Origin of the sequence: uncultured Kordia sp. (assembly GCF_947489565.1) — a bacterium.
Lineage (GTDB): Bacteria > Bacteroidota > Bacteroidia > Flavobacteriales > Flavobacteriaceae > Kordia.
In genome coordinates, this window is the sequence record NZ_CANLEA010000006.1 from 115,344 (window position 1) to 173,014 (window position 57,671).

Genomic DNA, 57,671 nt, shown 5'->3' on the forward strand with positions numbered 1-57,671 from the left:
TTTATTGTTTTTAGTAATACTCATTTTAATTAAATTATTTGATTAAAAATTAAATTTTGAAATTGTTTAAAGAAAATAATACATATGTATTGTTATTTTGTCGACATCTATTTCTTTAACAAGACAAATATAATTCTGTCAAATAAGGTAAGTTTTAGAATAAATACCTGTATTTTGGGTATAAATACTTGTTTCTAATTCAGAACATTGAAAAATCATAAAAAATTATGATTTGTATAGTAGTATAGTTTATGATTTTCTTTTTAAAGTGCTATTTGTTAGGGTAATACGTTTCCTCTGTAAATGCTCTTTTTCCAGCGAATTTGTAACGGTTTGAAGCGCTAAATCAAGATATTCAATAGCTTTTTCTATATTTTTTGTGGCGTAATAATAGTCGGAAAGTGTTCCGTAATATAAATAACTGCGTTGTTCCAAGTCACTTGCTTCAAGTTGTTCTAAATAGTGTTTTGCTTTGTCGAAATCTAGACTTTGCAAACACACAACTGCCATAGTCAATATATGAATCGGAATTGGTTGCATAGCATATAAACATTCATACCAATACAAAATCTTTGTCCAATTGGTATCATCAAAATGTTCGGCACGCAAATGTTCGGCAGCAATAGCAGCTTCATAATGATAGCAAGAATATTCAGGATCCAAAACAGCTTTATTCATCATAGTATTTCCGAGTTGGACTAATGGAAAATGCCACAAACTGCGATCTTGTTGTTTTAAATCGAGAATTTCATTAGAAGAATTTATCTTCGCTTCCAATCGTGCAGAATGAAAACACATCAATGCAAACAATGCATACACAACTGAACTTCGTGTCAATTCGTTTTTAAGCAACATTTGGCACAAACGCATAGCTTCTCCACACAACTCTTTCCGAATTAATTGTTCTTGTGTGTTGGAATGAAATCCTTCATTAAAAATCAAATACAGAACTTCCATAACGCTTTCCAAACGTTGTGGCAATGCTTTTCCTTGCGGAATATGAAATTGAATCGTTCCTTTTTGAATGGTTTTTCGAGCGCGGAATAATCGTTTTTTTACCGTTTCTTCTTTGGTCAATAAGGCAGAAGCAATTTCTTTTATGCTAAAACCAGAAACGGTTTTTAAAGCAAAGGAAATTCGATCGCGCGGATCTAAATCTGGATGACAGGCCGTAAAAATCATACGTAGTTGTGCATCTTCAATTTCTGCATCTAAGAAAAGTTCGTTAACGGCAATAAAATCGCGACTTTGTTGAAGATTTGGAAGTAGATTTTTTTCAGCTTTCAGTTTCCTGAAAATATCTAAGACTCTGTTTTTGGCGGCTTTGGTTAGCCAAGCTTCTGGATTTTCAGGTTGTTGTTGTCGCCAAGCAACACTCGCTTTTATAAACGTGTCTTGTACTGCATCTTCAATAGTTTCAAGATGCGAAAGTCCAAAAATCCGAGTTAACACAGAGACCATTTTTCCACTGTGATAGCGGAACAAATGGTCTATGAGTTTGTTTTCCATTACTTGTGATCTTCAAAAACAGTTACTTCTCTAATTTCAACTGTTCCTCCTAAATCGTAATCAGGGAAATCTTGTGCAATTTCTTGTACGGCATCAAAATCTTTGGCAACCACCAAATAATATCCGCCAATAATTTCTTTTACTTCTGCGGAAGTTAAGTCGGTTACCGTACGATTTTCGCCTACAATACGACGAATTTGTGGATTCAATGCATTTCCACCACGTAGGATTCCTGCTGCTTCCATTTTATTTCCCCAAGCAAACCATTTTCCCATACGGTTTTGTAATTCTTCTGGAGAAAGTCCTAAATCAGCGTAATCTGCTCCAACGAAAATCATCATAAATTCTTTCATAATAGTGTTTTTTATAAGGTTTATATCTCTAAGACGTTTTGCAAAAGACAAAAGAGGACATATTTTTCAATTATTTTTTTTCGGGACTTTGAAAAGCTTGTGAAACCATCCTTTTTACAACCATTCTATGAAACGGTTTAATGAGATTCATGTAAATTTTACCTTTCTTATTATTGTATTCTACTAAGGTTGTTACTTTAATATTGTGCGAAGCTACTTTGGTATTGGAAACAATAGCTCTAAAGTTTAAGTGACTATCATTAGCGCCCAAAATAATTTCGCTTGGCGCGATATCGTAAATTTTGAAGAACTTGATATAACCGCCAACTTTAAAATCTTCATTATAATCTTCTGGAAGACTTGTTTTCAACCCGAAAAATTGAACAATACTGTTTCTGATTTTAAACAAAAAAGCAACCCATTTAGGTGTTGTATTAAAGATTTGATTCGTAACTTCTTGAATAGAATGAATGTGATTGGTTGTTGAAAATGTATCTGCAAAATCAACTTTTGGAAGCAAATTGGTTGCGTTCTCAGAAATAAAAACAGATTCTTCTTTTACTTTTAACATAAGGTGTACATGTTAGCATATTTAAAGAAACTTAAAGTTACAATTATTCCTTGCGATTTGCATATTTCTCCAAAGCTTTTCTTAGTGTTTTTCCGTCTTCTTTGGTAGCTCTCCAAGAAAACTGAATATTATTTACTTTACAATAGCGTTCAAAATCTCCGTATACGCGATCATTTTCTTTTCCGTCAAATACTTCGCCAGGTGCATTATCAAAACTTTGTTTGAGTACTTTTCCATCTTTTAGGAAATATGTTGTTTTAAAACTACGTGCTTTTCTCTTCAAAGCCACATTGATATAATTAGTACCTTCTTCAATTACGACTACTTCAGATTCGTTTGCAGAAATCACTTCTTTGATGGTTACTTTAGAACTTAATTCTTTGGCCCAATCTAAGTTTCTTAAAAGCTCAGCTCTATTTTTAACTTCTACAATTTCATTTCTAAACGATTCTGTATAATCTTCAACGGCCAAAGAAGTCAATGTCGCCAAATCGTAATTATTTCTGGCTTCCACAAAAGATGCTACCAATGCTTCAGAAGTTTCATTTCTTGAATTTGAACTTTCATTTTTTGAGTTTGAAGCGTCTTTTGTCTTTGGTGTACTTTCTGTTTTTGTAGTGCTTTTTGTTTTTGCAGTATCTTCTGTATTGGTCTTATTCTTTGATTCTGAATTGTTTTCTGCACAAGAAACCATGAGTGAAACACTGAAAACAAAGATTAAAATGGATCTGAAATTCATAAAATTTAGTTTAAAAAAATGCGTTTTCTAAAGTAGAAAACTTTGGAAACCTATGCTATAAAAAAGTGAACTAATTTTTAGTTTTTTGTCAGAAGTTTCTATGAAGATGAAAAACAAGTATTATTTAGAGAGAATCCCTTTTTTCTGAATATATTCTGCCACATCTTTTGCCCAAACTTGATATGCCAATTCTGAAGGATGTACGCCATCACTAAAAAAATCTTCGGGAGCAGCTGTAAGATTCATACGTTTTACTAAGTCTTCGTACTCCAAATTTTTAGCTCTGTAATATACATTTTCATAATCGTTTACGACTTTTTCAAGCTCTTTTCCAAGATGCAAGACTAAATTTCCTATGACAAACTTAAAAGAACCTGTAAATGCAGTAAATTCTTTAATTGGCGGCATGTTGGCAAATACAATCGGTGTTTTTGGATAGGTAGTTCGAATCGTATCAATCAATGCACGAATATCTTTATTCCAACGTTTGGGTGTACGAAGTGCAAAACTATCATTTCCGCCAAGTCCAATAACAATTAAATCTACAGGTTGCTGCGTAATTTGAGGAACTATTTTTTGATTTACACATTTTGCAGTATATCCACTTTTAGCATACACTTTCCACGAAATATTTGCTGAGGTTTGTGTTGATAGTTCTTTTGCAAGTGTTCCTGTAAAACCAGTTTTATTACTAGAAGCACCAACACCTGCAATCGTACTTTCGCCAATGGTAATCAATTGAAAAGAAGTATTACTTTCTGAGATAGACGTACCTTCTAAATCTGTTGCTTCAGGTAAATCGGGAATGGTTTTTTTAATTTTTTGTCCTTGAAAGTAGAGTATCGGCAATAGAGGAATGGAAACTATCGCGCCAAGCGTATACTTAATATTCATAATCATTTCAAATTAGCATGATAAAGATACAATTTTTGAACTTTAAAATAATTTTGTTTAATGATTTATTATATTTGTTAAACAAAAATTAATTATGAAGAAAAAGCACCTTCCTACAAAGACATGCAAAGTATGTCAACGGCCATTTACTTGGCGTAAAAAATGGGAGCGTGTTTGGGATGAAGTTCAATATTGTAGCGAACGTTGTCGAAGAAATAAAAATAGAAAGAATGACTAAAACTGGACTGGTTTGGTTTCGAAATGATTTGCGTATTCACGATCAAATTTCATTGGTCAAAGCTGCTAAAGAAAACAGTTTTGTTATGGCTGTGTATTGTTTTGATCCGCGTCAATTTGAAAAAGATCGTTTTGGATTTGTCAAAACCGGAAAATACCGTGCGCAATTTTTAATTGAAACAGTTTCAAATTTACAAGAAGAACTAAATGCACTCAATATTCCTTTGTTTGTGCATCATGATGTCCCCGAAAAGATTGTTTCTGAATATGTAAAGATTCACAACGTAACTTCTGTGTATTTGCAAAAAGAATGGACTTCGGAAGAAGTAAAAGTGGCTGAAAATGTACAAAAAGCCATCCCAAAAGATACAAATTGGGTTGAGAGTTACGATCAGTTTTTATATCATCCTGATGACATTCCGATGACAATCGACAAAATTCCACAAGTCTTTACGGTGTTTCGAAAGAAATGTGAAAAATATGTGAGTATTCGTGCGATGGAAACTATATCCAAGATGCCAGAAAAGAATCGCGTACCACATCTAACAAAAATTCCATCATTACAAGATTTAGGACATCCAAACTTCCAATCCGATCCACGAACCGCATTTCCATTCAAAGGATGCGAAAAAGCAGGTTTACAGCGTTTGCAAGACTACGCTTGGAATACAAAAAAACTATCCTATTATAAAAAAACACGTAATGGATTGGTTGGAACAGATTACAGTTCTAAATTTTCTGCGTGGCTAGCCAATGGAAGTCTGTCGCCACGAATGATTTACCATGAAGTACAAAAATACGAGTCCGAAATTGTCAAAAATCAATCTACCTATTGGATGATTTTTGAATTGATTTGGCGCGACTTTTTCAAATACATTTCCCGAAAGCACGGAAACGATATTTTCCAATTGGAAGGTATTCTGCATAAACCGTATGAATGGAGTAGTGATGCAAAGTTAATTCAGCAATGGATTGATGGCGAAACTGCCGAACCATTTGTGAATGCAAACATGCTCGAAATCAAACATACTGGATGGATGAGCAATCGCGGTCGCCAAAACGTTGCATCTTATTTTGCAAGAACTTTGCAACTAGATTGGCGTATTGGCGCTGCGTATTTTGAATCGTTGTTAATCGATTATGATGTCCATAGTAATTATGGAAACTGGCTGTATGTATCGGGCGTTGGAAATGATCCGCGGAATCGAACTTTTAATGTAAAACTCCAAGCCGAGCGTTATGATGCACATCGTAAATTTCAAAACCGTTGGTTGCAAACAAGTTTATTTTAAATGAAGACATTACGATTAATTCTTGGCGATCAATTAAATCAGCAGCATTCTTGGTATCACGACACGAATGAAGAAGTCGTGTATTTCATGGCAGAAATGCGTCAGGAAACAGATTATGTTGCACATCATATTCAGAAAGTTGTTGCGTTTTTTCAAAGCATGCGTTCGTTTGCAGATTGGCTAAAAAATGAACAACATAAAATTGTGTATTATACGTTGGATGATAAGCGAAATCAACAGGATTTGGTGAAGAATTTGACCCAATTAATTGATGAATATCACATAGAAAAGTTTGAGTATCAATTGCCAGATGAATATCGTTTGGATGCGCAACTGAAAACGTTTTGTACAGCATTGAATATTACCACAGAAGCTTTTGATACGGAACACTTTTTAACATCACGAACTGACTTTGCAACGTTTTTTGAAGGGAAAAAACAAATGGTGATGGAGTATTTTTATCGCAATATGCGGAAGAAGTATAATATTATGATGCTGAATGAAAAGAATCCGGAAGGCGGAAAGTGGAATTTTGATCATAGCAATCGTAAAAAGTGGAAAGGTTCACCAGAAATTCCAGTGGAAAAGCAAGCGGAAAATTCTGTTTCAAACATTTACAAAATGGTACAGGATGCTGGAGTTAAAACCATAGGGAATATGGATGAAGCAAAGTTTCATTGGCCAACCAATCGCGCTGCTTGTTTAGATTTGCTGAATTATTTTTGTAAAAAATTGCTTGTGTATTTTGGCGATTTTCAAGATGCAATGCACACGGAAGAACATTTTCTATTTCACAGTCGTTTATCGTTTGCGATGAATTCAAAAATGTTGCATCCGATGGAAGTCATTGAAACGGTAGTTTCGTATTGGCGAACTCATAAAAGTGAAATTGATATATCGCAAGTAGAAGGTTTTGTACGACAAATTTTGGGTTGGCGTGAATATATGCGTGGAATGTATTGGAAAGAAATGCCAAATTATAGAACTTTGAACAAATTAAACAATACGAATTCGCTTCCTGACTTTTTCTGGACAGGAAATACGAAAATGAATTGTTTGAAACATGCGATTTCTCAAAGTTTGGATCATGCGTATGCACATCACATTCAACGATTGATGGTGACCGGAAATTTTGCGTTGCTTACACAAACGCATCCTGACGAAGTAGATGCTTGGTATTTGGGAATTTATATTGATGCGATAGAATGGGTTGAAATTACGAATACACGCGGCATGAGTCAATTTGCAGATGGTGGATTGGTAGCTACAAAACCATATGTATCTAGCGGAAGCTACATCAATAAAATGAGCAATTATTGCAAAGATTGTGTGTATAAAGTGTCCAAAAAAGAAACCGAAGATGCATGTCCGTTTAATGCCTTGTATTGGAATTTTTTAGATGAAAAACGCGATTATTTTAAAGGCAATCAGCGGATGGCGATGATGATGAATTTGTTGAACAAAATGGACAAAGAAAAGTTAGGAGCGCTAAAGAATAGAGCAGAAGCTATTATTGCTAATCCTGATAAGTATTAAAAGAAAGAAGAAACTGAAGTTATGCAAAAAGAAGAAGATAAAAAACCAGATAATGTCGTGTTTGATGAAGAATCAAATAGTTATGATGCTGCTCTAAAACCCTATGCAACTAATGTTGGTGCGCCTATTATTACAACGCCTGATACAGTAACTTGGAAGAATGTAAACATTGATAAAGTCAACAAGCAAGTCAAAGCACGTTATGACGAATTGAAAGCAGAATACGATGCGTTGATGGAAAAGTTTGAATACAACAACTTGATTTACAATGCGAAGTTTAATTTTGAACCGATTGTGGGCGAAATTTATCATTTATATCGCGATAAAAATCAGCAACCATTTCTGTCAATCATTGCACCAAGTCAATGTCGTTTTGATTATGTGCAAACCTTCCGTTTAAATGCGGACAAAATGTGGGAAGTGGTAGAAGAATAATGTGAGTTTTTGAATTTGTTTCTTATCAAAAATTCACTCAATCTGACATCTGTAATTTTAAGTCTACAGATGTCACATCGAGCGCAGTCGAGAGGTTTCTAAATACTATTGTTCTCTATTGTTCAACTGCGTTGGAAGAGATTTTTATTCAGTTAAGTCGTTGATATATTTTTTAAAATCTACAGGTGTATCCACATGCAAGGCAATCTTAGTAAATGTCTTTTGAATACCAAACAAACCGCGTAAGGTATGTTCGCTATTGGTTTCAATAATTACATTATGACTTTCCATTTCACCTAATAAAGCTAGTTTGACGATATTTTCCTCTTTGTCCAATTCTTTACTTGACAATGTAATTTCTTTGATGTCCTCGAGAGGAATTTCTGCTTCTTGCATGATACCGTAACGTAATAACAAACGATTTTCTTCAATAGCAATTGGACGCTTCATTAATGATTTTGCATATCCAAAAATTTGCAATCCAGAATACGCACTTAAAATGGTCAAAATCCACGCAGCAACGTCACTCCATTTTGCTAGTAAAATATGTACTGGAACAATTTCGATCGCAATTAAAAAAATAAGTACAAAAAGCAATGCTAATGAACCACTTTCTTTGTGATTGCTAAATTCGTTTTTTGCTAATTTTCTTCGCTTCCAATAAAAAATGCCATAATAGAAAATTGAAATTTCAGTCGCAAACGGAATCACTACAGGTTTTGGTAAAATTTCCGCGCAGGTAGTTTTTAAGGCTGTAAAAAAGTCTAAAAATTTGTTTTCTTGTGCTTTATGGAATAAGACAGCTTTTCTGACTTTGTAAATGATGAATGAAGCAACACCGACTTCTATTACTGGTAAAAACCAAGCTTTAAAAAGTTGTAAATACTGTTGATTGGCTTCTGGTAAAGCATAAAATCCTAAGAGTAACCCAATAATCATTATGGGAACTATGGTTGTTTTTGGAATGCTTGTTTTTCGTATCAGTAGAAAATACACAATTGGAATTGTCAATAACAAATCTGCAGAAACTGGAAATGTAAGTGTGCTAGAATGTTCTAAGAAAAAAGGTGATTTAATAAAGAAATAGGTGCCAATAAAAAGTGCTAAAGGAATCAGAAATTTGGCAAAACGTTGTTGGAAATCGAATAGTGTTTGCATATCGAATTGTTTTGAGTTGGCTTCGCTAAATTAGACTCATACATTGTCAATTTGTTACATAAAAACCAGACAAATTTCCAACAATATTTCGCATTGCTTTTACGCTTGTTTCAAACGCTCTATATCACTGATTAATTGACTTAATTTATTTAGAATTGGACCATAACCAGTTTTAAAAGCGATATGATAAATGGCTATCGTAAAAATGGTTCCTAAAGGGATGAAAGCAAATAACCATTCGTTGGGATAATTCAAACTTTCCAGACCAAAAATTTCACCAAAATTTTTATCGTATTGATTGTAATACGTGTAAATTACCAACGGAACAAGCATTGCAGGCGCGGCAATCCAAAGCAATCTTGCGGTTGCTGCTTTTCGTTGCAATAGGAGTCTGTGTAATGACTTTAAAAAGTCATAACAATTGGTTTCTTTCGTTGCGACTTCAATTTTCTGAACTTGTTTTTTTGTGATGAAATACCAAATGATACACCAAATAGAAGCAATACTTCCTGACCAAAGACTATTGCCAATGGCATAATTTCCGATAAAGAAAATAACGGCCATTAAAAGTAATGTTTGAGGTTCTGCATGTATGACACGCATGATTTTATCGCCTAAATGTTGTGATTTTTGATTGTATAAATTTTCAATTCTAGGTGCTACCAAGGTTTCGGTACTCATAAAACCTTCTTTCCAGATATGTTCAATTGATTTTTCCATGTACTAATTTTTTAAGCTGTTCTTTGATTCGATTGATGCGAACGCCAATAGTATTGGCATTCATTCCCATAATGCTAGCAATTTCTTGATACGATTTCTCCTCCAAATACAATAGAATGATGGCTCTGTTAATTTCATTCAATTGCTTGATGGCTTTGTAGAGTTCGTTTAAAGAACCTTTTTTAAAAAACGTTTGACTGTCGTCTTGCACATCTTTTGGAATCGCGTCCGATACAAAAGTGTTTGCGTTTTTCTTGTCTTTCTTTAATAAGGTTAAACATACGTTTAAGGATACTCTGTAAATCCATGTTGACCATTCTGATTTCCCACTAAAATTGTTGCGACTGCGCCAAATTTGTAAACAAACCTCCTGATAATAATCTTCAAAATCTTCTTGCGAATTGCTGTATGCACGACAAATCTTAATAATGATTGCCGCATGCGGAAGAATATGAGAAGTATAAAAATCGTGACTCATCTAACAAATTTTCTTGATCAGTGTATGAATAATTTTTTGGTTGAGAATACGTGCTAACATTATACCTTTTTTAAGTTTTTACAAACTGTCTTTACTACGTTAGTGGCTCAAAGTGAATTTTATTACATGAAGTTTTCATTTTTTTTTAAAGTAGAAGTAAATACGCTGTAAACCTAAAAAAGACAACTCATAACGAGTTGTCTTTTTTATATATACTGTCTTTTAAAATTAGTTAGAATTTATAATCCGAAACCTGCGATAATAGGATCGTCTACTTCATAGTCATAGGCTCTCCAAAAGAAAGAACCTTCGCCACCATTATATTTCCATACAAGTTCTTTATCAGGTGTAACTTCCCAGAAACCAAAATCACCTTCGCAAATTAAAGTGTTTCCATTCTTTAAACGTTCTGCACCAGAAATCTTACTTGAAAATATGTCTGGGTTTGAGTAAAACCAAACTACATTAGGTTCATTGTCAGTATTTGGAGTTAGCGAAAATGTTGCTGGCATTTCCAATTCGTATACAGTAGAAAAACCTGCGGCAAATCCGTTGACATATAATAAAATGTTTCCTTCTCCTTGAACGCCATTTTCTAATAAATTAGGATAGTGATTTCGATCGCCTCGTACTTCTCCCATCATATTGTCATACGCACGTGGATTTCCAAATCGATACACTAAATCTCCACCTTTTCCGTAATTTCCACCAGTACCAGTTGCAGCTTCAGCAGTTGTTGTACTGTGATCAATTACCCAAACTTCACTAAAAAAGTTAATACTTAAGTAGATAATATCTTTATTTTCATCATAATCCAAACCGTTTGCATGCATGATATCTCCATTGGCAATAGGATTATAATTAACGTTTACTTTATGCGGATTATCGGCTACAACGCCATAATTTGGAAGTGAAGGATCATCATCTTGAATAATATGATCGTAACTTCTCCATTGCCATACGACAGAGTTTGTTTCCGTGTTAATTTCCATTAATGTTTCTGGATAAATATCGCCAGGATTGGCAGATCCTTGTGCTGCAGCTTCTGCTTCAGGAATACGTTCCCAAACTAAGAGTAGCACATTTCCATTAGGTAACATTTCTACATCATGATGTAACACAAAATTTTCGTTACTCAAGGTGTATTCCCATTCTACAGTTCCATTAATGTTTAAGATTTTTACAATACCACCATAACCACCAAATTCAATTTGAGCATTTGGATCTTTAAAGATTCCTAAAAGTTTTCCGTTTGGTAATATTTCTAAGTCATTTCCTAAAGGTTCATCAAAAGTAAATTCGTGTACTTTTTGACCAGTTTTATTAGCTAAAAACGCAGAATTTTTACCTGCATTTACAGCCAGTGTTAAGTTGTTATGAACTTTATCAGCGTCATAAACTTCTACTTCAGGAGTTAAACTTACTGGATCTGGAATAGTAGGTGTTTCCCCTTCGGGTGTAATAATTACAGAATCATCATCTGAGCAGCTTGCAAATGCAAATAATAATGCACAGGCTACATATTTTAAGGTTGGCGTAAATTTCATCATAGCTTCAATTAGTAGGCTAAAAATAGATAATTCTCGAATAAGTTCATCAAGAAAATGTCTAAGATTTTACCTTTTTAGTCGTATTCAATTCGTTTTTTAACGTTTAGAAACCATTTTTATACTTTTTTGGACGTTTTTTAAGCGAAAAGTTAGTCATAGCTGTATCTCATCTAGCTTAAAAAGCTTCAATTTTTTTAAGATGAAATGTGTTTGATGATCGTAATAATTGGGTAGAAGTTGCTTTTTGTACGATAGAATAATTATTTTAGCAAAAGAACCGAATTATAAACCATACCGAAAGGCATATTTCTTAAATTACTGCTATTGCTACTAGACTACCTTAAAGGATTTATTTATCAAAAAACTGACTTGTATCGTTTTGTTTTATTTGCGAAAAAATTTACCGATAGACAACGTGCAGTCATTTCAGAAGAAATATCTTTTTATAACAAATTGACAGCAAAAGAAAAGCGTGTTTTTGAACATCGAGTGCTGCGTTTTATTGATAGTCATACATTTGTAGGTCGAGAAGATTTATTGGTCACAGAACGCATGCAATTGTTAATTTCATGTACGGCAGTTATGATTACGTTTGGATACAGACGCTACTTGCTTTCTCGTTTTGAAACAATTTTGGTATATCCGGAACATTACTTTTCTAATATTACACAACAATACCACAAAGGAGAAGCCAACCCGACGTACAAAACGTTAGTATTTTCATGGGAAGATTTTGAAGAAGGTATCAAAATTGAAGATGACAATCTCAATCTTGGTATTCATGAATTTACCCATGCTGTACACTTTAGTTTTTTGACAGAAAGTAGTTATAGTGCTCGCTCATTTTTAAAACACTACAAATTATTGCTTGTTTCCTTAACTGATAAAGATGCACAAAAGCGCTTGATAAAAATTGGCTATTTACGCGATTATGCATTTGAGAATCAGTATGAATTTTTATCTGTTTTGATAGAACATTTCTTTGAAACACCTGAAGAATTCAAGGCAAAATTGCCTAATATTTATAACAGAGTAAAATTGATGCTAAATATGAATGTCGCTGATTTTTAAATCTGAATTAAGGGAATTCTAAGACAACTTTGCGTTCCTGCAACGATGCCATCATTGCGTAACGTTCGTACATCCAAAAGTTTTTGCTCACAGGTTGAACCGTTTATTATTTTTAAACGTTCGTTAATATTTTCAAGGGAAATTCCTGAGCCTTCGTTTAATTCTTTTTTTGTTTTTGTGATGCCTTCACCATTGTCGGTAATGCATGCGTATAACATTTCTTTTTCTAGCATTATGGAAATCTTCAATTCGCCTTTTCCGTTGCGTTTCATACCTTTTAAGCCATGAACTATTGCATTTTCTATAAGAGGTTGCAAAATTAATGGTGGCACTTTGGTATGTTCTAGATCTTCTTTCAAGTCTTCATCAATCACAATAGTATAAGCGAAACCTTTTTCAAAAAGATCGCGTTGTAATTCGATATATAACTTTGAAATTTCAATCTCGTCTTGTAAATCTATCAATTTATGTTTGGTAGATTTTTGAACGAGTCGGTACAAATGTGAGAGCCTGTTTAGCCAGTTGATAGACTGATTCACATTTCCTTTGGTAATAGCGTTACAGATACTTTGAATTGCATTATTAATAAAATGCGGATTCATCTGGGAATTCAAAAGATCGTATCGTAACGATAATTCATTTGATGACATTCAATACATTTTTTTTAGAGTTAACATTTGTTATGCTGGCTTTAGGGATTACTATCAAATAGGTATATGTAAATGTACTATTGTTACAGGCAAAAGACAATAGGTTTTTGTCCCTTTTCGCGAAAACGGACTCTATATTCACGGAAAGTAGAATGTTTTTTTTACAGTGTACTGTTTTGGTTGTTAGTTGATTATGGTCTTTTTAAAGAAATTTGTTTGAAAAATAGTAAATTCAGTAAATCATCATTAAAAAAGCACTCTTTTGACTGTAAAAAGGACATTATTTTACTTCAGGAATCAGTAAAAAAATGATAGTCATATGAAAATAAATATTCTTTTTTGTGAAAAATTGATGAAGAAAATCACTGTGAAATTTAAATTTTTGGAAAGCTAATAGGCTTCTTAATGAGTTGATTATTGTGTGTGTTTTGTAAAATAAATATAAAAAAAGTATGATTTGTATTGATTTTTTCTTTACTTGAAATGTATTGCTAATTTTACATCTTTCTTTTCCCTCAAACATTCGTAAAATAGCGACTTGTCAGATATTTAACATTCAATTATTATCGAATGTATGCATATATATTACTTTTATTTTCTGAAATAGAAATTGTTATGATTAAAAAAATACTATTTACTTTATTATTAGGTATAACGCTACAACTACAAGGACAAAGCTTTGTAAATGATGGCGCAGAATTAATGCTTCAAGAATCGGCGCTTATATACAGTACTGAGAGTTTTGCAAATAAAAATGACGGACAAATTCAAGGCGATGGTGTTATGGATTTTTCCGTAGCTAGGAATTTTGCTGTAATTAATCCTGGAGTAGTTATTGGCGATTTAAGTTTTAATTCTTCTTTGAGTAATAGTCCGGATGCAGGATTTATGCTAGACATTCAAGGAAATGCAGGAATTGGAATAGAAAACGGACATGATCACGTTTTTATTGATGGCGATTTAGTAACGAATGGAGTTTTAAATATTGCAACTATTGATGGTTTTATTCCAGCAACAACCGATTCGTTTACCATTATATCCTACACTGGAAATCTTTCTGGAGAATTTGCAAACGTAAATCTAGGTGCAAACCTTTCTAATTTTGCATTAGATTATACCTTGCCAGGACAAATTCGATTGGTACACCAAACTGTTTTAAGTATAGAGGAAGCAACTATTGAATCATTACAAGTATTCCCTAATCCAACAAATGATATTATTTACATTCGATCTTTAGACAAAATTGACAAAGTAGAAGTATACAATTTATTAGGAAAACAGATATTAAGCACCAGTAAAACGGATAGCGTAGATTTAGGAAGACTAGCTAAAGGACTCTACTTAGTGAAAGTGTACAGTCAAGATAAGTTTAGTGTGAAGAAAATTAAAGTACAATAACAAAAGCATTCTACAGATGAAAAAAATACTTTTAATTATTTTAATAATTAAACTGCTGGGAATTAGTCAACAGGCATTTGCTCGACAAGTACAATGTAGTACAAATTATGTTACACTTGCTACGCAAGAAGATGTAGACAATTTTGTGACCACTTATGCGGGTACTTGTAATTATGTGCTTTTTCTTACCATTGGGAACTTTAGTGAACCAAATTCAATTACAGATATTTCTGGATTATCTTTTTTAACAGAAGTTATTACTTTGAATTTAAATAACCTTCAAGCTTTGTCATCCTTTGACGGGTTACAAAATATCCAAACTGCTAGAGGTTTAGAAATTTTTAATTGTGATCTTATCACTACAATCTCACTTCCCAATCTCGTAATTAATGATGTGAATGGTACCCTAAACATTAGTGGATGTAATAATCTACAATCTGTAACGCTTAACCAAACTACAAATCATTCCATTAGAAATGGTCCATTAATTAGAAATAATCCACAGTTGGAAAACTTAAACTTTACTGTAGCGTCAACGTCTTCATTCTCATTTGGTGCTGATATCACAAATAATGATAGTTTATCTTCATTAGCTTTTCTAGGAAATATATCCAATTATGGAACGATATTAATAGAAGGAAATGCCTCTTTAACAAGTTTGACTAGTCTGCAAGTTGAAGATCAATTGAATAACCTGATGTTGATTAATAATCCTTTGCAAAATTTGAATGGTTTAGAGAATTTGACGGCTATTGATAATTTGGAGATTAAGCAAAGCAATCTTTCAGACTTACAAGGTTTGGAGAATCTAATTTTAGTTTCCGAAAAACTTGAATTATCATCTAATGCATCACTTACAAGTTTAGCTGGTTTGGAAAGTGTGGCAAACATGGGGAGATTAGAAATAACAAATAATAACACACTTACAGATATTTCAGCAATAAGTAGTTTTCTTTCACTCAATAATTTACAACTAATATTGGAAAACAATACACAATTGTCAAATTGTTGTGTTATAGAAGAGCTTATGGAGCGTGGCGTTGATTATTCAGTAGTCACATTAAATAATAATGGATCTACCTGTTCGGATATATTTATAACTCTTGAAAATTGCACAGAAGATGGACTTACGGTTGGTGTTGACAATTGTGATAATATTTCAAATCCTGATCAAACAGACACAGACAACGATGGCGTGGGTGATCCGTGTGATAACTGTCCATCAATAGCAAACAACAATCAACTAGATACAGACAATGACGGAATTGGTGATGCATGTCAAGGACAAGCAGGTACCAATACAGGGTTTGTAGGAATAAGCACAAATAATCCACTTGCTAAATTTCATGTAGAAGATGGCGATGTATTTATCAGTAATATCAATCGCGGAATTATTATGAAAACAGCATCTGGAAAATGCTTTCGATATAAACCTAACGAGCAAGGAATATTAGTCGGACAAGAAATTTTATGTCCGCAATAAAAAATAATATAAGAATTATGATGAAAAAAATTACCCTATTATTCATTTGTGTTTTTTTTGGAATACAGCAAAAAGTGTTAGCACAACTATGCACCGATTCATCAATTATAACACTAACAACGCAACAGGAAGTTGATGATTTTGTAGCAACCTATGCTGGAACCTGTACTTCGGTGAATAATCTTAGAATTGTAAACTTTGCAGATCCAAATGCAGTTACAGATCTTTCAGGACTTTCTTTTCTTACAGAAATCACAGGATATTTTCAAATAGTGTCACAACAAAGTCTTCCTTCTTTAGCAGGGCTCGAAAATATTCAAAGCATAGAAGGCAATCTTCGGATTGTAAATTGTGATTTGCTTACAACAATTTCACTACCAAGTCTAACAGGTGTCGTGGCAAATATTGAAGTTAGTAATAATGACAACTTACAATCGATTATTTTAGGAAATGGAACCGGAAATATTATAACACGCAGCGGTCCTATAATGAAAAACAACCAACAATTATCTTCTTTAGATTTCACATTGTCTTATACACCTACAGCATCTGGGACAACAGAAATTTTTAATAATGATAATATCACTTCCATAGCATTTTTAGGGAATTTATCTAATAATGATAGTCTTATACTTATAGAAGGAAATGCGTCTTTAACAAGTTTAAGTGATTTACAGTTAGGAACAATAATACACAAGCTGACGCTGATCAATAATCCAATACAAAACATGGAAGGCTTTGAAACTGTAACCACCATTGTAGACATGGAAATCAGGCAAAGTAGTATCACTAGCTTATCGGGTCTTCAAAATGTAACGAGCATTGGAGACATGGAGATCAGGCAAAGCAGTTTGAATAATTTATTAGGTCTTCAAAGTGTAGAAGAAGTAGATGAACTCATTATTGAAGATACTAATATTACAGATTTACAAGGTCTAAACAACTTGGTTTCGGTTTCTAACAAAGTTGAATTATTAGCAAATGCATCGCTCACAAGTTTAGCTGGCTTAGATAGCATGGCAGATATGGGAGTATTTAGAATCATAAATAATAATGCGCTTACCGATATTTCCGGAATAGCTAGTTTTCTCTCGTTTAATAGCTTAACATTAATATTAGAAAACAATTTGATATTATCGGATTGTTGTGCACTGCAAGAACTTATAGAACGCGGTGTAGATTATTCCGAAATCAGATTAAATAATAATGCTTTTACTTGTTCGGATGTATTTGTTGCGCTTTCTAATTGTACTGATGATGGACTTTCTATTGCAGATGATAACTGTGATGGTATTTCAAATCCAGATCAATTAGATACAGATAACGATGGTGTTGGTGATCCGTGTGATAACTGTCCGACAGTTGCCAATAACAATCAATTAGATACGGACGGAAATGGAGTAGGAGACGCTTGTCAAGCACAAGCTGGAGCAGATACAGGTTTTGTCGGAATCAGTACTACAAATCCAGCGAGTAAACTACATGTAGAAGATGGCGATGTATTTATCAGCAATATTAATCGTGGAATCATAATGAAATCAGCAGATGGAAAATGCTTCCGTTATCAACCCAATACAAATGGCATGCTTGTCGGAACACAAATTGTATGTCCACAATAAGCATACGTATATCTTTAAAAAAGACTTATGAAAAAAAGCATACTTATATTAATCTGCCTTCTGGTTGGTATTCAACAACAAGTTTTAGCGCAATCATGTGGTAGTAGCAATTCAACGATATACCTATCTACACAACAAAATGTTGATGATTTTGTAGCCACCTACGCAGGTACTTGTACTTCCGTAAATAACCTAAAAATCGGAAGTTTTCTGGATCCTAATGGTGTTACAGATATCTCAGGACTTTCTTTCTTAACAGAAATAACAGGATTTTTGCAAATAGAAATACAACAAAGTCTTCCATCGTTAGCTGGATTAGAAAATATTCAAAGTATAGAAGGTGAAATTCGAATTGTAAATTGTGATCTTCTTACAACAATTTCATTACCAAGCTTAACAGGTGTTGTATCTTCGATTAAAATTAATAATAATGATAATTTGCAATCAATTATTTTGGGAGATGGAACCACAAATATTATAACACGAATTGGTCCTAGTATAAAAAATAATGCACAGTTATCTAATTTAGATTTCACATTGTCTTACACGCCTACTGCGATAGGAGCAATAGAAATCTTTAATAATGATAGTCTCACTTCTATAGGATTCTTAGGGAATATATCTAATTTTAACAATCCTATCTATATTGAAGGAAATGCATCGTTGACGAGTTTAGGTTTGCTGACAGGATCAACAATACATCGTGTAAGTCTTATCAACAATCCAATACAAAACCTAGATGGTTTAGAGAACGTAACGATTATAGGATATTTAGAAATCAGACAAAGCGACTTGATAAATGTACAAGGACTTCAAAATGTACAGCAAATCACTTCGGTCATTATTGAAGATTCTGATCTTATAAGTTTAGATGGATTAGAAAACCTAACAAACATCGGATACATGGAGATTAGAAATAGTAGCCTAACAAACCTTCTAGGACTTCAAAATGTAACAGAAATCAATACGCTTATCATTGAAGATTCGAATTTGACTAATTTAGAGGGTTTAAGTAATATTCAAGATGTCACAGATAAACTAGAATTCTCTTCTAATACATTGCTAACAACTATTTCAGGATTAAATGTAAGCCGTTTTAATTATGGTTTGGAGTTAAGGAATAATCCAGGACTAACAGACATTTTACCTTTAAGAGACATGAGTTTTGTGGGTTTGAATTTAGTGATTGAAAATAATCCTCAACTAGAAGAATGTTGTGTGTTAGAAATCCTTTTAAACAGAAATGTTTCGCCATCAGAAATTATACTCAATAACAATGGAGCTACGTGTTCAGATATAACAATAGCAACGACAAATTGTACTAGTGATGGACTTTCCACTGCTATAGATAATTGTGATGATATTCTAAACCCAGATCAATTGGATGATGATAATGATGGTGTAGGAAATCCGTGTGACAATTGCCGTTATGTGGCCAACAATGATCAAATAGATGCAAATAATGATGGTATTGGAGATGCATGTCAAACACAAGCTGGAGCAAATACAGGTTTTGTAGGAATCAGTACTACGAATCCAACGTCGAAACTCCAAGTAGAAGATGGCGATGTATATATAAGTAATATCTACCGCGGAATCATTCTAAAATCAGTTGATGGCAAATGTTTCCGATACAAACCCAATGCAAATGGTTCTTTAATTGGAATACAAATCACATGCCCAGAAGAAAATTAAACATAAAAAAAGAAGCTGTCTAAAATATTTTTCAGACAACTTCTTTTATAAAATCTTAGAGGTCTATTTTTTTAAGAAACTAGCTGCTTCAAATTCTGAATCGTCTCTGTTGGATTCTCAGATTTAAAAACAAAACTTCCAGCAACCAATACGTCTGCACCAGCATCAACCAATGCTTTTGCATTTTTATCATTTACGCCGCCATCAATTTCAATTTCGGTTGCAGCTCCTTTTTCAGTAATCAAGGCTTTTAGTTTTTTAACTTTATCATACGTATTCTCAATAAACGATTGTCCTCCAAAACCAGGATTCACACTCATAATACATACCAAGTCAATATCTTGAATAACGTCTTCTAAGAGACTAATATTTGTATGAGGATTCAATGCTACACCAGCTTTCATTCCGGCAGCTTTAATCGCCTGTAGCGTTCTGTGCAAGTGTGTGCAAGCTTCGTAATGTACAGTTAAAACATCTGCGCCTAAATCGGCAAAAGTTTGAATATAACGATCAGGATCAACGATCATTAAATGCACATCAATAGTTTTGGTAGCATGTTTATTAATTGCTTTTAAAACGGGCATTCCAAAGGAAATGTTCGGCACAAAAACGCCGTCCATAATATCAATATGAAACCAATCGGCTTCACTATTGTTTACCATTTCAATATCGCGTTGTAAGTTGGCAAAATCTGCAGCCAAGATCGATGGCGCAATTCGTTTTGTAGACATAATTTGTAGTGTGTGTTGTTTGTTTGCCGACAAAAGTACTATAAAATAAACGCTCTCGCAATGCGAGAGCGTCATTCATCAATCAAAAAACGAACAGTTATGTTATAAAAACTAAACTGCTGTGCGGTTTATAGGAGATTATCCTAAATATGTTTTTAATATTTTACTTCGTGATGTGTGCTTTAAACGACGAATCGCTTTTTCTTTAATTTGACGTACACGTTCACGAGTTAAGTCGAAAGTTTCTCCAATTTCTTCCAAAGTCATTGGATGTTGATTTCCTAATCCGAAATATAAACGGATTACATCTGCTTCTCTCGGCGTCAATGTCTCTAATGCACGCTCAATCTCTGTCTTTAAAGATTCATGTAATAATTCTTTATCAGGATTTGGCGATTCACCAGAATTCAATACGTCATACAAGTTCGAATCTTCTCCTTCAACCAATGGCGCATCCATTGATACGTGGCGTCCAGAATTTTTCATCGACTCTTTTACATCATTCACAGTCATGTCTAATTCCTTTGCAATTTCTTCTGCAGAAGGGATACGTTCATGACTTTGCTCAAGATACGCAAAAGTTTTATTAATTTTATTAATAGAACCAATTTTGTTCAAAGGCAAGCGTACAATACGCGATTGTTCCGCTAATGCTTGCAAGATAGATTGTCTAATCCACCATACAGCATATGAAATAAATTTAAAACCACGCGTTTCATCAAAACGTTGTGCGGCTTTAATTAGACCCAAATTTCCTTCATTGATCAAATCAGGAAGTGTTAATCCTTGATTTTGATACTGCTTTGCAACCGATACTACGAAACGAAGGTTAGCTTTTGTTAATTTTTCTAGAGCAATTTGATCTCCAGCCTTGATTCTTTGAGCTAATTCTACTTCCTCGTCTGCTGTAATAAGGTCAACTTTACCGATTTCTTGAAGATATTTGTCTAAGGATGCAGTTTCCCTGTTGGTAACCTGCTTGGTAATTTTAAGTTGTCTCATGTAATCTACTTGGGATTTTATTCTTTGTGCATACGCTACTAGTTATACGTACGAATGTGTGCAAATGTTACAAAAAGGTAAAAAATATTTTAAATAAAGTTTTCTTAAAAATGTAACTTTTTAATAATTAGCAAATTACACGCCTCTTTTGTCGCCATAAATATGTACGTGCAATCGGTCAGTATAGTGAAATTGATATTTTTTGCAGACTTCAATCAACCATTGTTGCTTCTTTTTTAAGGCTTCTGGCTTGGTTCCTTCGGGCATTAAGTACACTTTTTCGTTGGGAATTTTATACTTCTGGCAGATGTCTAACACTTCCGTGAGATCGTTCTCAGCCGAAATTACAAACTTAAAAACAGCCTTTTTGTTCGTAGAAAAGTATTCGTATGCTTCTGACTTTTCGCGCAATTTCTTCGGATTGTTTGAGTTGGCCAATTTCGGCGATACATTATATTGATCAATCAAAGTTTCAAAAGTAGCATCTGGTAAAAGTGTTCCGTTGGTTTCAATCTCAAAAAAATAATCATCCGCTTTTGTATTGAAAAATTCGATTAAAGCAGAAAGCTCTTGCAGTTGCATCATCGGTTCTCCACCAGTTAATACAATATTCTTGCAACCTGTTTTTGCGACTTCTTCATAGATTTCTTCCAGCGTAAGCGAAATAATCATTTCCTCCATTTTATACTTTGTATACGTTGGATCTTCGTCTTTTACATGCGAAAAACGCGTTTTCTCCCAATTCCACGTATAATCAGTATCGCACCAAATACAATGCAAATTGCAAAGCGATGTTCGAATAAACACGCTTGGTTGTCCCATATTTTTTCCTTCTCCTTGGATAGAGTGGAAAATTTCAGGTTTCCCGTCCAGATTTGCAATTTTCAATTTGGTCATACACAATGCTTCAAAAGTAAACCACAAAATTAAAGCATTCCTTTTTGAGAGACAAAACTATATGAAACTGAATGAAAATTGAATTGATATTTGTGAAAATCGCAAAAAATAAATTTTTCATTTGTGCTGATCGGGATTTTGACTGTGATTATTGCAATAGATTTGATATAGTATTAAAACTTAGAACTTATGGAAATACCGATTATACCAGGAAGAGGACTTGTAACAAGCACTGCGACCAACATGCGTTTGGATTTTTTAACGGCAAATGCTATTGAAACGAATGTAATTTCAGAAACTAGATTAGAATACCAAGACATTCGCGGAAATATTGAATCCTATATAGGAAGTACTGAAATTCCGTTGGGAATTGTTGGTCCGTTATTATTTAATGACAACGGAACACAAGAATTGACCTATTGTACCGCAGGAACTTTAGAAGGCGCTTTGATTGCAAGTATGAATAGAGGCGCCAAAGTCATTAGCAAAAGCAATGGTTTTTCAGCAGAAGTCAAATGGCAAAAAATGACACGCTCGCCGATGTTTATTTTTGAGAAAGCGAAAGAAGCAACAATTTTTAAACACTACATAAAAGATACATTTAGCAATATCAAAGCAGCAGCAGAAGCGCATTCCAATCATGGAAAATTAATTGAAATCGATTGTATTCAAGATGCTACAGTTGTACATGCAAAGTTTAGCTATGAAACCGGCGATGCTTCTGGGCAAAATATGACAACAACCTGTACGTGGCACGCCATGCTGTATTTGGTAGAAGCGTTTACAAAAGCAACGGGAATTGTGCCTGTTGATTTTGTGATTGAAGGAAATGGTGCATGCGATAAAAAAGTATCACAATATAATATAGATTCGGGAAGAGGAATTCATGTTGTTGCCGAATGTACAATTCCAGAAGAAATCATTACAAAAGTATTGCGAACTACTTCTGAGAAGTTGATGCGTTGCTTTCATCCGTCTAAAAAATTAGCAGCAAAAGACGGAATGGTAGGTTATAATATTAATGTAGCCAATGCCATTGCGGCCATTTTTGTGGCAACGGGACAAGATTTGGCTTCCATTCACGAATCGAGTGTTGGCATTTTGCATTTGGCACAAAAAAATGGCGGATTGTATATGCAGTTAACCTTGCCAAATTTGGTCATTGGTAGTATTGGTGGCGGAACTTCTTTGCCAAGACAAGCACAAGCTTTGGAAATTATGGATTGCTATGGAAGCGGAAAAGTGAATCGATTTGCAAAGCTCATTGCAGGTTTTGCGTTAGGATTGGAAATTTCAACATATTCGGCAATTGTTAGTGGTGAATTCGCGAAAGCACATGAAAAACTAGGCAGAAACAAACCTGTACAATGGTTGTTGCCTTCGGAAGTGACTTCGAATTTTGTACAATCGAGTTTGAATGGTTTTTTTGAAGACAAGCAAATTCAGAACATACAACCGAAATCGCACGATGTATTGGAGAATGGAATTCTGACCAACATCGCATCAAAGGTTAATAAAAAAATCATTGGTTTTTTGCCGTTTCAAATTGATTATACACAACAAAACGGAAAAGCACAGACCAAAGATGTGCTGATAAAATCAAAACCGCTAGACGATGAGGTAATTAAAGGTTTGCATACCATTGCGGCTTCTATTAATCCTGAGTTGTCGGATGTGTTGAAGAAATCAAAAAGGCATTTAGAATATCACAATTGTCATTTAAAAGAAATCGAAGTGTATTCGTATTTACATAAAAACGGATTTGAAAATATGCCAAAATATTTTGGAAAACATGTCAATCCGAAACGTGAGATTTTCATGCTGATTCAAGAGTTTTTACCTGTTGAGGAGATGAAAATTATGAATTCAGAGAATCATCCTGAATGTTGGAAACCTGGCGATATTATTTCGGTACTGAAAACAATTACGAAGTTTCATCAGTATACCAACGTGACTGATTTTTCACATGTGCCAGAATTTAAACCTTGGAATGCTGCGGCATTGTACAAAAAAATGATGCAGATTTTAATTGCGGAATGTGCTACAGAAAAAGATCAATTCACATTGCAAAAATTATTGAATGAGATTGATGATTTGCAATATCAAGCAAGTAAAATTTCGATAGAAAAAACCATCATTCATAATGATTTCAATCCAAGAAATATTGCCATACGAAAAGATGATGTTCCTGTTATTTACGATTGGGAATTGGCAGTAATCGATTTTCCTCAAAGAGATATTGTAGAGTTTTTAAGTTTTACACTATTGCCAAATTTCAAAAAAGACGAACTCTACTTTTATCTAAAAACACAGTATCAAATGTACGATGGTGTGGGTTGGAATGAATGGTTAAAAGCATGCAGATATTCCTTAAAAGTATACATTATTACAAGACTTTCTTTTTATGAAGTTTCAGGAATTTTGATTGCGTACGATTTTTCAAAACGCGTTTTGCAAACAGCATTGCAAATGCTTACTTATTTAGAAGCTGATGCATAGTTTTTTACACCATATATATATTGTGTTGCTGCCGTTAATCATTTCGAATGTATTGCATATGTTCGTGATTAAAAAAGATATATTTCCGCAGTTAACGCGTCCAATTTCTCAAAAACTGTTTGGTGAAAACAAAACTTGGAGAGGTTTTGTCTTTGTTCCTATTGTGAATGCTGTTTTATTATATTGGATAAATTTCACTTTTGATCTTCAACTGCCGCAAGCTTTCTATATAGGATTCTTGCTTGGCTTTACGTATATGTTGTTTGAGTTGCCAAATTCATGGATGAAACGAAGACTCGGAATTCAGGCTGGACAACAAGCAACTTCTCATCAACTACTATTTGCAATGATTGATAAAATGGATTCCGCTTTTGGCGTGACTTTGCTATATTTTGTAATAGGTTTTATCTCGCTTCCGCATGCGTTATTGCTCTTTGTTATTTGTAGCGCTACGCATATCATGATCAGTCAACTCTTAGTTCAATTCAACATTAAAAAATCATTTTAACATGCAAAAAGAAAATATATACAACGTTCCTAACTTTTTAAGTTTTTACCGATTGCTTACGTTTCCATTAATTTTATGGTTTATCTATACAGGAGAAGAAAGTTTATTTGCTATATTTTTATGTGTGAATTTAATCACGGACATTCTAGACGGATTGATTGCACGAAGTTTCAATCTGCAAACCAAATTTGGCGCACGATTAGATTCACTCGCCGACAACGGAACATTCATTGCAGCTTTTATTGGAGTTTTTACATTTAAAATTGATGATTTTGCAAACTCTATTTGGATGCTTTGGTTGTTTATTGGTTTCTATATCTTAGGTTTGATTGTTTCTTTTATCAAATTCAAACAATATCCAAGTCTACACTTATACACCACAAAAATTGGAGGTTATGTACAAGGAATCTTCATTTTTATACTATTTGCGTGGAGTTACAACGAATATATGTTCTACATCGCAATGATTATTGGATACATTTCACATATAGAAGAAATCACGATTTTGCTCATTTCAAACGAAATGAAAACGGACGCCAAAGGTTTGTATTGGATTTTAAAAGAACAGAAAAAGTTAGTTACTCAATAAAATAGTAATGTCAAATCGAGCGCAGTCGAGATTTCTTAATAACGATCGTGGTTCTATAGTTTCTGGACTGTGCTCGAAGTGACACTGAATTTAAAATTTTTAACAGCAATAGTACATTGTAAACTATTCTTAATTATGACTTTTAATTTTTACAAACAATCAGAAAATGTACGAATGCTTGTCATAGCAACGATTGGCATGATTTTGAGTTTGCTTACCTATGAAATCATATACTATCTCAATCCGTTTTCGCCCAAAGCCACAATTAGTTGGACAATTGCTTTTATTATTGGAACGGCGCGACAACATGCGCTACATAGATACTTTACATTTTTACACAAAGGTTCTTATTTCAAAAGTTTATACCGAGCGTATATTGTAGATATTGGCGGTTTGGTGTTTACCACAGGACTCAATTGGTTTTTGTCCGAATTTTTACAAGTTCACCATCGTTTCGTTTGGGCATGTTGTGTAGCGGCTACGGCATTGATTGGTTTGGTGTTTCTTAAAAAATATATATTCAAACCTGTTGCCAATGCAGTGTAAATTACTCTAACTATTCTTATAAACACATAGCTGATTTCCATTAAAATGGGCAACTTTCTAGAGTTGTGAAAATTTAGTTCAAAAAAGGAGGTAACAAAATGATGAATTCAAAACTTGGTAATATAACAGAAGTTGTTTAAAATTTATTTTTGATAAACTCTTGTTAAATAAAGCTCAAAATTATTTCAAGTTTACGTTGAGTTTCCTACTTTCACGACAAAGAAAAAGTAATGGATTCAAACTTTTTTAATTTCTTATTGATAGCTGGAGCTGTTCAAGGTTTCATCTTTAATGGTTTCACATTATTTTCTAAAAAGAAAGTAGATCATGTGATCATTTTTTTGAATCTCACAGTTTTCTTTTTATCACTTAATAATTTACAAGCATGGTTGATTGCGAAAGATTTTCGTTTTGACTTCTTCTTTTTACGACAATTTTTAGTGCCTTGGTATATGTTTATTATGCCAATGTTTTATATGTTTCTAATTCATTATTTAAAGATTCAGGACAAAGTATCGAGCTATTTAAAACTAGCAGTTGCTTTGTTTGCGATAGAATTGATTGTACGCAGTATTTTTATTTTGAATGCTTCGGAAGCAGATGTTTCTTCGATTAAAATGTATACAACTATTGAAGAAATGGTGAATGCAGCGTTTTCAATTTTTCTTTTTTATAGATGTCTTCGAATTGTATTTAAAGAAAGCAAACTCCTTGATTTTATTGTAGATTATGACGATATAAAATGGTTGAAAATCTTTTTGATTCTAGGTGGATTCGTTATTACATTTTGGGTGTTGGCCATTGTGTTGAATACGTATTTTAAAGATGCACGCGCGTATTATCCGTTGCGTTTGGCGACTTCAGTATTGTTGTATTGGATCGGTTATCAAGGAACATCGCGATATACTTTATTGCATGATCGAATTATGTTGCGTGGAAAATTGGCAGCATTAAAGCCGGAAACAACAGAAAAGATAGCGCAAGAAGCTGAAAATAATTTATCAGAAAAGCATCAACAGGAATTTGAAACCATTGCTAACTATATTATTTCCAAACAACGCTACTTAGATTCAAAATTGAGTTTGGAGCAATTGTCTGATGAACTCGAAATTAGTGCGGGACATTTATCAAAATTGATCAATAATCATAGTGAATATAACTTTTCCGATTATATAAATTCGTTGCGAGTAGCACAGGCAAAAGCATTGCTCAAAGATGACGATTTTGACAATTATACGATTGTTGCTATTGGTTTGGAATGTGGATTTAATTCACGATCTACTTTTTACACAGCTTTCAAAAAGTTTACAGATCTTACACCTTCCGAATATCGAAAAACACATTAAAGGCTTCTGAATCGTTCGTTATGTGGAGATAACTTTTTAAATGTTGTCTTGTGAATCAAAACTCAAAAAACTATTTAATTTTTTAAAAAACACTTCTTTTTTAAAGGGTTTAACAATAACATCATTCATTCCAGAGTTGAAAATTTTTTCCTTATTCTCATCTAGTTTTACTGCAGTTAATGCAATGATAGGAACTGTAGGATTAAATTTTCGAATATGTTCTGTGGCGGTGTAACCATTCATATTTGGCATGTGTATGTCCATTAAAATAACATCAAAATTGTACTCTTGAGCAGCTTTTATAGCATCTACACCAGAACTTACAACAGTTACTTTCGTATTTTTCTTTTTAAGAATGCGTTGGGTTATCATTTGATTGATGGGATTATCATCAACCACTAAAATGTGTTTGGAAGCTAAATCAGATATGTCAGTATCGTTTGATGTTGTAGTAACAGAAAGATTATGAGTTTCTTCTAATACAATATCAAAAAAGAACTTAGAACCTTTGTTTTTATCACTTTCCACATGAATAGTACTTCCCAAAGCTTTTATCAATCGTTGCACAATAGCTAAACCTAAACCTGTACCTTCATAATTACGCTCCAATTGCATTGATTCTTGGTAAAAGTCCTCAAAAATTTTTGATTGAATTTCTTTAGAGATTCCTATGCCGTCATCTGCGATACTAAAATGCAATTTTACTTTGGAATCTTCTTTTTCAACTAAATTAACATCGAGCCAGATATTTCCATTTTGTGTAAATTTTAAAGCATTACTTAACAGGTTTATAATAATCTGTGACAGCTTTAAAGAATCTCCTTTTAAATGCGTAGGAACATTGTTGCTAATATCAATATGAATGGTGTTATTATTTTGTTCTGTTAGATACGAAAGTGAGTTTGTAATACCAGTCACAAGTGTTTTTAAATCAAAATCTACTTTATGAATCTTTACTTTATCTGCGTCAAATTTGTTTATCTGTAGTACATTATTAATGAGCGATAATAAGTATTCTCCAGATGATTTAAGATTTTGTAAGTATTTTTTTTGTTCTGCTTTTGGACTGTCTTCAATGAGAATATCTGTAATTCCAGCAACCGCATATAATGGAGTTCTTAATTCGTGACTAATGGTTGAGAAAAAATTAGTTTTCAAATCAGAAGCGTATTTTAATTCTTTATTTTTCACTACGATTTTTTGATACAGCTTTTTTCTTTTTAAATTATTTCTATAGTGTAAATAAAGTAAAACTGCAGTAATGATGAATAAAACAAAAATGATAATGCTAAACCAACGAGTTTGTACAATTGTTTTTTCTTGTTCAATAATTTGTTGCTGTAATTTGGTTTTACGCTCAATAGATCGGGCATTTTCTTCTGAAGAATCTTCTAAATATTCTACCTTTTTTAAAAGTGATTTGTTGGCCAATACATACTCTTTTTTGGCTTCGTAAATCTGATACTTTAAATCTTCAGCGATGATTAATTGAGAGTATTTACCACTAATATTTGCTAATGAATCTACAGGTTTTATATTTTTTAAAGCATCATCATACTGCTCTTTTTTTATATAAATTGAATTTATGATTTTATAACATTGTATAAGGATTTCTATATTATGATCTGTATTGGGTTGAAAATATTTTAGTGCATCTTTGAGTTGCTTTAGCGCTAAATCATATTCCCCATCTTTAAAATTTAGAGCTCCAATATTATAAGATGGCCAAAAAGCATGGTACGTTGAATTGATTTCTGCAGCAATAGCGATAGATTTTTGGTATTGTTGTTTACACGCTTCAATCTTTTCCTGTAGGTAATATAAAGTTGCCATATTATTATGATGGTACACCATATATGACTTATAATTTGCTTTCTTCAAAAACAAAAAAGATTGTTTGTAATTGAATTCCGCTTTTTCATAATTTTTTAATTGACAAAAAGTACCACCTAAACAATCATAAGCTTCTCCAATAATAGAATCATTTTTTTTAAGTTCTCCCCATTTCAAAGCAAAATTTTGAAGCTCAAGCGCTTTTTCATATTCTCCAGTGTATGTTTTTTTATAAGACTCATCCAAAATCTTTACAATACTATCTTTCGATATTGAAAAATCTTGTAATTGGGTATTTTGAGCCCATAAAATAAAAGGAGCAAATAATAAGAATAGAAAGGGGCTTTTCATTTAGAATCATTTGGAGTTCCAAAATAATGAAAAAATCTGATAACCAAAAGATTAGTGTTTTTTAAAGTTATTTATTTTTTTAAAATACGACATCATTTAGAGGTAATCTGTCAATAGTAATGGTTTTTTAATTTTTTCTAAATATTTAAAAAAGAACCATAATTCATCCTGATTTTTCATCCGAATAAGATTTCGGACATATTGAAAAGCTTCAATTTTTAGATACTTTGAGTTGATCCTATTTATAAATAATATTTTTAATAAACTGCTTTGAGCTTAGTATTTATAGGCTTTTGCATACTTTTCTAATCGAACATTTTAACTCAAAAAAATGCTAAAAAGCATCCGAATTTTTCTGCAAACCATGATTTCGGATATTGAAATTTGGAATGGTACTTACTTTCGTTTCATATCAATTTTAAAACTGTACTATTATGAAGAAGTGTATTGTTATACTACTATTATTACCCTTATTAGGTTTTTCACAAACGAAAGACGAAGGTGTCAAATTTGAATCAATTTCTTTAAATCCTCTGTCTATTTATATAGGCGGATCAGGAGGTCTTTCATTGAGTGGAGATATTGGTTTGTCCTATAAAGAAAACAATTTTCTAGTGTCTGCACAATTTGGAGAAGAATTAAATCTGTTTGGATCTGAAGATGATTCTTTCGCAGAATTAAGTCTGTCTTGGGGAAAAAAATCTGAATTAACCAGTTGGTTGCAATGGGAAGGCTTTGTTGGGTTGTCTTACTTTAATTACAAAAGAAAAAACTTTAATGCTCCAGATGATAGAAGCATAACGGTAGGAGTTCCAATAATGACAAAATTGAAACTTATGATTGGAAATTTTTTTTCTATAGGACCGCAATTGCGTGTCAATTTAAATGCTGTACAATCAGTGATGAGTGGCGGATTATCTTTTCAAGTAGATTTTTAAAAATAGGATGATGAAACATATTCAAAAATATTCAAAAGTAATTTCTGGAATCATAGTATTATTAGTATTGCTTCAAAGCTGTACAATATACAGAAGCGCATCTGCAACCTTAGATGAAGCCGTTGCGAGCAAACGAAAAGTGAAAATACACCTCATATCAGGAACACGTGTAAAATATAAAGAAGTGTTTAAAAAAGATGCGTTGTATTATGGAATATATAAAAGAGATACAATTCAAATTAACCCTAAGAATATTGAACGAATCCGATTAAAAAACAGAACACTCTCTACCATTGGGACTGTTATCATATCTGGAGTGAGTGCACTCGCTATTCTTACAGGTGTCGCGTTATGGGGATTATCTGCGGGAATTTAATGTATATAATCAAACAAAAAAAACGCCTCGAAATTTCGAGGCGTTTTGTATAGTATGAATTGAAAAAATTAATTTTCTTTCTTGTCTTCTCTAGGTTTGCGATTATCACGTCCGCGATTATCTCTTCCTCTATTGTCACGTCCACCACCTTTATTATCTCTTGGTGGTCTTGCAACATATCCTTCTGGTTTTGGTAAGATTGCTTTACGAGAAACTTTATCTTTTCGTGTTTTTGGATCAATTCCAAAATATTTCACGTCTAAAATGTCTCCCATTTTTACGATATCGCTTACGTTATCAGTACGCTCCCAAGCCAATTCAGAAATGTGTAGTAAAACTTCGTTTCCTGGTGCTTCTGTATATTCTACAACAGCTCCAAAATCTAACATTTTTACCACTTTTACTTCGTAAATACTTCCTTTTTCAGGTTTGAAAGTAATTGCTTGAATTTTAGCCAATACAGCATCAATTCCTTCTTGATCTGTTCCTAAGATCTCAACAATTCCTTCTTCTGTTACAGGATCTTCATTAATTACAATCGTAGTATTTGTCTCTTTTTGTAACTCTTGAATTACTTTTCCTCCAGGTCCAATCAATGCTCCAATATAATCTCCAGGAATAGTTCTGGTAATCATTTTTGGTGCATGTGCTTTTACATCTTCGTTTGGAGCTTCAATAGTATCGGTCAATTTACTTAAAATATGTAAACGTCCGTCACGTGCTTGTTTTAAAGCATTTACAAGAATCTCATATGACAATCCTTTTACTTTAATATCCATCTGACAAGCCGTAATTCCGTCAGCAGTTCCTGTTACTTTAAAGTCCATATCTCCTAAATGATCTTCATCACCTAAGATATCAGATAAAACTGCATAGTTTCCAGAATCAGCATCAGAAATTAATCCCATTGCAATACCAGAAACTGGTTTCTTTAATTGTACACCAGCATCCATTATTGCCATAGTTCCAGCACAAACAGTTGCCATAGAAGATGAACCATTAGATTCTAAAACTTCAGAAACGACACGTACTGTATATGGACAATCATCAGGAACCATACCTTTTAAGGCACGTTGCGCTAAGTTACCATGTCCTACTTCACGACGAGATGTTCCACGAATTGGTCGTGCTTCACCTGTTGAAAAAGGAGGGAAGTTATAATGTAAATAGAAACGCTCTTCACCTTCATAAGATGGCATATCTATTTGGTTTGCTTCTCTAGATGTTCCTAAAGTAACCGTAGCTAATGCTTGAGTTTCTCCACGAGTAAAGATAGACGATCCGTGTGTTGATGGTAAATAATCAACCTCACACCAAATTGGTCTGATTTCGTCAGTCTTACGACCATCTAAACGCAATCCTTCATTCAAAGTTAAATCACGAATTGCAGCTTTTTCAGCTTTTGCATAGTATTTAGAAACTAATCCGCCGAAATCTTCTAATTCTTCTTCCGTAAAAGTAGCTTTGATTTCTTCTTTAATTTCTCCAAATGCAGTACTTCTTTCATGTTTAGCAGATCCAGCTTTTGCAATAGCATAGACTTTATCGTATGCCATATCATGAATTTTTTGAGCTAACTCCTCATCAGCTCTTTCAGGATCATACTCACGTACTTCTTTCTTTCCGAATGCTTCTGCCAAACGAAGTTGTGCCGCACATTGTACTTTAATAGCTTCGTGAGCAAACTTGATAGCTTCTGTCATTTCTTCTTCAGAAATCTCATCCATTTCACCTTCAACCATCATCACAGAATCTGCAGAAGCTCCAATCATCATATCGATGTCAGATTCTTCTAATTGTGCTCTAGTTGGGTTGATGATAAATTCTCCATTAATACGTCCAACTCTTGCTTCAGAAATAGCGCATTCAAATGGGAAATCAGATAATTGAATAGCTGCAGACGCTGCTAAACCTGCCATTGCATCAGGCATTACATTTTCGTCATGAGACATTAACTGAATCATCACTTGTGTTTCTGCGTGATAATCTTTTGGGAATAGTGGACGTAATACACGGTCTACCAAACGCATTGTTAATACTTCACCATCACTAGGTCTAGCTTCTCTTTTGAAGAAACCACCTGGATAACGACCAGCCGCTGCAAATTTTTCACGGTAGTCAACTGTTAAAGGTAAAAAGTCAACGTCGCTTTGTTTGTAGTTAGAAACAACCGTACATAATAACATACATTTTCCTGACTGTACGACTACGCTACCATGCGCTTGCTTCGCTAATTTTCCGGTTTCGATAGAAATTTCTCTACCGTCGCCAAGGTCTATGACCTCTTTAAAAACTTTTGGAATCATAAATTTTCTTTAATTCTAATTAAACAAAGGTCGTTGTGTTGTTGTTGTGTGTAGTTGTTGTATTGACCCAATGAAAAACCAGTAATTATAGCTTTTTATAACTTCTTACAAACTGTAAAAAGTGTGTTTATATAATTAAAAAAAGAGGCACGAAGCCTCTTTTCTTTTATTTTCTTAATCCTAATTCTTTTACGATTGCACGATATCTGTTGATTTCTTTCTTCTTTAGGTAGTCAAGTAAACTTCTTCTTTTACCTACTAACTTTACAAGAGAACGCTCAGTATTAAAATCTTTACGATTTTTCTTTAAATGCTCCGTTAAGTGATTAATTCTGTGCGTAAATAATGCAATTTGACCTTCTGGTGAACCGGTGTCTGTTCCAGACTTTCCGTGCTTTGCGAAGATCTCTTCTTTAACTTCTTTAGTTAAGTACATGCCAATATTGTTTTAATAATTTTTATGTATTAATACGACTATCGTATCAAGCCGCAAATATACTACTATTTTTTAGAATGCAAATGAATAATTAAACCTTTTTGATTTGCAACAGTCCTAAGAACATAATTGTTAAAAAACGTTAAATATGTAATGCGCCTTAACAATTAGTTTTGGTACCGAATTAAAAAGATTACAGGCGAATTCCATCTGACAAAAATTAAAAACTTTTAAAACAAAAACAGATGAAAACCAAATTCAAAAAGCAACAAGGGATTTTATTCGTATTAATGAGTCTCTTTTTAATGACAGCTTGTCAAAATGAAACAGCAACAGAAACAGCAGAAGATGAAGTTGCCATAGATGACCAACTTGCACTACGCAGTGCAGAAATAGATTTGATATCGGATGATATTGGATTGATTGTAGACGATGCCGCACAGGAAACAGAATCCACAGTGTCATTTTTACCACCATGTGTAACGATTACCGTAGAAATTAGCGCAGGTTTTAGACAAAAAACACTCGATTTTGGCGACGGATGTGAATTACCCAATGGAAATATAGTAAGTGGAATTATTATGATGAGTCATGAAGTGGATGCAAGTCCTGCACGAAGAGAGATTGCCGTCACTTTTGACAATTTTACCAGAAATGGAGTGTTGGTCGCAGGAACGCGCAGTGTAGAACGCGTATTATCAAACGATGCAGGAAATCCGCAATCCACAGCGCAGGTAAATATGCAGGTAACTTGGCCAGACGAAACTACGGCCACTCGTGAAGGAACTAGAGTCCGCGAATGGATTGAAGGTTTTGGCTCAGGAACTTGGGTAGATAATGCATTTTTGATTACAGGAAATGCTACGACAACTGGACGACTTGGAAATACACATGCAGCTACGATTACAGATGCATTGCGCAGGGAAGCAGTATGTGCTTTTATCGTAAGCGGAACGGTTGAATTATCACGTAATGACAACACCGGGATTTTAGCATACGGAGACGGAACTTGTGACGGAGAAGCCACTTGGACAAATCCAAACGGAGATACCATTACAATTTATTTAGATTAGCAATCTTGAGTAATTTTAGTTTTAGGCAACAAAAGGCTTCCAATTTGGAAGCCTTTTTATATGAAGTATGCGTTGTATTTATGTTGTCGGAGCAATGGACCAAGTATCATCAGCATTTAGGATTGCTGTCATCTTAAAAATACCTGGAGAATAATTGACAGCAACCGCTTTATTGAGTGTGGCAGTATCAATGATTTCTCCTTCTTTAATATCAGTAAAAGCAATCCAGTATTCTGTTTTAGGCGTAAATATGCTATTCATATTTGGAATTGCGTCCATTGAACCAATGGCTTTCTTTGCAATACAAATTCCAACAGTAGCTTGATTGGGTTCTACAGAACTGTCACAATCTATAACAATAGAACCATCATTCTTTGCATCGGTAGTTTGATCTATGAATTGATAGGCATCATCTTTTTTTGTCAACGTGACTTTGTTTTGTTTTTTTAAACCCGCAGGTATGTTTTGCGAAGAGGTAATCGTAATGCCTTTTTCTTCTGTTTTCTCAGACCAGAACACACTATACTCAATTTCCCATTCGAATTCGATGTTTGTATGAGGGTTTGCTGGTTTTGAAAACCATGCTAACGATTGATAATTGTTGTTGTTTGGTGGTTTTTGAAATATGGTAAAATTCCCGGAATTGTTACTATTGTTTTCAAAAATTAATTCAAAACTGGTTGCCATAATTGTAAAGAGTATAAGTGATTGTATGTCTTGTGAGACGAATTTAGCTGTTTTCTATTTAGGATACTAAGGTATTACTACTCGTTTTTAAACTAGAGTTATGTCCTACAAACAACAAAGGCTTCCATATTTGGAAGCCTTTTGATTTATGTGTTGTAAACAAAAATTACGCGCGTATTGGCTGATTTTGAATCAAGTCAATATACAAGTTGATTTTGTTTTTGAGTTCTTTTCTGTGCGAGATAAAATCTAAGAATCCGTGTTCTAGTAAGAATTCTGAAGTTTGGAAACCTTCTGGTAAATCTTTTCCTGTAGTGTCGCGAACTACACGCGGTCCTGCAAAACCGATTAACGCTCCTGGTTCCGAGATATTAATGTCTCCTAGCATGGCAAAAGAAGCAGTTGTTCCTCCAGTTGTTGGATCGGTACATAGTGAAATGTATGGAATTCCAGCATCTGCCAATTGTGCTAATTTTGCAGAAGTTTTTGCCAATTGCATTAATGATAATGCAGCTTCCATCATACGTGCTCCACCAGATTTTGAAATAATCATGAATGGAATGTTGTTTTTAAGTGAATAATCTGCCGCACGTGCAATTTTTTCTCCCACAACACTTCCCATAGAACCTCCGATAAATTTGAAGTCCATACAGGCAATGACTAAATCTTTTCCTTTCGATTTTCCAACGGCTGTACGAACAGCATCTTTTAATCCAGTTTTTTCTTTAGCAGCTTTAAGTCTGTCAACGTATTTTTTACTGTCCTCAAATTTTAGAGGATCTTTTGATGTTAAATTTTTATCGAGTTCTTTAAATTTATCATCATCAAATAATATTTCGAAATATTCTTTACTTCCTATACGAACGTGGTATCCATCTTCAGGACTTACGTAAAAGTTTTTCATTAATTCTTCAGAATCAACGATTTTTCCTGTTGGCGATTTGTACCAAAGTCCTTTGGGCGTATCTCTTTTTTCCTCTGTTGAGGTTTGGATTCCTTTTTCTTTTCTTTTAAACCAAGCCATAATGATTTGTGAATTACGATTTACAATGTTAGACTGTGTGTCACAATCTGTATCGTACGATCAATTAGTTAGTTAGTTTTCCTTTTAGTTAGGCGACAAAATTACTGTTTTTATTAATCAAACTCAAAATTTGAATTGGCTATCTATCGTTTCAATTTTTTTTAAGTCTAAAAAACCTCGTTAACATGTTGTTTATCAGTGTTAACGAGGTTGTTTTTTAGTTTTTTACTTTCGTAAGAACTTCGGCGTTAGGGATAGAGGCGGCATCCTTTTTTGTTAAAAAAGATATAGCCGAAAGCCCGACCTAACGGGTAACGCCCAACTATTATAAAGTATTTACGTTATTTAAGTCTTCAAATGCTTGCTTTAAACGCGTTTTGAATGTCAATTCACCTTCACGTAACCATTTTCTTGGATCGTATGTTTTTTTGTTAGGAATGTCGTCTCCATCAGGATTTCCAATTTGTTGTGCCAAGTAATCTTGCTTCGTTAACATATAGTCGCGAATTCCAGACATGAATGCAAATTGTAAATCTGTATCAATGTTCATTTTGATCACTCCGTATCCAATAGCTTCTCTGATTTCTTCAAGTGTAGAACCAGATCCTCCGTGGAATACAAAGTCAATATGATTGTGACCAACATTGTATTTTTCTGAGATGTATTCTTGCGAATTTTTTAAGATTTTTGGTGTCAACTTTACGTTTCCAGGCTTGTATACTCCGTGCACATTACCAAAAGCAGCCGCAATTGTAAATTTAGGACTCACTTTCATTAACTCTTCATACGCATAGGCAACTTCTTCAGGTTGTGTGTACAATTTAGAATCGTCCACATCGCTATTGTCAACTCCATCTTCTTCACCACCTGTAATTCCCAATTCGATTTCTAAGGTCATGCCCATTTTGCTCATGCGCGCTAGGTATTCTTTACAGATTTCGATGTTTTCTTCTAATGGTTCTTCCGAAAGATCGATCATGTGTGAGCTGTATAATGGTTTTCCAGTTTCAGCAAAATGCTTTTCACTTGCGTCTAACAAACCATCAATCCAAGGCAATAATTTTTTAGCACAGTGATCTGTGTGTAAAATTACAGGAACACCATAAGCTTCTGCCATTTCATGTACATGTTTTGCACCGGCAACAGAACCTGCGATTGCTGCTTTTTGTCCTTCGTTACTTAATCCTTTTCCTGCGTTGAATTGTGCGCCTCCATTCGAAAACTGAATGATGACAGGAGAATTTAATTCGGCAGCAGTTTCCAACACTCCATTAATAGAGTTTGAACCTACTACATTTACTGCTGGTAAAGCAAAGCCTTTTTCTTTGGCTAGGTTGAATATTTCTTGTACTTCATCTCCAGTAGCAACTCCTGCTTTGATATTGTGACTCATCGTCTTTGGTTTTTTTGTTTGGATTACAAAAGTAATAAAATTGTGATGAGTTTTTACGTAGTTGACAATTTTAGAAGAGCTAATGAAGTCACTTTTGCGAATTTGATAATTTCGGGTGTTTTTGCGACGGTTTTGCTATGGAAATTTTTGTGTTTTTGAGGAAATATTGATTTGTTGTTTGTGTTTTTGAAAAGAAATTTTCATGCTGTTTTTTAGCGCAAACGTTTTAGTTTCAGCTAGAAAAATATATTACACAATTGTAACCGTTAAATTCCAGAACATATGGAGTAGGATAGCAGGTATGATGGATTTTGATTTGAATGAAAGTACTCCTAAGATGTATCCTCCAAAAAATGTAATATATGCATGATGCCAATTGATATATGCATCATCAAATATTGCACCTTCAACTTGAAGATGAATATACGCAAACAATAAGGATGTAAAAAATATTGCTAAGTAAGGTTTGTATTTTTGGATGAGTTCACGTTGAAGAAAATTCCTAAAAAAAAGTTCTTCTACAAAGGGAGCAATTATAATAGACCTGAAGGTATCGATAGATTTTAGATTTTCTGGCGCAAATTTATAATTGTAAAGATCTGGTGCAACTTCGAAATAGTATACAAAATCAAGTATGGTTTGAAAAAAAACAAATCCAATTCCTAGTATAATTCCTAAAATGTAAAATTTCGGAGCAGTCGCATTAAATTCAAACACATCTTTTCTTTTGAGACTTATGAAAAGAATGATAAGTATACTCGCGAAAACACAATCGCTTACTAAATTATATATATCTAATGTGTTGATGGAGTCAATAACATCGACCGATACATAATACCAAGGCCAAGTGAATTCATGGAGAACACAAAATAATATTGTAATTAAAAATGCTTTGAAAACATTCATGGAGCGCTTGCGTTAACTTTTTAAATTGAAAAAAGATTCGTTAGAAAATTATTTTTTTAATTCAATATAATCAATAGGAAAATCTTTCGGTAAATTTTCAAAATCTTTTTCAGTGATGGTGTAACTTCCTTTGAAGTCGCGATCAAATTCAACTTTGTATTTTTGGATAGAATAGGAGAAGCCAGGCGAACTAAAATCTTCTTCATTCACTCTTTTTGTACTACTTGATGACATGTACTTTCGAATTGTAATTCCTAGAGCGATTTCATTTTTTAATTCTGCAAACACTGTACCTGCAGGTTTTACTCCACCAATAGTGTATGAAACCTTATTGTCCGTACTTTTCTTATTTGATTCATTTCTTATGAGTTGCTCCAGAATCAAAAGTGTTTCGCCTTCATGTTCTTTGATTCGAATCCAAACACCTGCTTCCAGCTTCAATTCGGGCAATACATCTACGTCAATAGTTGTGGTGGTATATTTAGTGCCATTAAACTCAAAATTAAAAGGTCCGATGGTATATTTTTTTGCTTCTTTAAAAATGATGATTCTCTCAAAACTATTAGATGATTTTCCAAAAACAGAAGTTGAATTTGTGAGTTCTATGTCGCTATCCATTTGCTTTTGTAAGTAATCTGTAAAGAAATCGCTATTAATAGAAAGTTTTATTTCCTGACCAACTCTAGGACTTGGATTGTCTATTGTAAGCGTTATTTTTTCTTGTGCAATGCTGTATGATGCACATAGTATAATGAGTAGGAAGGTAATTTTTTTCATGTGGTAAGTATGTTTAATCTTAATGGTTAATATCTTTTTTCATAGGATATCTCGATACAAATTTTCTTTGAAAATTCACTCGATATGACGTTTGGGAATAACGAATTTAAAATGTAAAACGCTACATATAAAATGACAAAGTATTTTCCCTACCACCTAGAAAGGATAATTAATACCAATATTATACACCGCATTTCCGAAGTTATAATCCTTAAACCAACGATTGCCAAGTTCATACGCAGGATCGTAGGTTTTAAAGCCGACATCAAAACGCAATACAAAGAAGCTGAAATCGTAGCGGATACCAAAACCTGTTCCTAAAGCAATATCTTTTAAGGATTCCAAACCGTTGAACTTTCGATCTTCATCTTCAATATCGTCAAAAACATTCCAAATATTTCCTGCATCGGCAAATAATGCGCCTTTAAAGCTACCGAATAAATCAAAACGATATTCTATGTTTGAAGTTAACTTTAAGTTGGCTTCGTTAAAGTCTAAAACACTTGCCGAACGTCCTGGACCTAATTGATACGCGCTCCATGCTCTGTTGTCATTGGATCCACCACCAAAATAACTTCGGGCAAACGGAATGTTGTCTGAGTTTCCATACGGAATGGCAATTCCGAAGAAGGTTCTAAATGCTAATACATCTTGTTTTCCAGATAATTCCCAGTGTTTTATATAATCGAATTCTGTTTTTACATATTGCGTATACGGAACTCCAAAGAGTTTGTAGTTTCCTCGAGAATCTTTTTCCAAGTTAGCAACACTGGCAATGGCAGATAAGAAGTTTCCGGCGAGCTCCAATTCAGTTCGAAACTGGAAAAATGTATTGTCGGAAATGTTTTCTTTACTGTTGTGTAAAAAGTTGATTTTTGAAGCGGCAATCAAGTTGTCTTGCGTCAATCGAAATTGTCGCTGTGCTACACTTAATACAGTAGAAAGCTCACCATCTGTTACGGCAAAATTGTTAAAAATTACATCATCAATAAATTGATCTGGTTGCCCCGATTCAATATTTAACGATTCGTCTGTGCCTACATAATTAGAGCTAAGTGCTACCGAATTCAATCGATCATACGAACTCGTGTATACATTAAAATAATTGCTTGTATTTAAGTTTCGAATGAATTGCAGATTGAACAATTCTAAATTGAACGTATTCTTTTTAGAAGGTCGCCAATTGTAACGTATAAATCCCGTAAACGTTTGTCGGTCTAAACCAATATTTTGTTGTACACTAGTTCCTAAAGATAAAACTGTGGTTGGCAACATGTATTTCGGAATGATTTTATCGGTATTGAACGGAAAGAAGAATCGCGGAAAATTCAATCGGATATCGGCACCAATTTCAGAGATATTAAAGAATTGATCTTCCGAATCGGCAACATCTTTGGAAGCTCCTAAAGTTCCTCTGGCAGCAATTTCTAAGGTTTCTGCACCACGAAAAACATTTCGGCTAATCAACGATGTACTAAACGAAAAACCGTAATCCTGAATATTGGAATGTGTAATATCGATATCAAAACCTAATGAGAATTTCTTTCGCGGTTGTAAATAGATATTTGTCACCAAATCTGTAAGACTATCATTGACGTATTCGTACTGAATGTTTGGATACTTAAATGTGCGTAAATTGCTAATGTGTTTGTATGTCAGTGTTCTGTCTTGATCTTTATACACATCGCCTGCGTGAATAAAAATAGCATCAGTAATAGCTTTTGGACGAAAACGCAATTTGTCATTTGAATAAATAGTAAAATCTTCATAGGTAACAGAATCTACATATTTTGAACGCGAATTTGCAAAGGTGTAATCTGTATAAATATTTACTTTTTTAATCCGATGTACCTTGTATTCTTTCTCAATAATAGAATCGTTTTGTCGCTCGTTGAGGTTATTGATTTTTAATAAAATAGGCATTTTATAATCTCCTGTGGCAGAATCTGTCCGTACAGAATCAATTCCAACAGTGGGTTTAATCGAGTTCAACTGAAAATTATAAATTCCCGAATTTCTAAATAAAACGGTTAATCGTTCACGCTCATTATAAAAATCGGATGTATTGTATTGCTTTCCTTGCTTTAAAAAAGATTTGTCTTTGTGTAGATTGTAGATGGAATCTAAATCGGGCGATTTAATCGTTACATACAAACTATCTAAAAAATAAGGCTTCCCAGTTTCTACACTATAATTAATATTTGCTCTGTTGGGTTTTTCCAAAGGGACAATCTCGTACTTCGCTTTTGCATTAAAAAAACCTTTGTTTTGGTAATATGCTTTTAAACGTTTGGTCGTTTTTTTTGTTTTTTTCTCATCAATAACCACGGGAGCTTCTCCTGTTTTTCGAAGCCAATTATTGAAGCCAACTTTATAGTTGCCAAGCTCTCTTACTTGTTTTTCTGATAATTTATTTTTCAAACGACCTGGACGCTTCGGATTTTGATTTAGCCAAGCTTGAAAAGTTGAATCTGGATTTTTTTCAGCAAGATTATACACATGCAATCGAATAGGCAGCGATAAAAAACGCGTATTCGGTTTTTGGTACATTTGACTCAACGCATCTGGATCACTTGAAGTTTCTCCATTCACCATTAAATCGTTCTCCATCAAAAGTAATTCATCATCTTTTACATATTTGATGGTATTACAAGAATGAAGAAATGCGCCAATTATAATAAATAATGATATTTTTGCTAAAAAGGATTTCAATCAGAGGTGTTTTTCAAATTCAAAATTAAACTATTTGCATGATTAGCAAAAGACAAATAAAAATAATAACGAGTCTACAGCAAAAAAAGTATCGAAAATCAACAGGACTCTTTTTGGCGGAGGGAAAAAAGGTGATTCAAGAGTTTCTGAATTCTAATTTTGAGCTAGATACACTATTTACTACAGATGAAAGTTTGTTTGCTTTCCATTCAAAAGTAACATTAATTTCTGAAGCAGAATTAAAAAAGATCAGTTTCTTAAAAACGCCCAACAAAGCATTGGCGCTTTTTAAAATTTCGGAACCTATTTTGTTAGAAAATAAAGGTTTGATAGTTGCTTTGGATGCGATTCGCGATCCGGGGAATTTAGGAACTATTATTCGTTTGTGCGATTGGTTTGGTGTAAAACATCTTGTATGTTCTGAAACGACTGTCGATTGCTACAACCCAAAAGTAATTCAAGCAACGATGGGCTCATTGACACGCGTGAATGTAGTGTATACCGATTTGAAAAATTATTTATCAGAAACCAAATTGCCCGTTTTTGGAGCCTTTATGGATGGAAATAATGTTTATAAATCAATCTTGCCCAAAGATGGAATTTTAGTCATGGGGAATGAAGCCAATGGTGTTTCGGACGAAATTGCAGCATTGATCACTGAAAAAATTGCGATTCCGCGTTTTGGAGACATGCAACAAACAGAAAGTTTAAATGTTGCCATGGCCACAGGAATTTTATTAAATGAGTTTAAGCGTGGTGAGTTTTAAGGCTGAGTATTATTCAGATTTAAACTGTTTTAAACTCCATTTTGTAGCATAAAATAGGTATCGAATTCCAAAGAAAATGATTACGAATATAATTATCAGTTCTTCAATCTCTCTATTTGATATACCGTTATTAAAAAATGAGTTTTGAACATGTCTTAGCTTATTCTCTTGTAAAGAAATCTTTTTTAAATAATTTTCAGATTTATTATCCTTAACTATTTTTCTGAAAAAATCTTGCTTGGAAATAGTTATTTCATTATCGTGTTTTTTTAATAAACTAAAAATGTTATAAGCAAAAAGAGAATCTTTTTTTAGACTAGATATGAATTCTATCGAGCTAATTTTTCTGTTTTCATAATCAATATTTTCTTTTACAAAAAGTAGAACTTTAAGTCTGTAAGGCATATTTTCATATTCCTTGAGTTGATTGATTTCAATTTGTATTTTTTCTTGCTTATCCCTATTTATTTTACCTAAATAAAGCCAAATAAAAAAAGTTGCGAAAAATAGTATTGTAGATCCGAGGAGAAATAAAAATTCACGGGCTATAACTTTTTTATATACTTGTTTCATTTGGGAGTTTTTTTATTTTGAAAGTTTAAAAAAACAAGTAACAAATATAAGAAACATTAGTTTAACGACTTTCTTTGAGTAGTATGCATTTAATGATTATTATGAAGATATATATGCTACTGAAACGTAAAATTGATAAAAATTCCACGAGTTTGCATTTTCTGAATATTGCTGGTCCACGGACTGTTTGGATCAATATCACGAACCAATTCGTCGTTCAAAGCAAATACTCCACGAATAGAAGGTGTAAATTTAAAGTAGTACAAATAGAAATCGACTCCGAAACCTAACTCATAATAAAAGGTTCTTTGTTTCATACGAAATTGCCCATTAAAGTTATCATCTGGGTTTTTCTCATTACTCGATAAGTTCAAAGAAGTAGAAAATCCACCTACAATAAAAGGCTTAAAATTATTGATACGCTTGGTTCCAATTTTTAATAATAGCGGAATGTGCACATAACTCGATTTTATTTCACGTTCTCTATCTACAAGATCAACCAAACCGTAGCTTTCAGGATATTCAATAGTACGTGTGGTAAAGAAAATTCCTGGTTCCAAACGTAAATTCATATAGTCATTCAACTTTACGTCTCCAACCAAACCAACATTAAAACCTGCAGCAGGTTTTAACTGAATAGCATCTGCGTTTTGATTATAAGTAAATTTAAAATCATAACTATTAAATCCTAAAAAATAACCCCAAGTAAGCGTGTTATTGTCTATCTGACCATTTCCGCCACTTGCATCATTTCTAACTTTTTTCTTGCTAAATAATTGCGAATGTGCAGATTGCATAGCAAAAATACAACAGATGATGAGCAAAATCTTCTTCATAAAATCTATTTTGTTGCGGTGTAAATACTCGCTACACCAAACGTTTGTGGTTTATCTTTCACATCTATAAACCCAATTTTTCGTAAAATATTGTTGAAATTTTCTCCATAAGGAAAAGCTGCTGCCGATTCAGACAAATATCCGTACGCAGAATTGTCTTTTGAAAACAGTTTTCCAATTAATGGTAAAATGTACTTTGTGTAAAATTTGTAAAATTGTTTAAAAGGAGTTTTCGTTGGTACAGATGTTTCCAAGACTACAAAAATTCCTTTAGGTTTTAATACTCTTAAAATTTCCTGCAAGCCTTGTTCTAAGTTTTCAAAGTTTCGGACTCCAAAAGCTACCGTAATGGCATCGAACGAATTGTCTACAAATGGTAACTTTTCACCATCGCCTAATACCATTTCAATTTTATCGTTCAGTGCTTTTTTCTTAATTTTTTGTTTTCCAACTTCCAACATTCCTGGTGAAATATCCAAACCAACAATGCGTTCAGCATTGGTTTCTGCTAAATTAATTGCTAAATCAGCAGTTCCGGTTGCAATATCTAAAATTGTCTTCGGATTGGTTGCGCCAACCATACGTACCACTTTTTTTCGCCATTTAATGTCGATACCAAAAGAAATCACGCGGTTCAATCCGTCATAATTCTTCGAAATGGTATCAAACATCTCTGTAACCTGTTCTTTCTTGCCAAGTTTTGACTCTTTGTATGGTGTTACATTCTTCGACATATAGAAAATTTTGGCAAATATAAATAATCCTATCATCAAAGTTGTGTTGTATAGCCTATAATTTGTCTAGGTTTTATAAATCTGATATTCAAGCAGGAAACTATTAGCAAAAGATTCCTTTTTTCTCGTATATTTGTATACTTTTTCAATAAGTTAACTCAATGAAGATTATAATTGCGGGAGCTGGTGAGGTAGGATATCATTTGGCGAAACTACTTTCTTATGAATCTCAAGATATTACCTTAATAGATTGCAATAAGGAAAATTTAGAATATGCAGATGCGCATCTAGACATTCGTGTCATTAGAGGTGATGCAACTTCTATTAGTATTTTAAAAGATGCTAGAGTCGCTACGGCAGATTTAGTAATTACGGTTACTTCTTCCGAAACTACCAATATTACGATTTGTGTACTGGCCAAGCAATTGGGTTGTAGACGAACGATTGCTCGAATTTCAAATACAGAATTCATCGATAATCAAGAAGAGCTAAAATTTACAGATTTAGGAATTGATGAATTAATTTCTCCTGAAAAATTAGCTGCTGCCGAGATAAAATTACTCTTAGATCAATCTGCTTTTAATGATAGTTATGAGTTTGAAGATGGAGCTTTAACCATGGTAGGTACTATTTTGCAACGTACCGCGCCGTTTGTGGGGAAAAGTGTTAAAGAAGCTGCAAGTATTTTTCCAGAATTACATTTTGTACCGATTGCGATTCAACGCTTTGGAACACAATATACCTTGATTCCGCGTGGTGATACGCTTTTTAAGGAAGGCGATCAAGTATACTTTGTCATTTCGAAAGAAGGAGTAGAAGAATTATACAAATTGATCGGAAAGCAACGGGAAGACATCAAGAATGTAATGATTCTTGGCGGAAGTAATATTGGACATAAAACAGCTAGAGATCTTTGTAAAAATAAATTCAATGTAAAATTGATTGAAAAAGATAAAGAGAAAGCTTTTGAGTTGGCCGATCAATTACCAAATGCATTGATTATTCAAGGAGATGGACGTAACGTGGAGCTTCTGGAAGAAGAAGGTGTATACGATATGGATGCGTTTATTGCCGTAACAGGAAACTCTGAAACAAATATTATGTCCTGTTTGGTAGCGAAGTCTAAAAGTATACGTAAAACCATTGCGTTGGTAGAAAATATGGATTACTTTCAATTGTCACAATCTATTGGAATTGATACATTGATTAATAAAAAACTACTGGCAGCAAATAATATTTTCCGACATATTCGTAAAGGTGACGTTGTTGATATGACACGTGTAAACAATATGAATGCGGAATTGTTAGAATTTATTGTAAAGCCAACTTCGCGCGTATGCAATAAAAAAGTAAAAGACTTAGATTTTCCTCGATCTGCTATTATTGGCGGTGTAATTAGAGAAGGCGAAGGTTTAATCGCTTTGGGCGATTTTCATATCAAATCTGGCGATAGAGTTGTCGTCTGTAGTTTACCACAATCCATCAACAAAGTAGAACGCATGTTTCTCTAACTTCGGATAATGAGGGTAAATTATAAAATCATATTTCACTTGATGGGACTGCTGTTGGTTTGCAACGGCGGATTTATGTTGCTTGCAACTTTAGTGAGTTACTTCTATGAAGATGGTGTCACATTTAAGCTGTTTTTAGCGGGATTGGTAACCATCATTGCTGGAGCGCTTTTTATGTTGACGACCAAAGATCATAAAAAAGAAATCAAAAAGCGTGAAGGGTATATTGTAGTGACGTTTGGTTGGATTTTTATGTCCCTTTCGGGAACGTTTCCGTACTTATTTACCAAAACCATCCCACAATTTACCAATGCGTTCTTTGAAACCATGTCTGGTTATACCACAACTGGAGCGACTATTTTAGAAAAAATAGAAGGATTACCAGAAGGAATTCTCTTTTGGCGAAGCATGACACATTGGATAGGAGGTATGGGGATTATTGTACTTGCCATTGCTATTTTACCTTTGTTAGGAATAGGAGGAATGCAGTTGTTTGCTGCAGAAGCGCCTGGACCAAGTGCCGATAAATTGCATCCCAGAATTACAGATACTGCCAAGCGTTTGTGGTTGATTTATGTTGGATATACAGTTGCAGAAACTATCTTATTGCAAGTAGCAGGAATGTCCTTTTTTGATGCCATAAATCATGCGCTATGTACTTTGTCCACGGGAGGATTTTCTACAAAAGACGCTAGTGTTGCGCATTGGAATGGCGATCCTATCATACAATATATCATCATTTTCTTTATGTTTTTGGCAGGAACAAACTTTGTATTAAGTTATTTTGCCTTCAAAGGAAAAATTCAAAAAGTACTTCGAGATGAAGAATTTCGAGTCTACGCCATCTTTATCATCATCTTTACAATAATTGCAACGGTAATCATATATGCACAAGTAAATGTAACGCAATCAGACTATCATCCAATGGTTTGGGGCGAACTGGAAAGTGATTTTCGACATTCGCTATTTTCAGTGGTTGCCGTCATTACAACGACAGGATTTGTAACCGCAGATTTTACATCTTGGACCACATTTTTAACCATTTTCTTCTTTGGTCTAATGTTTCTTGGTGGTTCGGCAGGTTCAACTTCGGGAGGTGTAAAAGTCGTCCGGCATTTATTAATGATCAAAAATGGCTTGCTAGAGTTTAAACGAACCTTGCATCCAAGAGCAATTATTCCTGTGCGATATAATAACAGGTCTGTTTCTGAGCATATTGTCTACAATATTTTAGGATTCTTTATTCTGTATATGTTGTTGTTTATTATTGGAGCTTTGGTGTTAGGATTTGTAGGATTAGATTTTGAATCGGCCATTGGTGGAGCAGCTTCTTCTTTAGGAAACGTCGGTCCTGCGTTAGGTGATTTGAATCCGCTTGAAAATTACAATTCGATACATCCTTTTGGAAAGTGGTGGTGTACTTTTTTAATGCTTCTTGGACGATTGGAATTATTTACGGTATTAATTCTAATCACGCCATTTTTCTGGAGAAACCGTTAACTCACAGTGGTTTAAGAGGTGGTCTTTTAAAATTTTTTTGAAATTTGTTGTAACATTTTTTTTGTTGATACGTCATATAAGTGTAAATCAATCAAAAAACAATAATCATGACATCAACAAATTACACACACAGAAATTTAGTTCCAGTCGAACCCATTCAAACAAATGAAAACTATATAAATAGAGGGATTTTGACTTCATCTTACAAAGAAGAAATTAAAGAAAATTTTAATAATTCTGAATCAAATTCTTTGTTCCGCTTAAAGCAACGAGTTCGTACAAATCAACATAGATTGACTCCAGCTGCAGGAACGATTTTAAAAGTTTCAGTATTTGTAATCGCTTACATAATTGCATTTATTTAATTAGCTACACTTTATACAAATCATTTGAGTTCTACATAGAACTTCATACATAAAAGCACTAAACTTTTAAATATCAAGATTTATCACTGCGAGTGCAGAAGAGAAATAAACCAACATTTTAATTGGTTCTCTACTGCACTCGATTTTTATGTTTTTTCTGTAAAACATGAATTCTTTCAAACAGTCTTACATAAAAAAGGGGGAAAATCCCCTGCCAAAGGGTTTTTTAACTTCGGATGTTTTATAGATATTTACACCAGTGAAACAAAAGATTAAAAACAAATGCTTAAGAAGTTTAATTTTCTGGAATTCTGCTGGTTAGTTACAGTTGTTTTGCTAACGAGTACGGTGGTAACGATCTTTGTAAATACAGATCTTACAGGAGAAACATCTGCGCCAGTTAGAACGCTTTTCGGGATAGATCTTAAGTATTGTGTTGTTATCTTCTACGCTTTTAATACTTTTTTATTCTTTGGAATTAAAGAGTTTTTTTGGAGATACGAACGAAAGTTTCCAAACACCATTATTATGTTTAGTGGTGCGATATTGACAATTTCACTTTTAATACTTAATATTATTTAGTTAATCTCAACCAAGCCAAAAGATGTCTTTATCACACATCTTTTGGCTTATTGTTTTTCGTAAAAACTTTTTAGATTATTAGTATCGCTGTCGCTTTTAGAAGTGGCTTCGCTAGTTAGTATTCTAGGTATTTAGTATATCCTTTACCTGCTTTTGTGTATTACTTCTATACGTCACTTCGAGTGGTTTTTCGCAGAAAAAATGTATCAAGAAGTACTTTGATATAGCTGTTTTTTGAAAATTCTCATGCATCTATTTGTAAAGAGATATCATAAAAAAAAGCTGCTTCTCAAAGAGAAACAGCTTTTACTTATATTGTAAATTCTTTTTTTATTGTAGTGCTTCTTTAATTTGTTGAATCGCTTTACGTAATTCTTCTTCAGAAGCTGCATACGAAATACGAATACAGTTAGGATTTCCAAACGCATCACCAGTTACAGTCGCCACTAAAGCTTCATCCAGTAAATACAAAGAAAAATCGGTTGCATTGTTGATTGTTTTTCCGCGCAATGTTTTTCCAAAGAATGAAGAAATATCTGGGAATACATAAAATGCACCTTCAGGAACATTAATAGTAAAGCCATCAATTTCACCTAACAATCCTAAGACAATATCTCTACGCTTCAAGAACTCATCCATCATGTATTGAATTTTGTCTTTAGAAGCTTCTAATGCAGCAATAGTTGCACGTTGCGCAATACAATTAGCTCCACTAGTTACTTGTCCTTGAATTTTGTTACACGCTCTCGCTATTTTTTCTGGAGCACCGATATATCCAATTCTCCATCCTGTCATAGCAAACGCTTTAGAAACTCCGTTTACCGTAATGGTACGATCGTACATTGAAGGAATTCGTGCAATACTGAAATGCTCGCTTGTAAAGTTGATATGTTCGTAAATTTCGTCAGAAACTACATAGATATTTGGATGTTTTTCTAAAACGGAAGCCAACGCTTTTAATTCTGCTTCACTATATACAGAACCGCTTGGATTACATGGAGAGCTGAACCAAATCATCTTTGTTTTTGGAGTAATTGCTGCTTCCAATTGCTCAGGCGTCATTTTAAAATCAGTGTCAATAGATGTCGCTACTTGTACAGGAACACCTTCTGCTAATTTTACAATATCACTATAGCTTACCCAAAAAGGAGCAGGAAGAATTACTTCGTCACCTTCGTTCAATAAAACCATGGCTACATTTGCTAAGGACTGTTTTGCGCCCGTAGAAACGACAATTTGACTTGGAGTATAGCTAAGACTGTTATCGCGCTTAAACTTATTGATAATCGCTTCTTTTAAATCGGCATAACCATCTACAGGTGTATAACTGTTATAGTTATCGTTAATGGCTTGAATGGCAGCTTCTTTTACAAATTCTGGTGTGTTGAAATCTGGTTCTCCAAGACTAAGTCCGATAATATTTTTGCCTTCGTTTCTTAGTTCTCTTGCTTTCGCTGCCATTGCTAAGGTAGCGGAAGTAGACATGTTTAAAACTCTTTCAGATAATAATGACATTGTTGTTTGTGTGTTGTGTTATTTTGTTTTAAAAACTGAATGGTGCGAAATTAGGTATTTTATCATTTAGGAAGAAACAATGTAGGGACTAATTGCTTGGTTTTCTGTAATGAGTTTTAGTTTTTACCTAAACACTGTAAATTCACTGTTGATTATTACAGAAATAAAAAAAAGCCTGCGAAATGCAGACTTTTTGTAAGTGAATTTATTTTTTAGTTTGCGAAACGCATTTTTTCTAGTTTGTAGTATTCTCTAAATGTAATCATACGTTGTTGTTCTTCGTCCCAAAGTTTTAAAAACATCATTTTCAATCCGTCTTTAAACGATAATGTGGTTACGTATTTAGATAAGATTTTATTTTCTGTGATACACTTTCTTAAGTTGTAATTTGGAATTCTACTATTTAAATGGTGAATGTGGTGAATGCCAATATGACCTGTAAACCATTCCATAACTCTAGGTAATTTTAAATATGTACTTCCTTTGATGGCAGACAACAAAAAGTCCCAATCTTTTTTCCATTTCTTATAAGAGAACTCGTGTTGGTGTTGAATGTAAAAAAACCAAAACGCAATAATTCCAAAGAAAAATAGAATGATAAACTGAACGGCAAAAAAGTCTGCCCAACCTACAAAGTATCCAATAATTAAATATGGAATGATGATGATGAGGTTATCTTTTAAAAGCGTCAATGTAATTTTTTGCCACTTATTAAATTGTAAAAACGGATATTTTGTAGTTACAATTAAGTAGTATGCAGGAGCAATCACGAAAATTACGATAGGACTTCTAAAAATTTTGTATTTAAATTTTCCCCACCAACTTTTAGCACGAAATTCTTTTACCGTTAAGGTTGGCATATCACCAACTTGTCTTGTTTCTAATTGTCCGTTATGTCCGTGGTGAAACGTATGTGTTTCTGCCCAATACTTAAATGGTAAAAAGCTAAATACACTACATACATACCCAATAATATCACTAGCTTTCTTCGATTTTATAAAGGAGCCATGTCCGCAATCGTGCTGAATGATAAAAATTCGCACCAAAAAGAAAGCATTTAAAATTCCTAATAAAATGGTTAGGGTAAGTGAAAATTCGAGGGTAAAATACATCAATACCCAAACGGCTATGAATGGTAAAAAGGAAGAGGCTATTTGACCAATGGCCTTTTTTGTATTTTTTTTCTTGTACTTAGATATGATTGATCTCCAGTTTTTAAGAGCTTCTTTGATCTCTTTGTCAATATTTTTTTGCGCCATGGAGGGAACTATTTAATCTTTAGAATGAATTTAAATTGCGACTACAATATATTGCAAATATCGTAATTTGGAAACAATAAATTTACATAATCACAAATAAAGATTAGTTTTGCCGCATATATGGAAATAATACAAAAATATTTTACAGATATAACACCGACTCAAATTGAGCAAATTGAGCAGTTAGAAACGTTATATAAAGAGTGGAATGCGCAAATTAATGTGATATCGCGTAAAGATATTGACGAATTGTATGTGCGTCACGTATTGCATGCGTTGGCCATTGCAAAAGTGCAACCATTTGTAGCAGGTTCAAAAGTTTTGGATGTTGGAACAGGTGGCGGTTTTCCTGGAATTCCGTTAGCGATTTTATTTCCAGAAGTCAAATTTGTATTGGTGGATGCGATAGGAAAAAAAATAAAAGTTGTAAACGCTGTTGCCGAAAGTATTGGTTTGACAAATGTAGAAGGACATCATATGCGTGCAGAAAAGGTAAAAGGCGAATTTGACTTCATTGTCAGTAGAGCGGTAACCAATATGCCAGATTTTGTAAAATGGGTTCGTAAAAAAGTAGCTAAAAAACAGCGACATGAATTGAAGAACGGAATTTTGTACTTAAAAGGTGGCGATTTAACCGAAGAGCTGAAAGATTTTCCAAAAGCAACTTTGTATTCGATTCCTGATTACTTTGAAGAAGATTTCTTTGAAACAAAAAAAGTAGTACATCTTCCTTTAAAATATAAACCTTAAAAAGTAAAATCCCCTAAGTACGAATACTTAAGGGATTTTTTGTAGTTAGTTGGTTGGTTTGGTTATTGAGAGTTCTTTATATCTTAATAGATATTATTTTTTATTTCTGAATTAGAACGCAGTTGTAATGTTAAAAGTGACACCTGTACTTTGTGGTACAAATCGGCAAACACCTCCAACACATACTAATCCACCACGTTGTCTTCCGTAGTTAACAGCAAAACGCGTTGCGCCTCGTGCAAAACTACCTCCAACATTGTAATAGTGAATTTGCTCATCTTCGTTATCGTTTCCGTAATTATAAATATCATTTACATAGAATGATAATCTTGGTGTTACATTAAATTCTATAGTTCCACCAGCCCAGTTTTTATTATCAGTTTCTGTCCATAAGTGTTGTAACTCAGCACGAATAGATCGTCTTGAGTTAATTCTATAGGTAGATTCAACTACTGCAATATTTGATTTAACAATATCACGTTGATCTGTAATAAAACGTTGGTTGTAGTATTGATTTACATAGTAAAAGATACTTTGCCACTTGCGACTCCATTTTTTACGAACTTCCATGCTAAATTCTGAGAAATACTTTTGTCCGAATCCGAAAAATTCAACTTCAGAATCTCTGTCTGTAAAGTTAAAATCTCCTTTTAATCCAGCCCAGTAAGCACCATTCAAAGCAACTTTAGTTCCGTACTTTCCTCCAAGTGCTGTTCCTTTTTTGAAGTTGTAGAATAAATCTATTTGTCCTCCAATTTCTCCATACTTTAATAAAGAAGGATCTGGAACGGAAATAGCAGGTTGTGCTTGGTATACGTAAATGTTTGTCAACAAGTAATCATGTTGTTTTGTCAATCCTGGCAAATAATTCATGATATTTTCATTGAATACATTTCCAGAAGCTTCTCTTTCAGAAAAGAAATTCATGTTTTCTAATCTTCTAAAAGTAGCATCAATACCTAATCCTTTTTGTGAATAACCGAAGTTAACTAAAAGTGCATTTCCACTTTCCACAAAATTTTCAATAAATCGTTGCGAGTTTACAATGATGTCATTGCTTTTTGTAATGTATTCTACTCCTGAGTAAAATGAATTTCCAGAATAATCAAGTCGTGCAGAAAAGGCATTTGTCATTTCGTCGAAATCATTATTTTGGACTGCTTCAGGAATATCTTCTTTTCTTCCAACATAGCTAAATCCAGCTGAAAGCGATGAAGTTTGTAATTTGAATAAATTGGTAAGATCAATTTCTGAATTGAAAGCAAAAATTTCACCTTCCGATACTTCAAAACCATCACGCTGTCTTGCGTACATTCCAGTGAATGCTAATGAATTTGAAGGTTGGTACTTTACGCGTCCACCTCTAAAAGAGTTATTAATCCCTAAAGGTCTATTTTCCCATCCACGCAAAATAAGTCCACTACCAAATTGCTCATAAAAATATCCTGCGGTAACTTCTAGCTTTTTTGTTTTATACATTGCATAATATTGTGCAATGCCTGAATCGTCTAGTTTTGGAGAGTAGTTTAATAAAGGCATTGGTGCATACGATTCTACTTGAATTCCAGCAAACCAATTTCCATAATTATAATCTAATTTTAAATAATTGTTAGATCGTACGTGTTCGTCTTCGGCAAATTTCCCAAGACCTGTATCATCATTATACCATTGAACAATTGATTCAAATCCACCTGTCAATGTTCCCCAGTCTTTCTTATCTTCATCTTCACTTTGGTTTTGATTTTGTGCAAATCCAACAGTGCAAGCTAATGCTAAAGAAAGGTATAGTAATTTCTTCATGTAAGTATTATAAATAGTTTAGTTTAGTATTTGGTTGGTCAGTTTTCTTTACTTCGCGTTTTTCTTAACTACCTCGTAAAGTTCATCTTCGGCTCCCATTTGGTATCCTGTATGGCGCCAAACAATCTTTCCATCCTTAATAACAATTACATGTGGAATGACAGTAATATTTAATGAACGTTGTAATTCTTGATTTTCATCTAAGAGAATTTTGTATTCCCATCCTTTACCATTAATTAATGGTTTTACTCTTTTCTTAGTTCGAGCATCATCTGTAGCGATTGCAATTAACTCCACATTGGTTTCATCGATCCAATCGTCATACACTTCGCTAATGGCATCCAATTCATTAATACAAGGCACACACCAAGTAGCCCAAAAGCTAATGATTTTGACACCTTCTCCTTTAGTGATTTCGTCCATATTTAATGAACTTCCATCTAAATTTTTTACTGAAATATTCGGGACTTCTTTTTGTGCATTTGCTTGCAGTGTAAACATTAAGAATACAATAGCAATACTCATAATTGACTTCATATTTTTTAGTTTAATAGTGAGAATGCTGTAAATATATAAAAGCTTACGTTAAAATAACAAGAAAAACAAAATAATTCGATTTTTGCATTTTCCCCATATTCTCTATATAAATTATAGGTTATTTCTTTGATTAACTGTTTATTAGATTTTTCTTTTTTTTAACAAAAATTTAATATAAATTAGTCCCAAATTATACCATAAACCAAACTTTATAAACAAAAAAAAGTCTTATGAAAACAAAAAACATTTTACAATTTTTAGTTGTCATAGTCGCTTTATTCATGTATTCATGTAGTAGTGATTCTGATAATGAACCAGGAGAGCCAACAAACCCAGGCGGTGGTGGATCAGGAATTACTTCTATCACAGTAACTGCAAGCGCGAACTCAGTAGAATTAGGAGGTTCAGTAACTTTTACAGTAACTGCAAACGACGGATCTAATGTAACGTCTAGCTCGAGTATATTAGTGAATAATACTGCTATTCAAGGAGTAGAGTATACTCCAACAGCGACAGGAAACTACCAAATTACTGCTAAATACGAAAGTATTACTAGTGGAGCAATTAACGTTGAGGTAACACCTCCAGTAATTACAGCTTTACGAGTAGAAAGTACAGTTTCTAGTATTAAAATTGGAGATACTGCTGATTTTATCGTAATTGGAACTGATGCTTCAAACAACGAATATACGATTACTGATTCTGCTTCTCTTACTGTAAACGGAACACAAATCACTGGTAATAGATTTATGGCTACTACTACAGATGATTTACAAGTAACAGCTACGAAAGACGGAATTGATTCGCCAGTATTTGATTTACCAGTAAATGATGAAACTGCACCAGGAACTTTCTCGCAAAATTCTTATGTAGAAGATTTCACAGGAACATGGTGTGGATGGTGTACTAGAGTTTCTTTTGCTATTGAGCAAGTAGAAGCTGCTACAGATAGAGCTTATGTTGTTGCTGCACACATCGGAGATGGAATGCAAAACAGCTATAGCCAAGCTTTAGATAATGTGTATGTTACTTCAGGATATCCAACAGCAGTTATCAATAGAGATGTTGATTGGACATTCCCAGAGCCAAGTAATGTTGATCAAGTTACAAACTTAGCAATGGGTAATACTTCATTAGGTTTATCTGTAAACTCTATGGTAGTTGGAAACAATTTACAAGTATATGTAAGTGCAGCATTTGCTCAAAACACAACTGGTGCTAAATTAGTAGTAATGGTTCTTGAAGATGGAATCGTTGCTTCTCAAGCAAACTACACTAGTTATTATGGAGGTGTTGATCCTCTTCCAAACTTTGTTCACAACCATGTGTTGAGACATTCTCTTACAGATGTATTTGGAGATGCTATCCCAACTACAGGAGCTGGACAAAAGCACACAGAAGTGTACGACATTCCAATTCCAAGTACAGTATCTGATAACACAAAAATGTCTGTTGTAGCTATGATTGTAGGTGCAGACAATAAAGTATTAAACGTATCAGGAGATCATACTGGAGTTGATAAAGACTTCCATTAAGATTAATTATAATTAGCTAGAATTCTTTATAATTCTTTATATAAAAAGCAGTCCATTTGGACTGCTTTTTTTGTTTACACCAATTCTTCCTTGTAGTTGTATGGAAATAAAATGGTTATATTTATTTGGCAGTTAGTTAATTATGGTAAAACCGTAGTAAGAAAAAAGTATGATTGGTTACATTTATAATTATTAACCATTAAACTTTACTTATTATGAAAAAAAGAAGTTTGAAAAATTTAGGCTTGAACAGAAAAACAATTTCTACATTCAAAGTAGAAAAACTAAAAGGAGGAGCACTCAGTGATTTATGGCATCAAGATGAAGGTGGATATTGGGTATGTTGCTCAGTTTTTGGTTGCTAGAAAAATCTAAAATTTTTTAATTTTAGTCAATAATAACTATACTTAAAGAACGGAAAAGCCAGCTTAATACTGGCTTTTTTGTTTATTCTATAATGAGCTTTTTAATTTCTTTTTTCCCTTCGTATGATAAATGTGCTAAATATACACCGCTTTGAAGTGAAATAGGGACTTCTAATGTTGATTGGATGGAAGTTTCTGTTGTTGCAAAAATATTTCTTCCAGAAACATCATATATGGAAATAGCTAGTTCGTCAATAGGTTTCTTGATAATTAATTTTAAGGAATTCTTAATTGGATTTTCTGCTAATTGTATGGTATTGCTTTGTTCGAATATTGGTGTGCTTAAGGTTGGAGCTACAATTTCATTCCAAGCAAATTGTACGTTTGGATCTGTTAAGATAACATGACCTTCATTTGTTGGTGGCATATACCAAGCGTCAAAAGGAGATTCATTTACGATACTTCCATTGTTTGGATTGGGAACAGCATACCAATTGTTCTGATTTTTTAATCCCATACTACTAATGGTAGGAATAAAGTTGAAATAATCTGTTTGTAATCCTGCAAAGAAAGCATCAATTGTAGGATCGCCACCTGCAAAACTTCCAGATAAAGCGCCTAAATCAAACAATCCGCCCATAGCAGCATCAATTCCATTAGAATAACTGTGCGAACGAGAATTTGCATTGGCATTGATATCGCAAAAACATAAAAAAGGTGCATC

At 33.6% G+C, this 57,671-nt stretch carries 54 protein-coding genes and 1 pseudogene (2 of these 55 cut by a window edge); 24 read left to right on the forward strand and 31 right to left on the reverse strand.

Going from position 1 to position 57,671, the window contains the following annotated elements:
* The 6 genes from Q0845_RS09690 to Q0845_RS09715 form a co-directional block, all read right to left on the reverse strand.
* Window positions 1-24 carry the beginning of a hypothetical protein gene (locus Q0845_RS09690; protein ID WP_298512236.1) on the reverse strand. Its footprint begins 648 nt before the window's first position, so 24 of the gene's 672 nt are visible here — the first part of the coding sequence; its start codon is at window positions 22-24; the stop codon falls past the left edge of the window.
* Window positions 25-249: 225 nt separating this feature from the next.
* Window positions 250-1,509, reverse strand: a complete 1,260-nt coding sequence (locus tag Q0845_RS09695; protein ID WP_298512238.1) for a sigma-70 family RNA polymerase sigma factor — start codon at window positions 1,507-1,509, stop codon at window positions 250-252.
* Window positions 1,509-1,862, reverse strand: coding sequence for a YciI family protein (locus Q0845_RS09700; protein ID WP_298512241.1), 354 nt, complete (start codon window positions 1,860-1,862; stop codon window positions 1,509-1,511). Before Q0845_RS09700 ends, Q0845_RS09695 begins: the two co-directional genes overlap by 1 nt.
* A gap of 70 nt (window positions 1,863-1,932) precedes the next feature.
* Window positions 1,933-2,433, reverse strand: coding sequence for a DUF2867 domain-containing protein (locus Q0845_RS09705; protein WP_298512243.1), 501 nt, complete (start codon window positions 2,431-2,433; stop codon window positions 1,933-1,935).
* A 43-nt stretch (window positions 2,434-2,476) separates the two neighbouring features.
* Window positions 2,477-3,172: a nuclear transport factor 2 family protein gene (locus Q0845_RS09710; RefSeq protein ID WP_298512246.1), complete on the reverse strand. Its 696-nt coding sequence runs from the start codon at window positions 3,170-3,172 to the stop codon at window positions 2,477-2,479.
* Window positions 3,173-3,292: 120 nt separating this feature from the next.
* Entirely contained in the window at window positions 3,293-4,066 is a 774-nt protein-coding gene (locus tag Q0845_RS09715; RefSeq protein ID WP_298512248.1) for an SGNH/GDSL hydrolase family protein, read from the reverse strand.
* Window positions 4,067-4,160: 94 nt separating this feature from the next.
* On the opposite strand from Q0845_RS09715, the gene Q0845_RS09720 reads away from it, so the two are divergent.
* Genes Q0845_RS09720 through Q0845_RS09735 form a run of 4 tightly spaced genes read left to right on the forward strand, consistent with a single transcriptional unit; the run spans window position 4,161 to window position 7,566 of the window.
* Entirely contained in the window at window positions 4,161-4,304 is a 144-nt protein-coding gene (locus tag Q0845_RS09720; RefSeq protein ID WP_298512251.1) for a DUF2256 domain-containing protein, read from the forward strand.
* Complete coding sequence (locus Q0845_RS09725; RefSeq protein ID WP_298512253.1) at window positions 4,297-5,595, forward strand: DASH family cryptochrome; 1,299 nt, start codon at window positions 4,297-4,299, stop codon at window positions 5,593-5,595. Before Q0845_RS09720 ends, Q0845_RS09725 begins: the two co-directional genes overlap by 8 nt.
* Window positions 5,596-7,131 carry a cryptochrome/photolyase family protein gene (locus Q0845_RS09730; RefSeq protein ID WP_298512255.1) on the forward strand — a complete coding sequence of 512 codons (1,536 nt, stop codon included), beginning with the start codon at window positions 5,596-5,598 and terminating at the stop codon, window positions 7,129-7,131.
* A gap of 21 nt (window positions 7,132-7,152) precedes the next feature.
* Window positions 7,153-7,566, forward strand: a complete 414-nt coding sequence (locus Q0845_RS09735) for a DUF2452 domain-containing protein (protein ID WP_298512258.1) — start codon at window positions 7,153-7,155, stop codon at window positions 7,564-7,566.
* Window positions 7,567-7,710: 144 nt separating this feature from the next.
* On the opposite strand, the gene Q0845_RS09740 is transcribed toward Q0845_RS09735, so the two are convergent.
* The 4 genes from Q0845_RS09740 to Q0845_RS09755 all read right to left on the reverse strand — a co-directional run bounded on the left by Q0845_RS09740 (window position 7,711) and on the right by Q0845_RS09755 (window position 11,472).
* Window positions 7,711-8,724, reverse strand: coding sequence for a hypothetical protein (locus Q0845_RS09740; RefSeq protein ID WP_298512261.1), 1,014 nt, complete (start codon window positions 8,722-8,724; stop codon window positions 7,711-7,713).
* Window positions 8,725-8,823: 99 nt separating this feature from the next.
* Window positions 8,824-9,444, reverse strand: a complete 621-nt coding sequence (locus Q0845_RS09745; RefSeq protein WP_298512263.1) for a hypothetical protein — start codon at window positions 9,442-9,444, stop codon at window positions 8,824-8,826.
* Window positions 9,428-9,922, reverse strand: coding sequence for an RNA polymerase sigma factor (locus Q0845_RS09750; RefSeq protein WP_298512266.1), 495 nt, complete (start codon window positions 9,920-9,922; stop codon window positions 9,428-9,430). Before Q0845_RS09750 ends, Q0845_RS09745 begins: the two co-directional genes overlap by 17 nt.
* Before the next feature lie 239 nt (window positions 9,923-10,161).
* The gene (locus Q0845_RS09755) at window positions 10,162-11,472 is read right to left on the reverse strand and encodes an aryl-sulfate sulfotransferase (protein ID WP_298512268.1); all 1,311 of its coding nucleotides are present in this window, start codon (window positions 11,470-11,472) and stop codon (window positions 10,162-10,164) included.
* A 324-nt stretch (window positions 11,473-11,796) separates the two neighbouring features.
* On the opposite strand from Q0845_RS09755, the gene Q0845_RS09760 reads away from it, so the two are divergent.
* Complete coding sequence (locus Q0845_RS09760; RefSeq protein ID WP_298512270.1) at window positions 11,797-12,543, forward strand: zinc-dependent peptidase; 747 nt, start codon at window positions 11,797-11,799, stop codon at window positions 12,541-12,543.
* Here the strand turns inward: Q0845_RS09760 and Q0845_RS09765 are convergent.
* Window positions 12,540-13,193 (reverse strand): sensor histidine kinase, encoded by a 654-nt coding sequence (locus tag Q0845_RS09765; RefSeq protein ID WP_298512272.1) that lies wholly within the window; start codon window positions 13,191-13,193, stop codon window positions 12,540-12,542. The two genes, Q0845_RS09760 and Q0845_RS09765, sit on opposite strands and share 4 nt — an antisense overlap.
* A 615-nt stretch (window positions 13,194-13,808) precedes the next feature.
* On the opposite strand from Q0845_RS09765, the gene Q0845_RS09770 reads away from it, so the two are divergent.
* From Q0845_RS09770 to Q0845_RS09785, 4 genes and pseudogenes are all read left to right on the forward strand, one after another.
* Window positions 13,809-14,591: a T9SS type A sorting domain-containing protein gene (locus tag Q0845_RS09770; protein ID WP_298512274.1), complete on the forward strand. Its 783-nt coding sequence runs from the start codon at window positions 13,809-13,811 to the stop codon at window positions 14,589-14,591.
* Between the two features lie 1,120 nt (window positions 14,592-15,711).
* Window positions 15,712-15,870, forward strand: a pseudogene (locus tag Q0845_RS09775) (thrombospondin type 3 repeat-containing protein); the annotation flags it as partial.
* A gap of 221 nt (window positions 15,871-16,091) precedes the next feature.
* Window positions 16,092-17,693, forward strand: coding sequence for a thrombospondin type 3 repeat-containing protein (locus Q0845_RS09780; protein WP_298512276.1), 1,602 nt, complete (start codon window positions 16,092-16,094; stop codon window positions 17,691-17,693).
* Between the two features lie 27 nt (window positions 17,694-17,720).
* Window positions 17,721-19,388, forward strand: coding sequence for a hypothetical protein (locus Q0845_RS09785; protein ID WP_298512278.1), 1,668 nt, complete (start codon window positions 17,721-17,723; stop codon window positions 19,386-19,388).
* A gap of 71 nt (window positions 19,389-19,459) precedes the next feature.
* On the opposite strand, the gene rpe is transcribed toward Q0845_RS09785, so the two are convergent.
* The 3 genes from rpe to Q0845_RS09800 form a co-directional block, all read right to left on the reverse strand.
* Window positions 19,460-20,119: a ribulose-phosphate 3-epimerase gene (gene rpe / locus Q0845_RS09790; RefSeq protein WP_298512280.1), complete on the reverse strand. Its 660-nt coding sequence runs from the start codon at window positions 20,117-20,119 to the stop codon at window positions 19,460-19,462.
* A gap of 138 nt (window positions 20,120-20,257) precedes the next feature.
* Window positions 20,258-21,121 carry a sigma-70 family RNA polymerase sigma factor gene (locus tag Q0845_RS09795; RefSeq protein WP_007096854.1) on the reverse strand — a complete coding sequence of 288 codons (864 nt, stop codon included), beginning with the start codon at window positions 21,119-21,121 and terminating at the stop codon, window positions 20,258-20,260.
* Window positions 21,122-21,256: 135 nt separating this feature from the next.
* Window positions 21,257-22,018, reverse strand: coding sequence for a 7-carboxy-7-deazaguanine synthase QueE (locus tag Q0845_RS09800; protein ID WP_298512282.1), 762 nt, complete (start codon window positions 22,016-22,018; stop codon window positions 21,257-21,259).
* A 189-nt stretch (window positions 22,019-22,207) separates the two neighbouring features.
* Between Q0845_RS09800 and Q0845_RS09805 the strand changes: the two genes are divergently transcribed.
* The 5 genes from Q0845_RS09805 (at window position 22,208) to Q0845_RS09825 (ending at window position 27,506) form a co-directional block, all read left to right on the forward strand.
* Window positions 22,208-24,517, forward strand: coding sequence for a phosphotransferase (locus Q0845_RS09805; RefSeq protein ID WP_298512285.1), 2,310 nt, complete (start codon window positions 22,208-22,210; stop codon window positions 24,515-24,517).
* A gap of 58 nt (window positions 24,518-24,575) precedes the next feature.
* Window positions 24,576-25,025, forward strand: coding sequence for a CDP-archaeol synthase (locus Q0845_RS09810; protein ID WP_298512287.1), 450 nt, complete (start codon window positions 24,576-24,578; stop codon window positions 25,023-25,025).
* Window position 25,026: 1 nt separating this feature from the next.
* Window positions 25,027-25,614, forward strand: coding sequence for a CDP-alcohol phosphatidyltransferase family protein (locus Q0845_RS09815; RefSeq protein ID WP_298512290.1), 588 nt, complete (start codon window positions 25,027-25,029; stop codon window positions 25,612-25,614).
* A gap of 135 nt (window positions 25,615-25,749) precedes the next feature.
* Window positions 25,750-26,160, forward strand: coding sequence for a GtrA family protein (locus Q0845_RS09820; RefSeq protein WP_298512292.1), 411 nt, complete (start codon window positions 25,750-25,752; stop codon window positions 26,158-26,160).
* 230 nt (window positions 26,161-26,390) lie between these two features.
* Window positions 26,391-27,506: a helix-turn-helix transcriptional regulator gene (locus Q0845_RS09825; RefSeq protein ID WP_298512295.1), complete on the forward strand. Its 1,116-nt coding sequence runs from the start codon at window positions 26,391-26,393 to the stop codon at window positions 27,504-27,506.
* A gap of 36 nt (window positions 27,507-27,542) precedes the next feature.
* Here Q0845_RS09825 and Q0845_RS09830 read toward each other — a convergent pair whose 3' ends face one another.
* Window positions 27,543-29,690, reverse strand: a complete 2,148-nt coding sequence (locus Q0845_RS09830; RefSeq protein ID WP_298512297.1) for a response regulator — start codon at window positions 29,688-29,690, stop codon at window positions 27,543-27,545.
* Window positions 29,691-30,124: 434 nt separating this feature from the next.
* Between Q0845_RS09830 and Q0845_RS09835 the strand changes: the two genes are divergently transcribed.
* The gene (locus Q0845_RS09835; RefSeq protein WP_298512300.1) at window positions 30,125-30,628 is read left to right on the forward strand and encodes a hypothetical protein; all 504 of its coding nucleotides are present in this window, start codon (window positions 30,125-30,127) and stop codon (window positions 30,626-30,628) included.
* A 7-nt stretch (window positions 30,629-30,635) separates the two neighbouring features.
* The gene (locus Q0845_RS09840) at window positions 30,636-31,004 is read left to right on the forward strand and encodes a hypothetical protein (RefSeq protein WP_298512302.1); all 369 of its coding nucleotides are present in this window, start codon (window positions 30,636-30,638) and stop codon (window positions 31,002-31,004) included.
* Between the two features lie 68 nt (window positions 31,005-31,072).
* On the opposite strand, the gene Q0845_RS09845 is transcribed toward Q0845_RS09840, so the two are convergent.
* Together Q0845_RS09845 and rpsO are read right to left on the reverse strand one after the other, a co-directional pair.
* Entirely contained in the window at window positions 31,073-33,310 is a 2,238-nt protein-coding gene (locus tag Q0845_RS09845; RefSeq protein WP_298512305.1) for a polyribonucleotide nucleotidyltransferase, read from the reverse strand.
* Between the two features lie 166 nt (window positions 33,311-33,476).
* On the reverse strand, window positions 33,477-33,746 hold the full coding sequence (gene rpsO / locus Q0845_RS09850; protein WP_298512307.1) for a 30S ribosomal protein S15: 270 nt from the start codon (window positions 33,744-33,746) through the stop codon (window positions 33,477-33,479).
* Between the two features lie 245 nt (window positions 33,747-33,991).
* On the opposite strand from rpsO, the gene Q0845_RS09855 reads away from it, so the two are divergent.
* The gene (locus Q0845_RS09855; protein ID WP_298512309.1) at window positions 33,992-34,819 is read left to right on the forward strand and encodes a hypothetical protein; all 828 of its coding nucleotides are present in this window, start codon (window positions 33,992-33,994) and stop codon (window positions 34,817-34,819) included.
* A 78-nt stretch (window positions 34,820-34,897) separates the two neighbouring features.
* On the opposite strand, the gene Q0845_RS09860 is transcribed toward Q0845_RS09855, so the two are convergent.
* The 6 genes from Q0845_RS09860 to Q0845_RS09885 form a co-directional block, all read right to left on the reverse strand.
* Window positions 34,898-35,506 carry a hypothetical protein gene (locus Q0845_RS09860; RefSeq protein ID WP_298512311.1) on the reverse strand — a complete coding sequence of 203 codons (609 nt, stop codon included), beginning with the start codon at window positions 35,504-35,506 and terminating at the stop codon, window positions 34,898-34,900.
* Window positions 35,507-35,672: 166 nt separating this feature from the next.
* Window positions 35,673-36,530 (reverse strand): acetyl-CoA carboxylase, carboxyltransferase subunit beta, encoded by an 858-nt coding sequence (gene accD, locus Q0845_RS09865; RefSeq protein ID WP_298512314.1) that lies wholly within the window; start codon window positions 36,528-36,530, stop codon window positions 35,673-35,675.
* Window positions 36,531-36,855: 325 nt separating this feature from the next.
* Window positions 36,856-37,923 carry a class II fructose-bisphosphate aldolase gene (gene fbaA / locus Q0845_RS09870; protein WP_298512317.1) on the reverse strand — a complete coding sequence of 356 codons (1,068 nt, stop codon included), beginning with the start codon at window positions 37,921-37,923 and terminating at the stop codon, window positions 36,856-36,858.
* A gap of 249 nt (window positions 37,924-38,172) precedes the next feature.
* Window positions 38,173-38,829: a CPBP family intramembrane glutamic endopeptidase gene (locus tag Q0845_RS09875; RefSeq protein ID WP_298512320.1), complete on the reverse strand. Its 657-nt coding sequence runs from the start codon at window positions 38,827-38,829 to the stop codon at window positions 38,173-38,175.
* Between the two features lie 48 nt (window positions 38,830-38,877).
* Window positions 38,878-39,606 carry a BatD family protein gene (locus tag Q0845_RS09880; protein ID WP_298512323.1) on the reverse strand — a complete coding sequence of 243 codons (729 nt, stop codon included), beginning with the start codon at window positions 39,604-39,606 and terminating at the stop codon, window positions 38,878-38,880.
* A gap of 156 nt (window positions 39,607-39,762) precedes the next feature.
* A complete protein-coding gene (locus Q0845_RS09885; RefSeq protein WP_298512325.1) occupies window positions 39,763-42,318 on the reverse strand; it encodes a BamA/TamA family outer membrane protein in 2,556 nt (851 codons plus the stop codon).
* Between the two features lie 38 nt (window positions 42,319-42,356).
* On the opposite strand from Q0845_RS09885, the gene Q0845_RS09890 reads away from it, so the two are divergent.
* Entirely contained in the window at window positions 42,357-43,085 is a 729-nt protein-coding gene (locus Q0845_RS09890; protein ID WP_298512328.1) for an RNA methyltransferase, read from the forward strand.
* A 9-nt stretch (window positions 43,086-43,094) separates the two neighbouring features.
* Here Q0845_RS09890 and Q0845_RS09895 read toward each other — a convergent pair whose 3' ends face one another.
* The 3 genes from Q0845_RS09895 to ubiE form a co-directional block, all read right to left on the reverse strand.
* Window positions 43,095-43,658: a hypothetical protein gene (locus tag Q0845_RS09895; RefSeq protein ID WP_298512331.1), complete on the reverse strand. Its 564-nt coding sequence runs from the start codon at window positions 43,656-43,658 to the stop codon at window positions 43,095-43,097.
* Between the two features lie 116 nt (window positions 43,659-43,774).
* Window positions 43,775-44,494 carry a porin family protein gene (locus tag Q0845_RS09900; RefSeq protein WP_298512334.1) on the reverse strand — a complete coding sequence of 240 codons (720 nt, stop codon included), beginning with the start codon at window positions 44,492-44,494 and terminating at the stop codon, window positions 43,775-43,777.
* 5 nt (window positions 44,495-44,499) lie between these two features.
* Window positions 44,500-45,228 carry a bifunctional demethylmenaquinone methyltransferase/2-methoxy-6-polyprenyl-1,4-benzoquinol methylase UbiE gene (gene ubiE / locus Q0845_RS09905; protein WP_298512337.1) on the reverse strand — a complete coding sequence of 243 codons (729 nt, stop codon included), beginning with the start codon at window positions 45,226-45,228 and terminating at the stop codon, window positions 44,500-44,502.
* Window positions 45,229-45,389: 161 nt separating this feature from the next.
* On the opposite strand from ubiE, the gene trkA reads away from it, so the two are divergent.
* From trkA to Q0845_RS09920, 3 genes are all read left to right on the forward strand, one after another.
* Window positions 45,390-46,739, forward strand: coding sequence for a Trk system potassium transporter TrkA (gene trkA / locus Q0845_RS09910; protein ID WP_298512340.1), 1,350 nt, complete (start codon window positions 45,390-45,392; stop codon window positions 46,737-46,739).
* 9 nt (window positions 46,740-46,748) lie between these two features.
* Complete coding sequence (locus tag Q0845_RS09915) at window positions 46,749-48,239, forward strand: TrkH family potassium uptake protein (RefSeq protein ID WP_298512344.1); 1,491 nt, start codon at window positions 46,749-46,751, stop codon at window positions 48,237-48,239.
* Window positions 48,240-48,346: 107 nt separating this feature from the next.
* On the forward strand, window positions 48,347-48,604 hold the full coding sequence (locus Q0845_RS09920; RefSeq protein WP_298512347.1) for a hypothetical protein: 258 nt from the start codon (window positions 48,347-48,349) through the stop codon (window positions 48,602-48,604).
* Between the two features lie 912 nt (window positions 48,605-49,516).
* On the opposite strand, the gene Q0845_RS09925 is transcribed toward Q0845_RS09920, so the two are convergent.
* Window positions 49,517-50,701 (reverse strand): pyridoxal phosphate-dependent aminotransferase, encoded by a 1,185-nt coding sequence (locus Q0845_RS09925; protein WP_298512351.1) that lies wholly within the window; start codon window positions 50,699-50,701, stop codon window positions 49,517-49,519.
* A 212-nt stretch (window positions 50,702-50,913) separates the two neighbouring features.
* Window positions 50,914-51,960, reverse strand: coding sequence for a fatty acid desaturase (locus Q0845_RS09930; protein WP_298512354.1), 1,047 nt, complete (start codon window positions 51,958-51,960; stop codon window positions 50,914-50,916).
* Between the two features lie 120 nt (window positions 51,961-52,080).
* Here Q0845_RS09930 and rsmG point away from each other — a divergent pair, with 120 nt between their 5' ends.
* Complete coding sequence (gene rsmG / locus Q0845_RS09935; RefSeq protein WP_298512357.1) at window positions 52,081-52,710, forward strand: 16S rRNA (guanine(527)-N(7))-methyltransferase RsmG; 630 nt, start codon at window positions 52,081-52,083, stop codon at window positions 52,708-52,710.
* A gap of 111 nt (window positions 52,711-52,821) precedes the next feature.
* Here the strand turns inward: rsmG and Q0845_RS09940 are convergent, their stop codons facing one another.
* Together Q0845_RS09940 and Q0845_RS09945 are read right to left on the reverse strand one after the other, a co-directional pair.
* Window positions 52,822-54,510, reverse strand: coding sequence for a DUF6029 family protein (locus Q0845_RS09940; RefSeq protein WP_298512360.1), 1,689 nt, complete (start codon window positions 54,508-54,510; stop codon window positions 52,822-52,824).
* 48 nt (window positions 54,511-54,558) lie between these two features.
* The gene (locus Q0845_RS09945; protein ID WP_298512362.1) at window positions 54,559-55,047 is read right to left on the reverse strand and encodes a TlpA disulfide reductase family protein; all 489 of its coding nucleotides are present in this window, start codon (window positions 55,045-55,047) and stop codon (window positions 54,559-54,561) included.
* 230 nt (window positions 55,048-55,277) lie between these two features.
* Here Q0845_RS09945 and Q0845_RS09950 point away from each other — a divergent pair, with 230 nt between their 5' ends.
* Window positions 55,278-56,582, forward strand: coding sequence for an Omp28-related outer membrane protein (locus Q0845_RS09950; RefSeq protein WP_298512365.1), 1,305 nt, complete (start codon window positions 55,278-55,280; stop codon window positions 56,580-56,582).
* A 215-nt stretch (window positions 56,583-56,797) separates the two neighbouring features.
* Window positions 56,798-56,947 carry a hypothetical protein gene (locus tag Q0845_RS09955; protein ID WP_298512367.1) on the forward strand — a complete coding sequence of 50 codons (150 nt, stop codon included), beginning with the start codon at window positions 56,798-56,800 and terminating at the stop codon, window positions 56,945-56,947.
* An 82-nt stretch (window positions 56,948-57,029) separates the two neighbouring features.
* Here Q0845_RS09955 and Q0845_RS09960 read toward each other — a convergent pair whose 3' ends face one another.
* On the reverse strand, window positions 57,030-57,671 hold the final stretch of the coding sequence (locus Q0845_RS09960; protein ID WP_298512370.1) for a T9SS type A sorting domain-containing protein. Its footprint extends 1,776 nt past the window's final position; the window shows 642 of its 2,418 coding nt (coding positions 1,777-2,418); its start codon lies beyond the right edge, outside the window — the gene reads right to left on this strand; its stop codon occupies window positions 57,030-57,032.

Coding starts and splice junctions, on each gene's coding strand:
- Q0845_RS09890 (WP_298512328.1), top strand. CDS start 42,357: ATGATTAGCAAAAGACAAATAAAAATAATAACGAGTCTACAGCAAAAA.
- Q0845_RS09735 (WP_298512258.1), top strand. CDS start 7,153: ATGCAAAAAGAAGAAGATAAAAAACCAGATAATGTCGTGTTTGATGAA.
- Q0845_RS09880 (WP_298512323.1), bottom strand. CDS start 39,606: ATGAAAAAAATTACCTTCCTACTCATTATACTATGTGCATCATACAGC.
- Q0845_RS09895 (WP_298512331.1), bottom strand. CDS start 43,658: ATGAAACAAGTATATAAAAAAGTTATAGCCCGTGAATTTTTATTTCTC.
- Q0845_RS09770 (WP_298512274.1), top strand. CDS start 13,809: ATGATTAAAAAAATACTATTTACTTTATTATTAGGTATAACGCTACAA.
- Q0845_RS09920 (WP_298512347.1), top strand. CDS start 48,347: ATGACATCAACAAATTACACACACAGAAATTTAGTTCCAGTCGAACCC.
- Q0845_RS09695 (WP_298512238.1), bottom strand. CDS start 1,509: ATGGAAAACAAACTCATAGACCATTTGTTCCGCTATCACAGTGGAAAA.
- Q0845_RS09940 (WP_298512360.1), bottom strand. CDS start 54,510: ATGAAGAAATTACTATACCTTTCTTTAGCATTAGCTTGCACTGTTGGA.
- Q0845_RS09740 (WP_298512261.1), bottom strand. CDS start 8,724: ATGCAAACACTATTCGATTTCCAACAACGTTTTGCCAAATTTCTGATT.
- Q0845_RS09755 (WP_298512268.1), bottom strand. CDS start 11,472: ATGATGAAATTTACGCCAACCTTAAAATATGTAGCCTGTGCATTATTA.
- Q0845_RS09945 (WP_298512362.1), bottom strand. CDS start 55,047: ATGAAGTCAATTATGAGTATTGCTATTGTATTCTTAATGTTTACACTG.
- Q0845_RS09805 (WP_298512285.1), top strand. CDS start 22,208: ATGGAAATACCGATTATACCAGGAAGAGGACTTGTAACAAGCACTGCG.
- Q0845_RS09705 (WP_298512243.1), bottom strand. CDS start 2,433: ATGTTAAAAGTAAAAGAAGAATCTGTTTTTATTTCTGAGAACGCAACC.
- Q0845_RS09845 (WP_298512305.1), bottom strand. CDS start 33,310: ATGATTCCAAAAGTTTTTAAAGAGGTCATAGACCTTGGCGACGGTAGA.
- Q0845_RS09710 (WP_298512246.1), bottom strand. CDS start 3,172: ATGAATTTCAGATCCATTTTAATCTTTGTTTTCAGTGTTTCACTCATG.
- Q0845_RS09950 (WP_298512365.1), top strand. CDS start 55,278: ATGAAAACAAAAAACATTTTACAATTTTTAGTTGTCATAGTCGCTTTA.
- Q0845_RS09840 (WP_298512302.1), top strand. CDS start 30,636: ATGATGAAACATATTCAAAAATATTCAAAAGTAATTTCTGGAATCATA.
- Q0845_RS09810 (WP_298512287.1), top strand. CDS start 24,576: ATGTTCGTGATTAAAAAAGATATATTTCCGCAGTTAACGCGTCCAATT.
- Q0845_RS09745 (WP_298512263.1), bottom strand. CDS start 9,444: ATGGAAAAATCAATTGAACATATCTGGAAAGAAGGTTTTATGAGTACC.
- Q0845_RS09780 (WP_298512276.1), top strand. CDS start 16,092: ATGATGAAAAAAATTACCCTATTATTCATTTGTGTTTTTTTTGGAATA.
- Q0845_RS09930 (WP_298512354.1), bottom strand. CDS start 51,960: ATGGCGCAAAAAAATATTGACAAAGAGATCAAAGAAGCTCTTAAAAAC.
- Q0845_RS09700 (WP_298512241.1), bottom strand. CDS start 1,862: ATGAAAGAATTTATGATGATTTTCGTTGGAGCAGATTACGCTGATTTA.
- trkA (WP_298512340.1), top strand. CDS start 45,390: ATGAAGATTATAATTGCGGGAGCTGGTGAGGTAGGATATCATTTGGCG.
- Q0845_RS09715 (WP_298512248.1), bottom strand. CDS start 4,066: ATGAATATTAAGTATACGCTTGGCGCGATAGTTTCCATTCCTCTATTG.
- Q0845_RS09750 (WP_298512266.1), bottom strand. CDS start 9,922: ATGAGTCACGATTTTTATACTTCTCATATTCTTCCGCATGCGGCAATC.
- Q0845_RS09915 (WP_298512344.1), top strand. CDS start 46,749: ATGAGGGTAAATTATAAAATCATATTTCACTTGATGGGACTGCTGTTG.
- Q0845_RS09765 (WP_298512272.1), bottom strand. CDS start 13,193: ATGTCATCAAATGAATTATCGTTACGATACGATCTTTTGAATTCCCAG.
- Q0845_RS09825 (WP_298512295.1), top strand. CDS start 26,391: ATGGATTCAAACTTTTTTAATTTCTTATTGATAGCTGGAGCTGTTCAA.
- Q0845_RS09720 (WP_298512251.1), top strand. CDS start 4,161: ATGAAGAAAAAGCACCTTCCTACAAAGACATGCAAAGTATGTCAACGG.
- Q0845_RS09875 (WP_298512320.1), bottom strand. CDS start 38,829: ATGAATGTTTTCAAAGCATTTTTAATTACAATATTATTTTGTGTTCTC.
- fbaA (WP_298512317.1), bottom strand. CDS start 37,923: ATGAGTCACAATATCAAAGCAGGAGTTGCTACTGGAGATGAAGTACAA.
- rpe (WP_298512280.1), bottom strand. CDS start 20,119: ATGTCTACAAAACGAATTGCGCCATCGATCTTGGCTGCAGATTTTGCC.
- Q0845_RS09800 (WP_298512282.1), bottom strand. CDS start 22,018: ATGACCAAATTGAAAATTGCAAATCTGGACGGGAAACCTGAAATTTTC.
- Q0845_RS09955 (WP_298512367.1), top strand. CDS start 56,798: ATGAAAAAAAGAAGTTTGAAAAATTTAGGCTTGAACAGAAAAACAATT.
- Q0845_RS09815 (WP_298512290.1), top strand. CDS start 25,027: ATGCAAAAAGAAAATATATACAACGTTCCTAACTTTTTAAGTTTTTAC.
- Q0845_RS09820 (WP_298512292.1), top strand. CDS start 25,750: ATGACTTTTAATTTTTACAAACAATCAGAAAATGTACGAATGCTTGTC.
- Q0845_RS09730 (WP_298512255.1), top strand. CDS start 5,596: ATGAAGACATTACGATTAATTCTTGGCGATCAATTAAATCAGCAGCAT.
- Q0845_RS09830 (WP_298512297.1), bottom strand. CDS start 29,690: ATGAAAAGCCCCTTTCTATTCTTATTATTTGCTCCTTTTATTTTATGG.
- rsmG (WP_298512357.1), top strand. CDS start 52,081: ATGGAAATAATACAAAAATATTTTACAGATATAACACCGACTCAAATT.
- ubiE (WP_298512337.1), bottom strand. CDS start 45,228: ATGTCGAAGAATGTAACACCATACAAAGAGTCAAAACTTGGCAAGAAA.
- Q0845_RS09860 (WP_298512311.1), bottom strand. CDS start 35,506: ATGGCAACCAGTTTTGAATTAATTTTTGAAAACAATAGTAACAATTCC.
- Q0845_RS09900 (WP_298512334.1), bottom strand. CDS start 44,494: ATGAAGAAGATTTTGCTCATCATCTGTTGTATTTTTGCTATGCAATCT.
- Q0845_RS09725 (WP_298512253.1), top strand. CDS start 4,297: ATGACTAAAACTGGACTGGTTTGGTTTCGAAATGATTTGCGTATTCAC.
- Q0845_RS09795 (WP_007096854.1), bottom strand. CDS start 21,121: ATGAGACAACTTAAAATTACCAAGCAGGTTACCAACAGGGAAACTGCA.
- Q0845_RS09855 (WP_298512309.1), top strand. CDS start 33,992: ATGAAAACCAAATTCAAAAAGCAACAAGGGATTTTATTCGTATTAATG.
- rpsO (WP_298512307.1), bottom strand. CDS start 33,746: ATGTACTTAACTAAAGAAGTTAAAGAAGAGATCTTCGCAAAGCACGGA.
- Q0845_RS09925 (WP_298512351.1), bottom strand. CDS start 50,701: ATGTCATTATTATCTGAAAGAGTTTTAAACATGTCTACTTCCGCTACC.
- Q0845_RS09785 (WP_298512278.1), top strand. CDS start 17,721: ATGAAAAAAAGCATACTTATATTAATCTGCCTTCTGGTTGGTATTCAA.
- accD (WP_298512314.1), bottom strand. CDS start 36,530: ATGGCTTGGTTTAAAAGAAAAGAAAAAGGAATCCAAACCTCAACAGAG.
- Q0845_RS09835 (WP_298512300.1), top strand. CDS start 30,125: ATGAAGAAGTGTATTGTTATACTACTATTATTACCCTTATTAGGTTTT.